The 57,671-nt window shown below is 50.8% G+C and carries 38 protein-coding genes (2 of these 38 running past the window's edge); 20 read left to right on the plus strand and 18 right to left on the minus strand.

Annotation, left to right across the window (positions count from 1 at the left end; translation table 11 throughout):
- The 3 genes from Pan161_RS01295 to Pan161_RS01305 form a co-directional block, all read right to left on the minus strand.
- Positions 1-2,378 carry the 5' portion of a HEAT repeat domain-containing protein gene (locus Pan161_RS01295; protein ID WP_145223808.1) on the minus strand. The gene continues 1,090 nt to the left of window position 1, outside the view, so only the first 2,378 of its 3,468 coding nucleotides appear in the window; its start codon is at positions 2,376-2,378; its stop codon lies beyond the left edge, outside the window.
- 22 nt (positions 2,379-2,400) lie between these two features.
- Complete coding sequence (locus tag Pan161_RS01300; RefSeq protein ID WP_145223809.1) at positions 2,401-3,366, minus strand: aldose 1-epimerase; 966 nt, start codon at positions 3,364-3,366, stop codon at positions 2,401-2,403.
- Between the two features lie 77 nt (positions 3,367-3,443).
- Entirely contained in the window at positions 3,444-4,010 is a 567-nt protein-coding gene (locus tag Pan161_RS01305) for a YqgE/AlgH family protein (protein ID WP_145223810.1), read from the minus strand.
- 319 nt (positions 4,011-4,329) lie between these two features.
- Between Pan161_RS01305 and Pan161_RS01310 the strand changes: the two genes are divergently transcribed.
- Positions 4,330-6,354, plus strand: coding sequence for a hypothetical protein (locus tag Pan161_RS01310; protein WP_145223811.1), 2,025 nt, complete (start codon positions 4,330-4,332; stop codon positions 6,352-6,354).
- 75 nt (positions 6,355-6,429) lie between these two features.
- On the opposite strand, the gene thiC is transcribed toward Pan161_RS01310, so the two are convergent.
- Positions 6,430-8,253 carry a phosphomethylpyrimidine synthase ThiC gene (gene thiC, locus Pan161_RS01315; protein ID WP_197995635.1) on the minus strand — a complete coding sequence of 608 codons (1,824 nt, stop codon included), beginning with the start codon at positions 8,251-8,253 and terminating at the stop codon, positions 6,430-6,432.
- Between the two features lie 310 nt (positions 8,254-8,563).
- On the opposite strand from thiC, the gene Pan161_RS01320 reads away from it, so the two are divergent.
- The gene (locus Pan161_RS01320; RefSeq protein ID WP_145223812.1) at positions 8,564-9,550 is read left to right on the plus strand and encodes an adenosine kinase; all 987 of its coding nucleotides are present in this window, start codon (positions 8,564-8,566) and stop codon (positions 9,548-9,550) included.
- Between the two features lies 1 nt (position 9,551).
- Complete coding sequence (locus Pan161_RS01325; protein WP_145223813.1) at positions 9,552-11,228, plus strand: NCS2 family permease; 1,677 nt, start codon at positions 9,552-9,554, stop codon at positions 11,226-11,228.
- 9 nt (positions 11,229-11,237) lie between these two features.
- Here Pan161_RS01325 and Pan161_RS01330 read toward each other — a convergent pair whose 3' ends face one another.
- Both Pan161_RS01330 and Pan161_RS01335 read right to left on the minus strand, forming a co-directional pair.
- Positions 11,238-12,668: an anti-sigma factor family protein gene (locus Pan161_RS01330; protein ID WP_145223814.1), complete on the minus strand. Its 1,431-nt coding sequence runs from the start codon at positions 12,666-12,668 to the stop codon at positions 11,238-11,240.
- 3 nt (positions 12,669-12,671) lie between these two features.
- The gene (locus Pan161_RS01335; protein WP_197995636.1) at positions 12,672-13,289 is read right to left on the minus strand and encodes a sigma-70 family RNA polymerase sigma factor; all 618 of its coding nucleotides are present in this window, start codon (positions 13,287-13,289) and stop codon (positions 12,672-12,674) included.
- Positions 13,290-13,509: 220 nt separating this feature from the next.
- Between Pan161_RS01335 and Pan161_RS01340 the strand changes: the two genes are divergently transcribed.
- The 5 genes from Pan161_RS01340 to Pan161_RS01360 all read left to right on the plus strand — a co-directional run bounded on the left by Pan161_RS01340 (position 13,510) and on the right by Pan161_RS01360 (position 26,966).
- Positions 13,510-16,983, plus strand: coding sequence for a DUF1553 domain-containing protein (locus Pan161_RS01340; protein WP_145223816.1), 3,474 nt, complete (start codon positions 13,510-13,512; stop codon positions 16,981-16,983).
- Between the two features lie 311 nt (positions 16,984-17,294).
- Positions 17,295-20,756: a DUF1553 domain-containing protein gene (locus Pan161_RS01345; protein ID WP_145223817.1), complete on the plus strand. Its 3,462-nt coding sequence runs from the start codon at positions 17,295-17,297 to the stop codon at positions 20,754-20,756.
- A gap of 56 nt (positions 20,757-20,812) precedes the next feature.
- Entirely contained in the window at positions 20,813-22,150 is a 1,338-nt protein-coding gene (locus Pan161_RS01350; RefSeq protein ID WP_145223818.1) for a DUF1501 domain-containing protein, read from the plus strand.
- A 190-nt stretch (positions 22,151-22,340) separates the two neighbouring features.
- Positions 22,341-26,051 carry an FG-GAP-like repeat-containing protein gene (locus tag Pan161_RS01355; protein ID WP_145223819.1) on the plus strand — a complete coding sequence of 1,237 codons (3,711 nt, stop codon included), beginning with the start codon at positions 22,341-22,343 and terminating at the stop codon, positions 26,049-26,051.
- 84 nt (positions 26,052-26,135) lie between these two features.
- Positions 26,136-26,966, plus strand: a complete 831-nt coding sequence (locus Pan161_RS01360) for an NHL repeat-containing protein (RefSeq protein ID WP_145223820.1) — start codon at positions 26,136-26,138, stop codon at positions 26,964-26,966.
- A gap of 15 nt (positions 26,967-26,981) precedes the next feature.
- Here Pan161_RS01360 and Pan161_RS01365 read toward each other — a convergent pair whose 3' ends face one another.
- The 3 genes from Pan161_RS01365 to Pan161_RS01375 all read right to left on the minus strand — a co-directional run bounded on the left by Pan161_RS01365 (position 26,982) and on the right by Pan161_RS01375 (position 30,843).
- Positions 26,982-28,508: an FG-GAP-like repeat-containing protein gene (locus Pan161_RS01365; protein ID WP_145223821.1), complete on the minus strand. Its 1,527-nt coding sequence runs from the start codon at positions 28,506-28,508 to the stop codon at positions 26,982-26,984.
- Positions 28,505-29,656 (minus strand): SGNH/GDSL hydrolase family protein, encoded by a 1,152-nt coding sequence (locus Pan161_RS01370; protein ID WP_145223822.1) that lies wholly within the window; start codon positions 29,654-29,656, stop codon positions 28,505-28,507. Before Pan161_RS01370 ends, Pan161_RS01365 begins: the two co-directional genes overlap by 4 nt.
- A 182-nt stretch (positions 29,657-29,838) precedes the next feature.
- Positions 29,839-30,843, minus strand: coding sequence for a DUF1559 domain-containing protein (locus Pan161_RS01375; protein WP_145223823.1), 1,005 nt, complete (start codon positions 30,841-30,843; stop codon positions 29,839-29,841).
- Positions 30,844-31,234: 391 nt separating this feature from the next.
- Here Pan161_RS01375 and Pan161_RS01380 point away from each other — a divergent pair, with 391 nt between their 5' ends.
- From Pan161_RS01380 to Pan161_RS01415, 8 genes are all read left to right on the plus strand, one after another.
- Positions 31,235-32,662, plus strand: a complete 1,428-nt coding sequence (locus tag Pan161_RS01380) for a sensor histidine kinase (RefSeq protein WP_145223824.1) — start codon at positions 31,235-31,237, stop codon at positions 32,660-32,662.
- The gene (locus Pan161_RS01385) at positions 32,640-34,052 is read left to right on the plus strand and encodes a sigma-54-dependent transcriptional regulator (RefSeq protein ID WP_145223825.1); all 1,413 of its coding nucleotides are present in this window, start codon (positions 32,640-32,642) and stop codon (positions 34,050-34,052) included. Before Pan161_RS01380 ends, Pan161_RS01385 begins: the two co-directional genes overlap by 23 nt.
- 25 nt (positions 34,053-34,077) lie before the next feature.
- Positions 34,078-35,574, plus strand: a complete 1,497-nt coding sequence (locus tag Pan161_RS01390) for a sulfatase (RefSeq protein ID WP_197995637.1) — start codon at positions 34,078-34,080, stop codon at positions 35,572-35,574.
- 240 nt (positions 35,575-35,814) lie between these two features.
- A complete protein-coding gene (locus Pan161_RS01395; RefSeq protein WP_145223826.1) occupies positions 35,815-36,732 on the plus strand; it encodes an AAA family ATPase in 918 nt (305 codons plus the stop codon).
- A 73-nt stretch (positions 36,733-36,805) separates the two neighbouring features.
- Entirely contained in the window at positions 36,806-38,143 is a 1,338-nt protein-coding gene (locus Pan161_RS01400) for a DUF58 domain-containing protein (protein ID WP_145223827.1), read from the plus strand.
- A complete protein-coding gene (locus Pan161_RS01405; protein ID WP_145223828.1) occupies positions 38,140-40,158 on the plus strand; it encodes a transglutaminase-like domain-containing protein in 2,019 nt (672 codons plus the stop codon). Before Pan161_RS01400 ends, Pan161_RS01405 begins: the two co-directional genes overlap by 4 nt.
- Before the next feature lie 281 nt (positions 40,159-40,439).
- Positions 40,440-40,649, plus strand: coding sequence for a hypothetical protein (locus tag Pan161_RS01410; RefSeq protein WP_145223829.1), 210 nt, complete (start codon positions 40,440-40,442; stop codon positions 40,647-40,649).
- 48 nt (positions 40,650-40,697) lie between these two features.
- On the plus strand, positions 40,698-40,907 hold the full coding sequence (locus Pan161_RS01415; RefSeq protein WP_145223830.1) for a hypothetical protein: 210 nt from the start codon (positions 40,698-40,700) through the stop codon (positions 40,905-40,907).
- A gap of 63 nt (positions 40,908-40,970) precedes the next feature.
- On the opposite strand, the gene Pan161_RS01420 is transcribed toward Pan161_RS01415, so the two are convergent.
- Positions 40,971-42,113 (minus strand): metallophosphoesterase, encoded by a 1,143-nt coding sequence (locus Pan161_RS01420; RefSeq protein ID WP_145223831.1) that lies wholly within the window; start codon positions 42,111-42,113, stop codon positions 40,971-40,973.
- Between the two features lie 645 nt (positions 42,114-42,758).
- Here Pan161_RS01420 and Pan161_RS01425 point away from each other — a divergent pair.
- The 4 genes from Pan161_RS01425 (at position 42,759) to Pan161_RS01440 (ending at position 47,755) form a co-directional block, all read left to right on the plus strand.
- Complete coding sequence (locus Pan161_RS01425; protein ID WP_145223832.1) at positions 42,759-44,126, plus strand: tetratricopeptide repeat protein; 1,368 nt, start codon at positions 42,759-42,761, stop codon at positions 44,124-44,126.
- Between the two features lie 160 nt (positions 44,127-44,286).
- Entirely contained in the window at positions 44,287-46,008 is a 1,722-nt protein-coding gene (locus tag Pan161_RS01430; RefSeq protein ID WP_197995639.1) for a CRTAC1 family protein, read from the plus strand.
- Positions 46,009-46,321: 313 nt separating this feature from the next.
- On the plus strand, positions 46,322-47,323 hold the full coding sequence (locus tag Pan161_RS01435; RefSeq protein WP_145223834.1) for a DUF1559 domain-containing protein: 1,002 nt from the start codon (positions 46,322-46,324) through the stop codon (positions 47,321-47,323).
- A 126-nt stretch (positions 47,324-47,449) separates the two neighbouring features.
- Positions 47,450-47,755, plus strand: coding sequence for a hypothetical protein (locus Pan161_RS01440; protein ID WP_145223835.1), 306 nt, complete (start codon positions 47,450-47,452; stop codon positions 47,753-47,755).
- A 146-nt stretch (positions 47,756-47,901) separates the two neighbouring features.
- On the opposite strand, the gene Pan161_RS01445 is transcribed toward Pan161_RS01440, so the two are convergent.
- The 8 genes from Pan161_RS01445 to Pan161_RS01480 form a co-directional block, all read right to left on the minus strand.
- Complete coding sequence (locus Pan161_RS01445) at positions 47,902-49,188, minus strand: Gfo/Idh/MocA family protein (RefSeq protein WP_145223836.1); 1,287 nt, start codon at positions 49,186-49,188, stop codon at positions 47,902-47,904.
- A 178-nt stretch (positions 49,189-49,366) separates the two neighbouring features.
- On the minus strand, positions 49,367-51,250 hold the full coding sequence (locus Pan161_RS01450; RefSeq protein WP_145223837.1) for a hypothetical protein: 1,884 nt from the start codon (positions 51,248-51,250) through the stop codon (positions 49,367-49,369).
- Positions 51,251-51,353: 103 nt separating this feature from the next.
- Positions 51,354-52,340: a phosphoglycerate dehydrogenase gene (locus tag Pan161_RS01455; protein WP_145223838.1), complete on the minus strand. Its 987-nt coding sequence runs from the start codon at positions 52,338-52,340 to the stop codon at positions 51,354-51,356.
- A gap of 117 nt (positions 52,341-52,457) precedes the next feature.
- On the minus strand, positions 52,458-53,651 hold the full coding sequence (locus Pan161_RS01460) for a hypothetical protein (protein ID WP_145223839.1): 1,194 nt from the start codon (positions 53,649-53,651) through the stop codon (positions 52,458-52,460).
- 73 nt (positions 53,652-53,724) lie between these two features.
- Positions 53,725-54,915, minus strand: coding sequence for a hypothetical protein (locus Pan161_RS01465; RefSeq protein WP_145223840.1), 1,191 nt, complete (start codon positions 54,913-54,915; stop codon positions 53,725-53,727).
- A 76-nt stretch (positions 54,916-54,991) separates the two neighbouring features.
- Positions 54,992-55,912: a hypothetical protein gene (locus Pan161_RS01470; RefSeq protein WP_145223841.1), complete on the minus strand. Its 921-nt coding sequence runs from the start codon at positions 55,910-55,912 to the stop codon at positions 54,992-54,994.
- A 131-nt stretch (positions 55,913-56,043) separates the two neighbouring features.
- Positions 56,044-56,757, minus strand: a complete 714-nt coding sequence (locus tag Pan161_RS01475) for a hypothetical protein (protein ID WP_145223842.1) — start codon at positions 56,755-56,757, stop codon at positions 56,044-56,046.
- 456 nt (positions 56,758-57,213) lie between these two features.
- A protein-coding gene (locus tag Pan161_RS01480) for a hydroxymethylphosphonate dioxygenase (RefSeq protein ID WP_145223843.1) crosses the window boundary here: on the minus strand, positions 57,214-57,671 show its 3' portion. It continues 148 nt past the right edge of the window; only the last 458 of its 606 coding nucleotides appear in the window; the start codon falls outside the window, past its right edge — the gene reads right to left on this strand; it ends in the stop codon at positions 57,214-57,216.

The raw sequence follows: 57,671 nt of genomic DNA on the forward strand, positions 1-57,671 counted from the left end.
TTCGCGACATATAATCGCGCATGCATGCTGTCGATTTTCAGCCCCTGATCTGCGGTCTTGAGAGCCTCTTCATATTTCTGCATTGCATTTTGAACATTGACGATACCCTGATAGGCCGGCACGAGCAGCGAATCGATGCTGAGCGCAGTCTGATATTCTTCCAAAGCTTCCTCGTATTGTTTTCTACCCTGTTCCGTATTACCATTTTTTACGTACTGGGAGCCTGGTGAACGCGTATAAATATTATTCAGCGCCGTGGCAGCAGCCCTTTTTTTATCATCGAGATCTCCTTCAAAACGGGCGTCCATAATAATCCGTCGTGCCTCAGGGGTACCGATTGAAACCAGCGATGAATAGATGGCTCTCCAGGTAGAAGACTGATCGGTTTTGCGTAATGTCTTCTGTAATAAATTGACGGCTTCGATGGAACCGGATTTGCGCAAACTGTCGATGGCTCCATTAACAATCTTCAGATCGCTGTCATTTAAAGCCTGCTCTACCAGTTCGTAATAGTGAGGGGAATCGACTTCCTGCAGTGAGGAGAGGATCACTAATTTTTCGTTGACCTTTGCCTGGGGATAAACTTTGAGGAAACCGGATTCTACTGTCTGGTCACCAATCGAGGCCAATGTTTTTATGACGGCGACCCGCAGTCCGGAATCGAGTTTTGGATTTTCCAGATGCCGAAACAGAAGCGGGATGGCACGCTGATCTTTCAGTCGATCGAGAAAAGTAAGCATGGCCTGGGTTGGTGCAGTCTGTTTCAGTTGCGACAGAACATAATTCAAGGCCAATGTTTCACTCTCATTGTCTTTCTGTTGAATCAGTTCCTGGAAGGCTACTTCGCGTATTTCCGGATTGGGAGACTGTAGCGCCTCTGACAATATTTCAAAGAGTCGTGGATGACCATTAAGTATCAGCGCCTGGATCGCCGCTTTACGGAGTTCCAGGTTATCACTGGAGATGAATTGATAGATGGCATCTCCCCACTGAGGACGTGGGCTCTGAGCGATAATCTGAATCATTGTTTTCTGAGAGGCCGGAGGGCTTTCTTTTAACAGTTTTAACAGCACCTTCTGGCCTTGGGCAAACCGGGATTCTGCCAGGCTGGCAACGGCGACTTCGGCCTGAGGGCCGCCCGTTTTAGCGACCTGGGTTAACCGTTCATAGACGCGGGAGTCTCCCAGATAACGTAAGGCAAATAATGCGGCCTGTTGTACGAGCGGGTCCGGATCTGATGTGAGTTCCAGGATCAGCGGCAGTTCTGCATTGGTCAGCTGTCGACCGCCACTGATGAGTGCTGCGATTTTCACTGCCGGTGAACCTGTCCGGATCTGCTCTGCTACTTTTTCCCGCGTGAGAACACTCATTGCACTGTCGAGTGCGGCGTGGATCGCCGCTGATTCTGTTTCATGCGTGACCTGTCCCTTCTTGATTCCGAGGAAAGGTACTTTGGAGTTCTTAAACACTTCTCCGGACAGATGCAGTTCAGAGATCATGTTGGGAAAGACAGGGAAGGGAGAATTCACCATCGCATTGATCCCCACTTGACTTGCTGCGCGAGGTAGCCATTTTTCGACCGAATCGTCGATCTGAGTTTTCGGGTCCGGGAAATGCATGACGAAGCGTTTGATGTTCTGGGTTGTCAGGAGATCAATTTCCTGAATGAGGCTTCCGATATTAATGGAATTCAACTCGCCGCTCACAGTCAATTCTGCCAGACACTGGCTGGGGCCCAGCAATTTGATGGTATATTTCAATTTACCGAGTTCGAAGCGGTTCACATTCAGTTTCAGTGTCTGATCATTGACCGTGACTTGAAATTCGATTTTCGGAATATGAGGTGCCCCAGGTAAGTCTGTGAGTAATATCCACAAACTGCCCTGTTCGCCGGGTGGTACGGTGGCATCATTTTGAAAATTTAAACTATTGAGTCGCAGGCTACGTTTTCCCAACTGGACAGGTTGGTTGATCAGATTGGGAGGTAAAGTTCGCAGGGGAGTTTCCTGACCATCTACGAAAGCTTTAATCTGGCTGCGGACCAGTTTGAGGGGCCGTGGGCTCTGGTTGATCAGAATCAGACGCGTCAGCAAAAAATGCACGTTGGGCGTCCTGTTATAGTTTACGCCCCTGACTGTATCGTCAACAATGATAAAAGCATCGCTCTCCGCTGTCACCGGGGGCTGATGCGCGGTTGGTTGGTTGACCGTTTTGAGTCGCGCTTCTATATCATTGAGTAACCGCAGACTCTGGGCCTTCGTTTGCGGACTTTCCGATGAGACCTGCTGCTTTCGCAGCCTTTCCGCCTGGGAGAAGACCTGTGCGGGAAGCAGGGTAAAGAGTGTCAGACACAGCAGCAGACAGATTCGATTTGTCATCCTGTTTCTCCCGACGTTACCATCAGACAATTACTTTTCCTGCCCGAATTTCAATCCAGGTTTTGATCTCTGATTCCGGTGGCAGCACCCGGAGTCCGGTTTCCACATCCGCGCTGAGCAGATTGATGGCATTCGTGACACACGTGTAAGGCTCCAGGCAGACGCAATCCCGATCAGGGGGCGTAAAAACAACCAGCTCGGAGAAGATGGCATCATAGTCCTGAGTTACGACCAGACCTGCCTGCTCATCCATAATCAGGCATTCATACTGTTCAATATCTTCAGGCATGCCAGTGAGGATATCATCTGCCTGCAGCTGGTCCAGCCAGGCACCTTCTCGCAGGTCGTGAGATTTTCCAATCGACTTTTTGACGCCGACGGGCAGGCAGTCTTCGAGCACCCATTCCTCACTCGCCGGCGACTCCACCAGGCAGTTTTTGAGACTGCCTGATTTTGACAGGGGAACTTTGAAGTAAGGGTGTGTGCCCAGCCCCCAGGGCACCGAATTCGAGCCTGGATTACCAACACGAATATCTGCGCGGAGAGCCGCCCCTTTGACTTCATATCGGACTTCAATAAAAATGTCGCCGGGCCAGTATTTCAGCCGGTGTTTTCCGTCAATACTCAATTGAAACTGGCCTGTCACAGCAGACTCTTCCTGCGAAATGACCCGCCAGGGAAGATCCAGACAGAAGCCATGAATGGCGTTGCCGGTTTTGTCATGATAGGTTTTATCAGCAGGGAGTTCATAAGGAACCCCATCCCACTGAAAACTCGCGTTGGCGATGCGGTTCGGGAAGGGGAACAGAATGGGAATTCCACCACTGCTCGGGCGTTGGTTTCCTGATGCAAAATCAGGATGTGCGTCGATTACATCAATCGGCTGACCATTCACCATTGCCTGGAATTCAAAGCAGTTGAATCCCAGCTCTGGTAAAATGTTGGCGAAGGAACCAGTATCCGGGTCTTTGATCTGAATAGGCGTCATGCGAGAGATTACTTTTCTTATGGTGGATTCAGTGGATTAAGTGGGTCGTTCTCAGGTCAGTCTGTCAGCAGCTTACATCAGTTCCACTCGGGATGTGCCGTTTCTTGAGGTAGAAATCGTCGTTCTGACATGGCACGTTGCAGCAGGGTATCCCAGATATCATAGGGGTCGATGTCAAAGATGTCTTGCGTCATCGCAGGAGTATAGAGCCAGTCCATCCGATTTATTTCGGATTCCAGTTGTAAAGGTGCCCAGCCGGCACAACCGAAAAAGATCCGAAAATCCAGATGCGGGTCACCTTCCGAAATGCGCCAGATTACCTGTTCGAAAATCTCCGGGCTGCTGCCCATGAATAAATCCGGGACGATCGCCTCAGTTGATTTTTCAAGATCACTGGCATTATGCAGGGCAAACATGCCATTCGGTTCTACCGGACCTCCCATAAATACCATGTCCTCGAGTTTGGGCATGTCAAAATAACGCGATAATGCATTGGTAATCGAAAAGGAGGAAGGGCGATTGACAATCAGACCGGTGGCTCCCTGTTCGTTATGTTCTACGATCAGCACAACAGATCGATAAAAATTGAGATCGTTCAGCTTACGGGACGCGACTAAGAATTGCCCCTTCAAAGAATTCAGCATAAAGTGAACCACTCTCCTTTAATTGGATATTCAACGGATAAAAACAATCTGACTGCACAAAAGATATTATATCTGTACAAAAGCGGAAAAAACAGAGTTAGATTTTCAGAACAGAATTGCCCTTTCTGAGAGGCCTGATAGAGGGATTTTACGGATCAACTGAATTTTGGGACAAGCCTCTCCCTGGATTCTCAAATTTTCAATTTTCAGTATTTCAAGTTGAACGGATGTGGGCTATTCTGATAGTTGTAGTTTAGTGGTTAAATTTAAGAATTTCCTAAACGCCTCGAACCTCATTTTATAACATGGTCTGGTCATAATGAAGACGACAAAAACGCAATTTGCTGTTTTGTGCGCGATGCTTTGTTCATTGATGCTCTCTCAACGGTTACCTGCTGAAGAAAGTTACGAACGCTTCACCGTGCGCAACTGGACCTATCGGGATGGAACTGAAGCGACCGGGAAACTGATTACCGTTAAAGGCCCGACTGCCACTCTCAGTCTGAAGGGAGAGGGGACAGTGTATGTCCCTCTTGAAAAATTAAGTGTAAAAGATCTGAACTGGATCTACGAATATCACAAGCGAAAAAAACTGTTAAGTTTTCTTCCCCCTGAATATCGTAAACCTCAAAAAGAATTTGTGAAAGGTTCAGAGCCGGACACTTCCCCGCCTGCGAAACCGGCTTCCACGCAGCCTGCATCAGAACCGACTCCCGAGAAACCTGCTCCGGAATCAATGCCTGCAGAGACAGCGAAACCCTCTGTTGAAGAAGAGTCATTCAAACCGTTTACGGTCCGTGAATTTACATTGAAAGATGGTACCCGTCATCAGGCCAAACTCCTTTCAGTGAGCTCGCAAGGCAAAGTCACGCTGCTGAAAGATGCGGGCGGTTCGGTCCGGGTACCCCTGGACGATCTGAGCGAAAAAGACGTCGCGTGGATCATTGAATATCATCGCCACAATAATCTGGTTGCTCTTCTTCCTGAAAGCCTGAAGGCCAAAGCTGGTGAACCGGGAGCGAAAGTCGGCTCTTCAGATGCGCCCTTGAAAATGGAAGCAGGCGCTGTTGTGGATGATGCCTCTAAAACGACGAAAGCGGACACGAATCCGGATGTGGAAAAAGTGGATACGGAGATTGATCCCCAACTGGTAGCAGCCTTGAACGAATATCGTGTCTGGACTGACAAGCAGGGAAAGAAATCTGAAGTAAGATTTATGCGTATCAATGGCCGCGAAGTGGTATTTCTGGGCAAACCGGTTGGTTTTATCAACGTACATATTGGAACCCTGATCCCCGACGATCTGAAACTCTTACGGGATGCTCTGAAAATGCATGGCCGCTTTGATGAAATTCCCCTGGCCTATCGTGAGGATCCCGATCCGAGTCTGTCACCTACCAGACTGAAACAGTTCATGCAGCTCAATTTTCAACGTAAGTGGACCGATTTATCTGGCAATTCGGTCGCCGCCTCTTATGTTAAAATGGAGGATGGCAATGTCACTCTGTTGATAACAAAAACCGGAATGGTTCAGGATTTTCCCTATCAGAACTTCTGTGCCGAGGATCAGATCTATGTGCAGGAACGGCTGCAAAAAGAAATTCCCGGTAATTTCTTTCCTGCACTAGCTGAAGAAACTGTTCTTAGTTTAACCCCAGAAGAGCGAGAAAAAGAATTCCGCATCTGGACCGATCTCAGCAAACGTCAGATCAAAGGCAAATTTGTCCGGTTGGCTTACGGCGATTCAGTGGCTGTCCTGAATACCGGTGAGAAAGAGGAACTGTTCATCACAGACTTCTTCAGTGCCCCTGATATGAGCCTGATCAAGCCTCGGAAGCAGACCGATCAACTGGCCATGAACCAGGAAAGAAATCCAGGATTTCCCGGTCAAACGGGAATGGGGGGCAGAAACCCGTTTCCCAACATGCCCGCAGAATCACCACAGATGAACGCGCCACGCATGCCTACCATGCAATACGAGATTGAATGTAACTTCTGTAATAAGAAACATGTTTCAGATACTCCGGTGATGCTACAGTGTCCCCATTGTGGAGGCAAAGCTGGAGAATCAATTTACATATGCGGTAAGTGTGGTAAGAAATTCCGATCAACGGGATTTAGTTCTACAGCGCCTTGCCCTCATTGTAATCAGGGAAGGCAGGACCAACAGGTTGCTGCCAATAACAGGAGTCCCTTTCCGGCATCATCCAATAATGATGGAGCCGGCTCTTCAGTTGGTTCCGGTAGCTCCGCATATCGTTCTGGTCGTGCGATGGGTAAAGTGTTCGCCTGGATCTTGATGTTTGTCGGCTTAATCGCCGGTGCCATGAGACTGCGAGGTTAAAACAACAATGCGGGCATCTCTCAAGCAAGATGCCCGCGTTGTTTTTATCTGATTTTCAATGCCGGCTGGCGGAAATCAGGGACGTTCATTCAGAACCGGCAGTTGTTTCGAAGTCTGCATCTGTTGTGCTTCTTCAGGAGCGACGTAGTCACTGTGGCAGGATGCTTTGTCCTGTTCGCCTTCGCCGACCATTTCCTTTTTGACTTTTGATGCCAGTTTGTGAATTTCGTCGGGGCTGAGAACGCCGCGCTTTTCCAGAATTTCCTGCTGCTCGGCTGTCAACGGCAGCGATTTTTTCGCTTTGTCCCAGGCATAGTCTTCCGATTTTCCTGACATGAATTCCTGAATCTCCTTGGAGATACGAACGCTGCACCAGTCGTGGCCGCACATCGCACAGAAGTCGGTATCCACGTCCAGGTCTTCATCATGTAAAGCGCGTGCGGTATCCGGATCGAAGCTCAGTTCGAAGTGTTTTTCCCAGTTGAGGGCAGCCCGCGCTTCGGTAAGATCATCGTCCCGATCACGGGTTCCGGGAATTCCTAATGCGACGTCAGCCGCATGGGCAGCAATCTTGTAAGCGATACAGCCCTGTTTGACGTCGTCTTTTTTAGGCAAACCCAGATGCTCTTTGGGAGTCACATAGCAGAGCATGCTGGCACCGTGATAGCCGGCTGCGGTCGCACCGATGCAGCTGGTGATATGGTCATAGCCCGGGAAGATGTCTGTGACCAATGGCCCTAATACATAGAACGGAGCGCCATGACACAATGTTCGCTGAAGTTTCATATTGAACTCGATCTGGTCGAAGGAGATATGCCCGGGTCCTTCAATCATGACCTGCACCCCTTTTTTCCAGGCACGTTCGGTCAGTTCACCCAGTACGCACAGTTCTGCCAGCTGGGCACGGTCTGAGCCATCCGCCAGTCCGCCAGGACGCAAGCCGTCACCGATGGAGAAGCTGACGTCGTATTCCCGCATGATTTCGCAGATGTCGTCCCAGAGTTCGTACATCGGGTTCTGCTGTTTGTTGTGGAGCATCCATTTTGCCAGCAGTGAACCGCCACGGCTGACGATTCCGATCAGACGCTGTGCGACGAGTGAGAGGTGTTCCTGCAGCACGCCGGCGTGAATCGTAAAATAGTCGACTCCCTGTTTGGCCTGATGTTCGAGCATCTGCAGAATACTGGCGTGATCCAGATCTTCCAGACGACGGGCGATGATCATGGAATAAATGGGAACTGTTCCAATGGGAACGGAGCTGTTCTGGATGATCGCCTGCCGACAACCGTCAATATCGCCGCCGGTCGAGAGATCCATTACGGTGTCGGCACCCCATTGTTGTGCCCATTTGAGTTTTTCGATTTCTTCATCTGTTCCGGAGGAAACGGGCGAGGCTCCCATGTTGGCGTTCACTTTAGTTTTGGAAGCACGACCGATGGCCATCGGATCCAGTTGGTATCCCAGGTGCACTTTGTTGGCAGGGATAATCATACGACCGGAAGCGACTTCATCACGGATCTGTTCTGCGAGCAGATGCGGTTCCCGTTCGGCAACCCGTTCCATTTCCGGTGTGATAGTTCCACAGCGGGCAAACTCCAGCTGGGTGACCGGCAGAAAGTCAGCCGGGGGAGTCCAGGCATCGGCTGTTTCATAGTTTTCTTCGAAGCCTGGTTTCAGCTCCCAGCCTGCAGGCATAAAGTCCCAGGCGGTTTTTTCTGAGGGAGCAGGCATACCCGGCGTATCGGGAGACGAGAACGTCAGTGCTCCTTTCGCTCCCGGAGCGATCTGTGGCGGATTTGCGAAACTCCCCGGATTGGTCTGGTTCGTACGGGTCGAGGGATTGCCACCAATGGGTGGTAGTGAGTACAGCAAGTCGTTCGCAGAGGAGGAGTTTGTCATGTGTAAAAGCATCCTTGTAAAGTGTGATGCGGTGAATCAAGTCGATTTGTCGCCGGTTTGAGTTTTTAAAGAATCCGGCCCCAGAATCATCTCAGCGTTTGAGATAGGGTTCTGGATGTGAATTCTTGCCTATATAGTAGTGACCTGACTGCTTTTTTCAAACTCAGTAGATGCATACTCTCTGTGGTTTCCCATTGAATGTCTCTTTAGTTATGATCTGCACATCATCAAAAAAGCAGATATGGACTACCTCTTTGTTACAAAAAGAGGGAATTGAAATTATTCAGAATGGATCAGGTTAAGGGAAACCATGCAGTACGATGTTTATGGCGTTGGCAACGCATTAGTTGATATTCAGGCACGCGTCTCGGACGCCACGCTCCAGAAACTCGGTTTTGCTAAGGGAATCATGACCCTGGTGGATGAAGAAATCCAGCAAAAAGTTCTTGGCGAACTGGATGGTGCCCCCATTTCCCAATGTGCGGGCGGTTCCGCTGCGAATACGATACTCGGAGTCGCTGATTTCGGTGGCAAAGCAGCCTACGCCGGTAAAGTGGGCAGTGACATGCTGGGGGAATTCGACCTCGCCGACATGCGTAAGCTGGGAGTGACGATAGAGGTTCCTCCCGCTGCGGAGGGGCAGACAGGAACGTGTGTGGTCCTCATTACTGAGGATGCGCAACGGACGATGCTCACGAATCTGGGGGTGTCAGCCACATTGAGCGTGGAAGATATCAACGAAGAACACATTAAACAGTCAAAATATGTGTATGTCGAAGGGTACTTGTTTACCGGAGAAACACAGAAGCGTGCTGCTTACCGCGCGATCGAACTGGCAAAAAAACATGGTGTCAAAGTGGCATTTACGGTATCCGATCCCTTCCTGATCAATCTGTTCCGGGATGAATTCCAGGAATTAATCGAAGGACCAGTGGATCTGCTGTTCTGTAATCTGGAAGAGGCCCGCAGTCTGACTGGCAAACAGGATGCCGTCGATTGTGCGCATGTGATTCACAAGCATGTCCCCAATCTGGCGTTGACACTGGGTGGTGATGGTTCGATTCTGATGCATGAAGGACGCGTGATTCCCATTGAAGGCGTGGAAGTGAAAGCCATTGATACGACCGGTGCCGGTGACATGTACGCCGCCGGGATTCTGTACGGAATCACCAATGGTTTGAACTGGCATCAGGCGGGCCATCTGGCTTCGCATGCTGCTGCCCGGATTGTCTCGCAACTGGGGGCCCGCTTACAAAATCCATTCACTCAGGATGACATTCAGGAACTGTTGAACTGAAATGAAGCACAGCAATTACCCCCTCTTCGTACGACGCGACCTGGACGGTTTTTTCGCTTTAATGATTGATAACCTGGTCCAGCTTCTGCTCATCGTCGCGCTGTGCGGCTTGTGTGGTATCTCTGCTGATTCAGAACTGTTGCTGCAATATATCCTGCCTGGCGCTGCGTTGAGTATTCTGTTCGGGAATATTTTTTATGCGTGGCAGGCGCATCAGCTGGCGAAACGGGAAAATCGCAGCGATGTTTGCGCACTGCCTTATGGCATCAATACGCCTTCACTGCTGGTGTATATCTTTTTTGTAATGGTGCCCGTCTATCAACGGACCAACAGTGCAGAAGCCGCCTGGCAGATGGGACTGCTGGCCTGCTTCGGCAGTGGCGTGATTGAGTTCGCTGGTGCCTTCATTGCTGATCGTGTGCGGCGGGTAACGCCTCGTGCGGCGTTACTGTCGACACTGGCAGGGATTGCCATCGGTTTTATCTCGATGACGTTTGTTCTGAAAATTTATCAGCGACCGATGATCGCGATGCTGCCCGCTGCGGTTGTGCTGCTGACGCTGTTTTCGCATAAGAAATTACCCGTGCCGATTCCCGGTGGACTACTGGCGATTATCGTCGGGACGATTTGCGCCTGGGTGTTACCGGAAGTGATTCCGCAAATGCTGCAGGGATCACCGATGAGTGCAGAAGCGATCAAAACAGCCTGGGAACAATCGGGCTGGTATCGGCCCCACTTTGCTGGGGGGGCCCTGTGGGAACTGTTGAAAGAGCCGGGCGAATGGGCCGGCTATATGTCGGTAATCTTTCCGATGGGGCTGTTCAATGTGATTGGCAGCATGCAGAACATAGAATCAGCCGAAGCTGCCGGTGACAGTTACCCTGCCAAACCCGCGATGATGGCCAATGGCGTGGGAACGATCATGGCTTCATTGCTGGGCAGTTGCTTTCCCACAACGATTTATATCGGACATCCCGGCTGGAAAGAAATGGGATCACGGGCCGGGTATTCCACACTGAACGGGGTTTTCTTTCTGCTGATCTGCCTGACGGGAACGACGGGGGTCATCAGCAGGATCATTCCCCTGGAAGCGGGTGTGGCGATCGTGCTCTGGATTGGTATGGTGATCACGGCCCAGGCATTTCAGGCGTCTCCGAGTCGGCATGCACCGGCTGTGGCGCTGGGATTATTCCCCGCGATTGCTGCCTGGGGTGCGACGATTATGCAAGGCACGTTTCTCGTCGGCGGAGGCAAAACACTGCAGGATATTTTATCGACGAATCTGTTTACCGAAGTGAATGGCTTTCTGGTGCACGGTTTGGTTGTGATGGAGCGGGGTTTTATTTTTACCTGCATGATTCTGGCGGCGATCTGTGCCTGTCTGATCGATGGTAAATATCGCTCAGCGGCAATCTGGTCCGGGGTCGCGGCTCTGTTCGCTTTTCTGGGACTGACGAATGCCTATGAAGTCATTAATAATGACATTCATTTCCGTCTGGCGTTTACGGCAGACAATGTTGACGGTTTCACTTTTCATGCGACAGGTATTGGAATCGGTTATCTCTTGTTCGCCGCCACTTTTCTGATTCTGGGTGGTTGCAAAGACGAACCCGCAAAAGACGAACCCGCACCTGGGGAAGCGGAAGAGCCGAACCCCAAGCCGAATCTCAGTCACTGAGCTCCGCAATTACTGTTTGGTAGGCGCTTCATAAATCCGCACATTGCGAAACTGGCTTTCGGCGCGGGCAATCACATCTTCATCGGCAATAAAGTGCAAATAACGATATTTCCCAGTCAGATAACGGCCCACACGAATCCGAAATCGTTTCCAGCCTGTTCCCGTATAGGTATTAAACTGCTGTCCAATGTGAGACCAGGCTTCATAGCCGTAAATCTGGAAGACATGATTCCCTTTGCCGTACTTCTTATCGTGATCAAAGCCAAAACCATGAATTTGACCTTGATGTAGGGAGCGGAAATCAAATTCGATCACCGTATTGGGGGTGATTTCTGTGTTGACGTCCAGCGTCTTCCAGGCGTTCCCCCACAGACGAATTCCTTTGCCTTGTTCAATGAGCTGGTAATCAGTGGGCAGTTCATATTGCCCATCCTGAAAACTGTACGGCTCAATTTTATGTGCCGCAAAATCGATGGCGGGGATCTCTCCGGGGGGATCTGCAACGGAAAACTGATCGCGTGTAGGGAAGGCACCCTGGTCAGCCAGTTGTCGCGTCACTTCCTGGCCGGTGCTGTCAAAGACAATTGCCTGTCCTGCGGCGACAACCAGTTCATCCGTGGTTTCTGGAGTCTGTTCCTGTTTGATCTCGGCGTCTGGTTTTTTCTGTGATTGAGTAATAGAGACGCTGCCTGAAAATACATGAAGCTCTGTCTGTTCGTCGTCGTTAACTGACAGACCAAAGTTAGCCGATTGCGACAGCAGTGTCAGATTTGCGGTCGTCAGAGTGAATTCATGATCGCGCGTACTACCGACGACAGCCAGGCGACCCGATTTCAGATACGCGCGGTTATCAGAATTGATTCCGAGTTCTGCAGGCCCCTCAAGGGCGATGGTCGTACCACTTAAAAAGTCGATGAGTGCCCGTCCTGACTTGAGTTTCAGCCAGCCGGGAACAAGTGGCTGGCTCACATCCTGAGTCCACTCGGTGCGTTCCCAGACCGGTTGATGTTCTTCGATGATCATGGCGGCAGGTACGCCATCACTGGAGTCAAGCCGCGTGACGGCGCGGGCAGGTGTGCCGTCCATCAGCAGGAGAACCGTCAGAAACAGGCAGGCAACGACTGTTGTTGCCAGCGCATAGCGCATCACGGTTAACTGCTTGCGTGCTGATACAATACCGGGATCAATACGGGGAGGAATCGTTTCACCTTTGGGAGGCAGACAGAATAATTCGGAGAGAGGATCTGTCTGGCCTTGTTCCCACTGCAGGAAGGAATCGGTATTCATCATTTCCAGATAGAGTTTGCGGGCTTTTTCATCAGTCTCCAGACGTTTCAGGAAATTCTGGTTTTCCTCATCTGTCAATACGCCATCCAGAAAGGCGGAGATGATTTCCTGAGTCTTGTTCTGTGTTTCTTCAGGATTTGGTTTCTGGTTCATGACTCACAATTCTCCCTGCTCACTGGCAAGTGTTTTCTGAACGCACTCTTGTAATAATTGTCGTATGCGATATAGCGTCTGAGACACTGCGCCGACAGACCGCCCCTGCGCCTCTGCAATCGATTGCACCGAGCCCCCCGAGGCATACCGCAATTGAATCAGGTTTCGACTCTGTTCTGGCAGTTTGGAAACGCAACGTGTCAGTACCCGCTGCAGGTCCTGGGCACCCGCCAGTTTCTCTTCATTCTGTTTTGCCAGCATTTCAACCAGCTCTACGTTAAAAACCATCGAATCACGTTTGTGATCGCGATAATAGGCCAGTACCTGAAAGTAAGCGACTTTGCAGGCCCAGGCCACAAAATTACTGCCCGCTTCAAATTCTTCTGAACGGCGCCAGAGTACGAGATTCGTTTCCTGCAGCACATCCTGAACGGCTTGGGAATCAGGCAGCAGAGAGCGAATATAAGCATAAAGCTTGCTCTGGTGAGCAGTTAGAAGTTGGACAAATTGTTCAATCTCATCGGGTTTCAAGACGGCGCTGATCCTTACGGTCCCCACTGCCGACGAATCAGCAGCGTTATGATTCTTTGCTTTAATATACCAGAAATTCTGAAATCTCACAGAATGAGACCATTCCTGACAAAAAAAACATAAATCGATGAATCCCGATATGAATTAGCGTGAGATCAGGCTGCAGTTCGGTATATTTTAATAGATCACGATTTACGCTGATGTGAACTTCTCGCGTACAGTATTGTTTGTCGGGTCAGGAATTCCTGAATTTCGCAAAACTCGCCTGCTGTGAACTTTCTTCCAGAATCTGATATCGGAATTGCCTGCTGTGAATCAAAACCCTGTGACATATATCAAAAGTGCCTTTGTTCTTCTGCTGGTTTCACTTACCTTGCCTCTGAACCCGGGGCTCTCATTTGCCAATCAAGTCAAAACAGCAGCAGTGGCAGAACAAAAGAAAGCTTCTCCCAGCTATCGGGAATTGATTCTGTCTCATAAACCAGTAGCTTACTGGAGTTTCGAACAACGCGAACAAAACGGTTTCAACAGTCTGTCGGTGAGCGGGCAGGATAAAACAGAGGCAGGAAAGCCCGTCCCGGCTCTGGTGAGCGGCAAACGAGTGGATCTCACTGCGGGACCTCGGCCTGCCGAATTTCCGTTGTTTGACGGTAAGAATCAGGCGGCTGCGTTTCAGCCGGGCCAGGGATTCCTGCGGGTTGTTGATCCCGGCGAGCAGAGCATTTTTGATTTTACAGCCGGGGATGCGATCACTCTGGAAGCGTGGATCAATCCCAATTCCACGAAGTCCGGTCAATTTTACTACATCATCGGAAAAGGTCGCACGCATCGCAAAGGAGTTGCCCGGGACAATCAAAATTATAGTTTGAGGCTCACTGGTTCAGAAATCAGCTTTCTGTTTTGTACCCAGCCGGAAAAGAAAGGTGAAAAACCGACCTACCACCGTTGGACTTCTTCCGGGGGCGGAATCAGTACCCATAACTGGCATCACGTGGTTCTCACCTGCACCTTCGGAAAAGTAAAAAGCCTGAAAGCCTACGTTGACGGACAGCCTGTTTCCGGGAAATGGGATGTCGGCGGGGATACCTCGCGGACACCTGTGGTTGATAATGATGAAGTCTGGATTGGTTCTTCGATGGGGGGGGCAGCGAACAGTTCGTTTGATGGGAAACTGGATGAAGTGGCTGTCTACCGCAGTGCACTGACGGCAGCACAGGTGGCGTCACACTTTAAATATGCTGCTTTCGATCCACAGATCGACTGGGCCGCGATTCCTGAAGATCGCGTCAGAGTCGATATTCTGGAAGGGATTCCCAATAAGAAATCCTGGAAGTTTCGGCCGCCACGACTGGCAGAAACTTTTACACAGCCGCACTTCGCGTTGATTGAAATTCCCAACCGTTATTCCGAGCGTGGCGTGAAAGTGGATCGCCCCGATCCATTCCTGGTGCGGGCAATGTCTCGAACGACACTGCCGGCAGGCAAAAAACGGATTCTGTTACGTGCCCGCAATGCATCGCGGCTTTATATTGACGACAAGCTGGTGGCAGAAACCGATTTCCACAGAATTACCAATAGCGGTCACGACGTCGTCTACGATGTTGATCTGAGCCTGGCGCCAAATATTCGTCCCTTACACCGGGGTGATACGGAAAAGGTTGTCGAGTATACCGGCGATGGTAAGTCGCACCGCATTCGCTTCGAGATGATCGTGGGCGGTTCTCGGCATCGTCCCGATTTCGGAGAGACTGCCGTTTTTATTGGTAATCCCGGTGAAGATTTTCAACTTCTGACTCCGTCTGATCAGGTGGTCATGCTGACCGACGAAGACTGGTTACCATTCGCACGCCAGTACCGCTACAGTCAAATCGCTGTCAACGCAGCACATCGCCGGGAAGCTTCCGCGAAGGAAGATCAGTACTGGGAATCGCGGTATCAACTTGCAAAAGCAGAAATCCTCAAGCAGCCTCAAGTCAAAGTGCCGGCTGCAGTGAACGGGCTGCGCGCGAACAACGCCATCGATCACTTTATTAATGTGCGTCTGTCGAAAGAGAAAGCTGCTCAGGCTCCATTGCTCAATGATCTGGCTTTTCTAAGGCGGCTGTCTCTGGACACGACCGGGACCGTACCTGCTCCAAACCAGATCAGAGATTACCTGGCCGACGATCCAAAAACACGACGTGCGAATGCGATTCAACGCTTGATCAACGATCCCGCCTGGGCCGATAGCTGGGTCGGTTACTGGCAGGATGTGCTGGCGGAGAACCCGAATATCCTCAATCCGACATTGAACAACACCGGCCCCTTCCGCTGGTGGATTCACGAATCATTTTACGATAACAAGCCATTTGACCGTTTCCTGACCGAACTGGTCATGATGGAAGGCAGCAAGTATTTCGGTGGCCCGGCCGGTTTTGAAATGGCGTCACAGAACGACGCCCCGATGGCGGCCAAGGCACATATCATTGGTCAGGCCTTCCTTGGTCTGAATATGAAGTGTGCCCGCTGTCACGACGCGCCGTTCCATGACTTCAAACAGCGTGATCTGTTCAGCCTCGCCGCCATGCTGAAACGCAGCCCACAGGGTGTTCCCAACACCAGCTCTGTACCCGGCTTTGATTTCAAATCGAATTCGATGCTGATCTCAGTCACGCTGTTACCGGGAGAGAAGGTGACTCCCCAATGGACTTTTGAAGACCTGGTCAAGCCCGGCACGTTCCCGGAAAATTATCTGCGGTCACCTCAGGATACGCGTCAGCAACTGGCCGCTACGATTACTTCGCCACAAAATAAACGTTTTGTAAATGTGATTGTCAATCGCGTCTGGAAGCGGTATCTCGGCCAGGGACTGGTGGAACCCGTGGATGACTGGGAAGGTCAGGAACCCTCCCATCCAGAACTGATGAAGTACCTGTCACAGCAGTTTGTGATTCATGGCTATGATCTGAAGTATCTGGCACAGTTGATTTTCGAGTCAGATCTATATCAGCGAGAGGCAGCGACCGATAGCGCAAAAATCGAAGGGCTGCTGGATACGACTTATGATTTTTCTTCCCCGGTCCTGCGTCGGATGGAAGCCGAGCAGATTGTCGATTCGCTGTTTATGATCTGTGGAAAACCACTGGATGCCGGCCGGATGTGTATCGATATTGACGGTGCCCGCGACTATCACGTTTCACTGGACCTGGGATCGCCACGTCGCGCCTGGCAGTTTACCTCACCGTCCAATGAACGGGATCGTCCCAGCCTGGCGCTTCCGTTTGGCCAGCCTTTTATTACCCTGATGAAAACGTTCGGATGGCGCGATACACGCCAAAGCCCTGTTACGGTTCGCGAATCTACCTCGACCCCCCTCCAGCCGGCAATCCTTGCCAATGGCATATTAGGTCGGCGATTCACCCGTCTTTCTGATGACAGTGATTTCACGGAACTTGCTTTACAAGATTTATCACTTGAGGCTTTGATTAAAGCGACCGTCATAAAAACACTGACGCGTGAGCCGACTGCTAAAGAGTTCAACATGTTTACAGAACTGCTGCAGCCCGGTTATGCGGAGCGGTTGAATCCGCAGGCCGCGCTTGTCAGCCGCGAGCGGTTACCTCGAAATCTGGTCAGCTGGTCTAACCACGTGAACTCCCGGTCCAACGAAATCAAAGTGGAACTTGAGGTGGCAGTCAAACAGGGGGACCCACCGACCAGACGCCTCAATGAAGACTGGCGAAAACGCTATGAGGACATGCTCTGGACTTTATTGAATTCTCCCGAGTTTCTCTTTGTGCCTTAATTGATCTCTTTTCCGAACAATTAAGATACTTTTACAGTGCGTTTCAAGCATTTTCTGTATGAAAGTCCAGAAGACGCGAATACTCTCAAAAGAGGGATGATTTACTTAAAAAATTCATAAATGGGACAATCCGAGTATATTTTGCCGTGAGATCAGCCTGCATCCCGGTATATTAGAGTAGATCATGATTTATGACATTAATACATTCTTGTGTACAGTAATGTTTGTCGGGACTGGAATAGCTGGATTCCGACAAATCTCGCCTGCTGTAACGTCTCTACTGAGAACCTGATTATCTGGAATTGCCCGCTATGAACCACCTGGCATTCGTTAAGCGTTCCCTGTGCCTGCTGAGTCTCTTACTCGTCCTGCCTCTGTCAGTGAGCCCCTCCTATGCTCAAAAAGAGAAAAGTACCAAAGTAAAAAAGAGCCCCAAAGTTACTGCTCCTGCCAGCTATCGGGAGCTGATTCTGGCAGACCAGCCGACGCTCTACTGGAATTTTGAGACACCCGCTCCAGAGGGTTACGACAGCGTCGTGACTGTGAAGGAAAAGACCGAACCAGTCAAAGCCCTCATCAGCGGCAAGTTAGCAAAGCCCGCGGCTGGTCCCCGTCCTTCCGATTTTCCTTTATTTACCACGGAGAATCAGGCAGCAGCGTTCCAGCCTGGTGAAGGTTTTCTGCGGGTGGTTGATCCGGGTGAGAAGAGTATTCTCGATTTTACTGCCGGAGATGCGATCACCCTGGAAGCATGGGTGAATCTGAATTCCACAAATGCGGGTCGTCATTATTACATCATTGGAAAAGGACGGACGAACCGCAAAGGGGTTGCCCGTGACAATCAGAACTATGGCTTCCGAGTCACTGGTTCAGAGCTCAGCTTTCTGTTTCGAGGCCAACCCGAGAAGAAGGATCAGAAAGCTGATTACCATCGCTGGACATCGAGTGGAGCCGGGATCAGTGCTCACAACTGGCATCATGTGGCTGTGACTTACACCTTTGGCAAAAAGAAAAGCCTGAAAGCTTATGTCGACGGTCAGCCTGTTTCCGGGAAATGGGATATGGGCGGCGATACGACGCTGGCGCCTGTTGTGGATAATGATGAAGTCTGGATTGGTTCCTCCATGGGTGGATCCGCTGGCAGCTCGTTTGATGGTCAACTGGATGAGCTGGCCGTTTATCGGAAGGTCCTGTCAGCAAAACAGGTGGCATCACACTTCAAATATCATGCTCCCGATCCAAAGATTGACTGGACGACAATTCCTGAAAATCGTGTCAAAGTGGATATTCTGGAAGGGGTGCCGAATAAGAAATCCTGGACGTTCCGTCCTCCGCGTCTGGCAGAATCATTTACACAACCGCATTTTGCGTTAATTGAAATTCCGAATCGCTATTCCGAACGGGGTGTGAAAGTGGATCGGCCCGACCCGTATCTGATTCGCGCCATGTCGCGCGTGGTGATTCCGAACGGGAAGAAGCGGATTCTGATTCGTGCCCGCAATGCTTCGCGATTATATATCGATGAAAAACTGGTCGCCGAGACCGGCTTCCACAATATTTCCGGTTCGGCGCACGGTCACGTGTTTAAGGTGGATCGCAGCCTGTCGCCAAATATTCGACCATTGCATCGAGGTGATCAGGAAAAAGTCATTGAGTTTACCGGTGATGGAAAACCGCATCGCATTCGCTTCGAAATGATCGTGGGCGGATTTCGGCATCGTCCCGATTTTGGTGAGACTGCTGTATTTATCGGAGAGCCCAAACAGGACTTTCAACTACTGACACCCGGTGATGAGACCGTCATGCTGACGGATGCAGACTGGCTGCCTTTCGAACGTGATTTTCGTTATAGCCTGATCGCCGTCAACGCAACACGTCGCCGGGAAGCTTCCGCGAAGGAAGACAAGTACTGGGAATCGCGACATCAACTTGCGAAAGCAGAAATTCTCAAGCAGCCTCAAGTTAAAGTGCCAGCTGCAGTAAAGGGGCTGCGGGCAAATAACGCCATCGATCATTTTATCAACCAGCGACTGGCAAAAGAGAAAATTGTTCAGGCACCGCTACTCGGTGATCTGGCTTTTCTTAGACGACTTTCCCTGGACACGACGGGAACCGTACCCACCACAGAGCAGATCAGCGAATATCTGGCCGACGATCCAAAATCACGGCGTGCGAATGCAATTCAACGATTCATTAATGATCCCGCCTGGGCAGACAGCTGGGTTGGTTACTGGCAGGACGTGCTGGCAGAAAACCCGAACATTGTGAATCCGACATTGAACAACACCGGGCCTTTCCGCTGGTGGATTCATGAATCGTTTTACGATAACAAGCCGTTTGACCGTTTCCTGACCGAACTGGTCATGATGGAAGGCAGTAAATATTTCGGCGGACCGGCTGGTTTTGAAATGGCATCACAGAACGATGCCCCGATGGCGGCCAAAGCACATATTATCGGACAGACTTTTCTGGGATTGAATATGAAGTGTGCCCGCTGCCATGATGCTCCGTTCCATGACTTCAAACAGCGTGACCTGTTCAGCCTGGCCGCTATGCTGAAACGCAGCCCCCAGGGTGTTCCTAAAACCAGCTCTGTACCCGGCTTTGATTTCAAATCGAATTCGATGTTGATCTCAGTCACGCTGCTGCCAGGTGAAAAAGTGACTCCCCAATGGACTTTTGAGGAACTGGTCAAACAGGGGGCCTATCCGGAAAATTTCCTGCGGTCTCCCAAAGACACGCGGCAGCAACTGGCGGCGACGATTACTTCACCTCAAAACGAACGCTTTGCGAATGTGATTGTGAATCGTGTCTGGAAGCGGTATCTCGGACAGGGACTGGTAGAACCGGTAGACGACTGGGATGGCCAGGAACCTTCCCATCCGGAACTGATGAAGTACCTGTCACAGCAGTTTGTGATTCATGGTTACGATCTGAAGTTTCTGGCACAGTTGATTTTTGAATCGGATCTGTATCAGCGAGTAGCAGCAACCGATAGCTCAAAAATCGAAGGGTTGATTGATACGACTTATCATTTTTCTTCCCCGGTCCTGCGTCGTATGGAAGCCGAGCAGATTGTCGATTCACTATTCGCGATCTGCGGGAAACCATTGGATGCTGGTCGGATGTGTATTGATATCGATGGTTCCCGTGATTACCACAGCTCACTTGACCTGGGAGCGCCACGGCGTGCCTGGCAATTTACTTCTCCATCCAACGAACGTGACCGGCCAAGTCTGGCACTGCCTTTCGGGCAACCTTTTATAACTCTGTTGAAAACGTTTGGCTGGCGTGATACGCGACAGAGTCCGATGACAGTTCGCGAGTATGCTTCCACAGCGATTCAGCCGGCAATTCTTGCGAATGGTGTGGTCGGTAAGCGGTTCACCCGTCTGTCTGATGACAATGATTTCACGATGCTTGCGTTACAGGAGCAATCACTCGAAGCGTTGATTAAAGCGACTGTCATGAAAACGCTGACACGTGAACCGACCGAAAGTGAGTTGAAACTGTTTGTGGAACTGCTGCAGCCTGGTTATACAGAACGTGTTAACAAGGATGCAGAGATCGTTTCGCGCGAGCCACTGCCACGCAATCTGGTGGGCTGGTCAAATCATTTGAGTCCCGAGGCCAATGAAATCAAGGTGTCTCTTGAGTCATCCGTCAAAGAGGGCGATCTTCCCACGCAGCGATTGAAAGAAGACTGGCGGTATCGCTATGAAGATATGCTCTGGACGTTGTTGAATTCTCCGGAATTCCTTTTCGTACCATAATCAAACTTGATCCTGACAGATAAACCAACCTGCAACATTAAACATAAGAGTTAACCATGAACGCATTTGAATCTACTCGTCGCGACTTTATAAGACAGGCTTCGCTCACTGGTCTGGCAGCGTCTGCATTGGGAACTCCCTGGCAGCAGTTGCTGGCGTCTGAAAAACACGCTGATAAAAAACATGGTGCAAAAAAACTGCCGATGCCGGTTGGTAAAGCCGAGCATTGTATTATGATCTGGCTGGGCGGAGGTTCCTGTCACATTGATACCTGGGACCCGAAACGCAAAGGTGATCCCAAAGCCAAAAAGGCCGGTTCCTACTACGATTCGATTCCGACTGCGATCAAGGGAACCGAAGTTTGCGAACATCTTTCCAAATGTGCGCCGATTCTCGATCGGTTCAATATCGTGAGATCTGTGCACCATGAAGTGATCGACGAACACGCGGCTGCCACAAACCGTATGCATACCGGACGACCGACAACCGGAACGATAACCTATCCTTCGGTCGGTTCTGTGGTGGCACATAAACGAGGATCTGCCAGTGAACATGCTCCCGCGTATGTCTTGATTGGATATCCTAACGTGACGCGTGGTCCAGGGTTCCTGGGAAGTGAGGCGGGTTACATCTATCTGACCGATACCAGTGCTGGTCCGAGTGGCTTCACACGGTCTTCGCACGTGAATCAGAGCCGTCAGGATCGTCGCGAACGTCTGCTGACCAAGATGCGGGCTGAGTTCCGCCAGAAAAGTGTGGGTGGTCAGGCGATCCAGGATTATGATCAGTCGGTGGCTGAGGCGCTACGTTTGTCCGGGCCTGAGTTTATGAAAGTCTTCCAGCTGGACAATGAGAAAAGCGATCTCCGCAACTCTTATGGCGGTGAGTTCGGCCAGCGCTGTCTGCTGTCACGTCGTTTGATTCAGTCCGGCGTGCGGTTCATAGAAGTCTCGCATAATCTGAACTTTGTGAATGGTACCGGCTGGGATACACACAACGACGGCCAGCTCAATCAGCATCTGCTGATTAAGGAACTGGACTCGGCGCTGTCGGCGCTGGTGCTCGATCTGGAGAAAAATAAGCTATTGGATAAAACGTTGATCGTCGTCGCTTCCGAATTTGGTCGTCCGGCAAAATTTGATTCTGGCGGAGGACGCGGGCACCAATCCAAGGCTTTCAGTGTTGTTCTGGCGGGCGGCGGACTACAAAATGGAAAAACGATTGGTGTGACGAACGAACTGGGCGAAGAAATCGTATCCCGTCCGGTCTCTGTTCCCGATCTGCATGCTACGATTTACGCTTCACTGGGCATCGATCCCAGCGAAGAACTCTTTGCCGGTGACCGTCCTGTACCAATCACCGATATGGGTGATCCCGTTAGGGAACTGTTTTGATAAGCCTATAAGTCAAACAAAACCAGTACAAAGCATTCGGGATGGCTGATAAAATCAGCCATCCCGGTTTTGTTTCCAGGTCGATCTGACCGGAAAGCAATCCAGTCTTGGCTGACATCTGCGTACCAGAAGTGTATTCTTCATTTATAAGAATTCCAGTTCGTTGATTTTCAGCTTAAAGGTTTGTTTCATGCCGTCCCGGTTTTCGCATTTCGCCATCATAGCTGCTGTGGTCCTGTTTCTGGGGATGCTGGCGTTGTTTCTGACTCTCAAAGCACCGCCGGAGTTAATGAACGCGCCACGGAAACTGGAGCCCATCAGCTATGATCGAGCAAATGAACTGTTGAAGCTGAAAAATGAAGGCGTCGCTTACCTGGAGAATGAAAAGTACGCCGACGCAGATCGTCTGCTGGAACAACTGACAGAAGCGTTACCCACAGAAGTAATCGGTTTTCGCGATTTAACCATTTGCCGCCTGCTACAACTGACGCCCGAAAAATTAGCTCAACAGCCGGAAGGGGAGAAACTGGCGGAGCAGGCCCTCAATGCTTTGAGCCAGCTGATTCAAATTTCCTCCAAGTCTGCAGTCAGTTCAATTCTGTCTGCCCGTATTAATACCGCTTTGGGGAAACCACTTCAGGCGCAGGCAGACCTGCTGCATGCAACAGAACTGAAACCCGAGGATGCCGGCATCTGGTTCGAATTGTCACAGGTACAAAAGCAGATTCCAGAACAGAACGAACCATCGCTGGCGAATGAGTCACTGGCCAAAGCGTGGGAACTGCAGCCTGAAAATCTGTTTCTGACGCTGGAGTACCTGCAGGTCACAGCAGAACAACAGTCTGGTCAGGCGACTGCTGTGTTTGAGAAAGTCAAAACGCTGTCAGCGCCCCTGGCGACCAGCGTCAAGGCTCATACGCGCCTGGATTTAAATCAGTTGATTGAAGATTCGCTGGCTGCGATCAAGGGCAACAAATGGAATGTGGTACTCCGTAACGCGCGGATTTTGCGAAATGTGTTGATCGCGGAAGACCTCGTCAAAAGTGATCGTCGACGCGTGGAACAGAACTCGCTGGAGTTTGTGATTCATGACTTTCCGCCCGCCTTCTATCAGGCAGTCGAATGGCCGGCTCAACAGAAGCCGCGTACCGTTGAGTTTGCGGATGCACGTCCCCTTACTTTTTCACCGGATCTGCCGACAGGCATTAAAGATCTTCAAGTTGCCGACTTCGATCTGGACGGAAAACCCGACCTGATTGTGCTGACTGCGACGCAGGTTGCTGTTTATTCTCAAAACGGAGAGACATGGAATTTGATCACACAGCAGGAAATAGCAGGCGATTTTGCAGAAGTCACGCTCGTCGATCTTGACGCGGATGTGCAAACGATGACACAACCAGAGGCGACTGAGAAAACAGAGCCGACAGTGTTTCCCATTTCGCCAACCCGCGATGCCGATCTGGATCTGGTCGTCAATGGCAAATCAGGGATCAGGGTTTTCAAGAATCAGGCTGATGCGAAAACCGGTAATCGCACACTGGTGATCCAGGCACAGCCAAAGACCCTGGATACTTTAGCCGAAGTATTCGCTGTCAATTTTTCTGATCTGGACCATGATGGCGACCTGGATCTGGTGGCTTCCACGGGGAAGGGGCTTTCGCTCTGGTCAAATCGGGGTGATTTTTCGTTCCGAAACATCAGTGATCACAGCCAACTGCCTCCTGCGGATCTGGTTGTGACTTCAATGGTGCGCGTCGACTGGGACCGGGATGTGGACCTCGATCTGATCTTATGCAGCCGCTTGTCGAAACAGGCAGGCTATCTGGAAAATTTACGACATGGTCGGTTCCGCTGGCGTCCCTTTTCCCAAGTCAAAGCGGATGGCGGGCTGACAGCAAATCATTTTGAAGAATGTGTATTGGCGGACTTTGATCGCAATGGTTCCTGGGATTTGATTGGTGTGCGTCAAAAAGAGCTGATGCTGGCTGAAACCAGGCGGCCTGAACCTGGCAGTGTGCAGATTGCTTCCGTAAAGCAAATGACAGGAGCCGATCCTGTCGACCTGCAGAGCAACGTGTTACAGACCGGTGATCTGAATAATGATGGCGTACTGGATGTGGTGGCATTGAATTCAACCGGTTTACAACTGTTATTGGGAACCGCGGAGCAGAGAACTGAGCAGACTGCGTATGTGAAAGATCAGGAGCTGACTTCTTTGGAGCCAGTTGAGAAGTACCGACTTGCCGATCTGAATCAGGATGGCAGTCTGGATGTGATCACTGTCTTTCAAGATAAAATCGTTCTGCGGCAGAATCAGGGGAATAACTATCACTGGATTGATGTTTCACTGCGGGCCGAGCAGATCAAAGGGGAAGTCAAATCTGCCAGCGGGCGCGTGAATCATTATGGCATCGGCAGTCTGCTGGAATTACGCAGCGGGACGATTTACCAGCCGCAGATTGTCGCTGGGCAGTCGACCCATTTTGGACTGGGGAACCAGAGTGTCGCCGAAGCGATTCGCGTACTGTGGACTAATGGAATTCCCGTCAACATTATTAACGCCAAAACCGATCAGCGGATCTATGAGAAGCAGACGTTGATGGGGTCCTGTCCTTATCTTTATACCTGGGATGGGGAACAGTTTTCCTTTTATACCGATCTACTCTGGGCAGCTCCCATTGGTCTGCAGTTTGCGCAAGGAGTTGTGGCGCCTTGTCGTGACTGGGAATTTCTCAAGATTGAGGGAGACAGACTCAAGCCGAAAGATGGTTTTTATGAACTGCGGATCACCGAAGAACTGTGGGAAGCAGGTTACTTCGATACCGTGCAACTGACGGCCATCGATCATCCTGTAGATGTGGAGATATTTTCGAATGAAAAGGTTGGTTCTCCCGATCTGGCGGCGTTCAAAATTCATACGGTTCAAAGTCCGCAGGCACCCCGCGCTGCAGTGAATCACAAGGGCCGCGACGTACTGTCTGAAATCAAGGATGCGGACGATGTGTATGCCAAAACATTCGACGAAAAATATCGACAGGGGCTGACGGAAGATCATGCGCTGGAACTGGACTTGAATACCGAGGCCGTTAAAAATTCAAAAACAGTTCCACGGATCAAACTGTTTCTAACGGGTTGGATTTATCCGACGGATACGGGGATCAATCTGGCATTATCGGAGAATCCCTCGATGCCTTCGCCGCGACCGCCTGCGCTGGCGGTGCCAGACAAAAATGGCGCATGGAAAACCGTTCAACCCTTCATGGGCTTTCCTGGCGGGAAGACGAAAACAATCGTAGTGGATCTGACCGACCAGTTTCTGTCAGACGATTATCGTGTACGGATCGAAACGAATATGGAGTTCTATTGGGATCAGGTCTTCTTTACTGTAGACGAAACGCCGGCTGAATATGTGACTCAACCTTTGTCGTTGGAATCTGCGCTGCTGCAATATCGTGGCTTTTCCACGCCTCTCATCCATCCGGGCAACGGACCGGAACGCTATGACTATCTGAGTCTCACGACCAGCATTCAGTGGCCGCCGATGCAGGGGGGGTTTACGCGATTTGGCGACGTGAAAGCGCTGGTGGAAGCGGCTGACAATCGCCTGGTGATCATGGGCTCAGGAGATGAAATGCGGCTGCGGTTTAACGTACCCGAATTGCCCGTTAAACCAGGCTGGAAACGTGATTTTATTCTGCATAATGTAGGTTGGGACAAGGATGCCAACCTGCATACGATCCTGGGGCAGTCGGTCGAGCCGCTGCCGTTCCGGGAGATGCAGAGTTATCCCTATCCGACTGAAGTTTATCCGGATGAGGAGGTGCTGCAGCAGGATCGGGAAATCTATCAGACCCGTCGTCAAAACAGCGCCCGTTTCTGGAATTCCTTGCAGAGACCCTGAACGTGAAATCATGAGTGCAATTGCCGGAGTGATTCGGTAAAATACGGTCTGATTGACTGACTTTAGTTTTTACTCAGGTTTTCCATGATGCCATTTCTCTCGCGTTGCTGCCTCATTCTCACATTTCTCAGTACCACTCAAATAATACAGGCTGCGGAGATGTTGTATCCGCTCTCTGTTGCAGCAGCTGATAAAGGTCCCGTGTATGTGGCGGATCGCAAACTGCCTGGCATCTGGAGTGTCGAGAATGACAAGACTACCAGTTACTTTACCGGTTCTAAAGTATTTCGTACGCCTCTGAATGCAGTGCGTTGTATTGCCCTTGATAATGATGGAAGAGTGCTGGCTGGCGATTCATCAACACGCGATGTGTATCGTTTTGAAAAAGCGGGTGCGAAGCCTCAACCGCTCACCAACGGGGGAATTGGAATTCCCATGGATGTGGTGGTATTGAAGAACGGCGATCTCCTGGTATCGGATCTGGAACTGCATCAGATCTGGAAAGTCCCGGCTGCGGGCGGCAAACCGACCCTGTTTGTCAAAGTCGAAGCACCCCGGGGACTGGCATTGGACCAGGCAGAAAATCTGTGGGTCGTTTCCGGGACGGCAGACCAGCTCTTAAAAGTCAGTCCGGACGGGAAAGTCTCTGTTGTGGTGAAAGGCCGACCGTTTAATTTCCCGCATGATGTCGTAGTCTTTGACGATGGCTCGGCGATTGTCAGCGACGGCTATGAGAAGGCACTCTGGAAAGTCTCTACCGACGGAACCACGGCAAAATGGGTGTCCGGCGAACCATTCAAAAATCCGGTGGGTATCACCCGCCAGGGACAGAACATCCTGGTTTCTGACCCGCATGCAAAAACAGTGTTTTCCGTCGATCCTGAGAAAAACGTCAGTGATCTGTTGAAGCCCTGAGACACACAGAAGTTACTATTCCGGTTTTTGGAGCCCTTCATTCCACCAGATTGAGAACCATTCTTTTTTGTTTCGCTGATCTGTTTCGCGTCCTTCAAAATTGCCGACAGCCAGATCGGGATCGCCGTCGCCATCAAAGTCACCAGCGGTGATGACGGGATGCTGGCCCATTGAATAATCGAGGGGATAGGCACGGAACTGACCTGGCGAGAGTTGTTCATACCAGACGATTGTATTGCGTGGTTGATTGTAATCCCAGGTCATGGTACAGGCGGCAAGATCAATGTCGCCATCGCCGTCAAAGTCGCCGTGCGTGGCGCAGTAGGCACCAGTAAGCGGTGCAATCGGATGATGGGTAAAGGGGAATTCTCCTTTGTTTTCCAGCCATTGCAGTGAATGGCTCGAGCGGAGTTCGAAGCTGTCCATGGTGTCGCCGTTGGTAAAGAGCAGGTCGAGGTCGTCATCCCGATCCAGATCGACCAGCGCGATGCTGGATGAACCATAGGCAGGATCGGGAGCCTGATAAATGGTCTCTTTCCGAAACTGATTATTGCCTTCATTCAGAAACGCAACAATGATTTCGTGTTCCTGTGAAAACAGGGTGACGAAGTCGAGGCGTCCATCCTGGTTCCAGTCAGTGATCAGCATGTGACTGGCTCCATGCCGCTTGTCGAGGACGCGCTGTTCAAATTTCAGTTCTGTCTTTGCAGGAGAGACATTTTCCAGATACAGCAGTCGACCCGTTTTGTGCCAGCCAAATTCAGCGACGATCAGATCCAGATCACCGTCGCCGTCAAAGTCGGCTGCTTTGACATCAGCGACACGTCCCAGATGATCTTGAAGTGTTTGTGTCTGCCACGTGTGCGTTTTGGAATTGAATGTCAGCAGACTGACGGTTCCCCGGTCGTGATCTTCCGGCCCAAAGCTGCCCAGGTCGGCGATGAGATAATCGTCCTGCTGATCCTGGTTCAGGTCGACGCGTTCAATGTGAGCGGGGTGTTTGAGTTCTGCCAGAAGTTCGTACTCAGGTTGTCCTGGATCAAACCGAATTCGTCCCACCTCTCCGGAACCCATGTCCGTTAAGAGAAGTTCTTCAGGTGAGTGGTCACTGACCCAGTTCAGATGGGCTGTTGCCGGGAGTGATTTCGAATCAGTTCGTCGAATCATCTGTTTACGAAAGCGGACAGGTCCCGAAGCAGGGTGGGCATACTGTTTTGGCAGGCTGTGTGTTTCCGGTGCCTGGGAAACAAAGTATTGGATCACTTCTGATTGGGGCGGGACTCGCAGGCTGGGACTTGGATTCTGTTCAAAGTGTGCATATTCGCGCGGGATCTGCATCCGCCAGGCTTCTTTTGTCAGCACACCCGGAGCCGGACAGAGATGGCAGTGGCTGCAGAAGTTCTGGATCTCGGCGTGAAATTCCTGAAAGTGTGAATCCGCGGGCAGTGCGACAGCAGTGGGATTTTCCGCCTGCGGTTCCTGTTTCCCGCACGCAGTCAGCGTTACGAGAAACAGGAAGAGGCAGAAGTGGTCGGATCTCACTTGGATTGCTGTTCCAAAATGGGGCGCAGGACTTTCTCGAACGCATCCGCCTGTCTGAAGAAACCGAGGTCTGTCGGGTGAGAGCTGTCGACGGTGTCTTCGCTGTCGTCTCCCAGCAGGGATTCACCATCCAGATAATACAGGTTTTTGACGCCTTCCTGTTGCAGTTTTTCATAGGCTTTTTTGAGTGCCTCCCGGCTGGTGCGATGTCGATCCTGACTGCTCTTTTTGAGATAGGCATTAGAATAGGTCCGGTCTTCGACCAGCAGGATAGGAGTCTCTGGATGCGCTGCTCGGAGCGTTTTGACCAGTGGTTCGGTTTCCCGCGCGACGGTTTCGGCTGTGACGTTGGGGAGGCAGTCCATGATGAATACGCTGGCATCCAGCTCGGCGACCAGTTTGGCGACTTCGGGTTCCATGCGTCCGTTGCCGGAAAACCCGAGATTGATAACCGGTCGATCCAGGCGACGTCCCAGGATGGCGGTGTGGACCATACCGGTCCGTGAGGCACAGCCTCCCTGGGTGATTGAGGTTCCCCAGAAGACGAGGGGTTTGTCTTTGCCTGCTTCGCGCGGCGGTGCTTTCCAGAGGTGGCTGGTTTCGGGAACGCCGATTTCGACAGACTCGACGCCGTTGTAAAGTGGCAGGTAGAGCATGTATTCGCGTTTGCCGGGAATCAGGCCTGAGATCAGAGTTTCGTTGTTTTCCTGTTTTGATGGCTTGCCGACCGCCAGCCAGCGCCATTTACCTGATTCCGTTTTGACGTACAGATCCAGTCCGCTGACGCCGGTCGCCGCCATGTGATTCATGGCGATATTGGCAGACGTCAGTTTCCATTTGGCTTTGATGGTTGTGGCATCAGTAACGAAGCGGACAGCCAGACCCGCGGAATGTTTGCTGAGTGACCAGACGGGAGGCCTTACCACCCCTTTGGCTTTGGCGGGGAGGCGATTATAGAAGGACTCCGTTTCGGTCCAGCCTTTGCCTTCGACGCCCAGGTTTTTGATGTCAAACCAGTGTGTCTTATCTTTTTGATCCACGGAGAAATCGGTGAGAGGTTTGGACTCGGCAGATTTCAATTCATTCAGAGAGCATACGCAAAGCAGGGCTGAAAGAATCAGCCCGATTGCTGTTTGTTTCAATGTCATGATGTTTCCTGTTCTCAACTCAAAAGTAGTTTATTACCTGTCACAGAGGTTTGTTTTCTTTCTTCATCTTAACAGCAGTGATTCAGAAAAAGAAAGTTGAGAGCAGAAATGCAGGCAAAAAAAAGAGTGGAACCGAAATCGGATCCACTCTGTCGCAGATTGAATTGTCGTTGCGAGAAAGGTTAAAACTCCCCGAGGACTTCACCGTTACTGCGGGTGCCCAGGGCGCGCCAGATATCGAGTGAGATATTTTCGCTGATCGTTCTGACGGAGCCATCGACGAGAACTGCATTGACCACGCCGGTGTGATAGCTGCGCGAGGTGATGATCGCGTAGGTGGGAGATCCTGCGCTGCCGTTTTTTCCTTCCTGCCAGGAATTATAGTCGGCATCGTACTCAGTTCCGCCATTGGTATAAGGCACATAAGTATTGGGATTCAGTGTGACAGTAAAACCAGTGTGATGGACACGGCCATCGGGCCATTCTGTGTGACCGGTATTGGTTTTAAAGTCGGCACCCGAGGCAACGATAGGGGCGGCTGCAGAAGCGCTTCCGGGAATGCTGGTTGTAGAAGGGCCGCCATTTCGAGTATAGGGCTGCCAGCCTTTGACTTCGGAAGCCAGCAGAGTATTACTGGTGCCATCTAAAAATGAGGCCATGCTCAAACTGGCGTTGGGATAAAAGGCACCATTACCGCTGCTGCCATTGGTGGGATCATACACGAACCAGGTTCCATAATTGAATCCGTAGTTGGTGGGGTAGAGTTTGACTTTTCCGCCACCCGGGTCGCGAACACGGTCGCTGTTGGGATCGCTGGGGCAGGCATAGACGGGGATTTTGAGACCATCGATGGCGGTTTGAAAATCCCAGGCGATGGAAAGATCAACGTTGTTATAAAGATTCCCCTGTTCGAGCAGAGGGAGGATGCGGCCATGGACGCCCCAGGAACCGTTGTTCCCTGTAGAAGAAACAGAAAGGTCTACGCTGGCACCGGGAGGGAGGTAACGATAGCTGCTGGCATAGTTGTGTACGGCAAGTCCCAGCTGTTTGAGATGGTTTTTACATTGGGTGCGGCGGGCGGCTTCCCGGGCCTGCTGTACTGCGGGTAATAGTAGTGCGATCAGAATGGCGATGATGGCAATCACCACCAGTAATTCGATCAGAGTAAAACCACGTCTGGTGCGCATTTTAAAGATTCCTGCTTACTTTGGGGGCGGGGGTTAGAGTCCTGTATTATAGCTGCAAACGACGTTCCAAAGTAGTAGTTTTCAACGATTTATGCAGACTGATCAGTATGCAATGTAGAACATCAATTGAGTCGATGTTCCTCAGTAATCAAAGTTTAAAGATTTGTCGTTCAATTCGACACGCGTGGCGAATAATGCGACAGCCTGTTGGGTTGAGAAAGGTTTGAAAGCCGCGACGGGCAGGTCTGGATTGGAAAATACTATCCGAACTGACTGATTGAATGTGTTTTATGGTCTGTATTTAACATAAAATGGACAAATTCATGCGGGCTTTCTTGTCCGTTGTCTGTTTATCTGAATTTACGTTGTCCCATAGAAAGTCAATCGATCGATGCGCTGGCCGTTACGGTACCAGATTCTGATTCCGATGATGGGTATTATGGTCTGTGCCATTGTGGTCGTGACGTTATTGCATGCCTGGCTGGCCACCAATCAGATCAAATTACAGATCCGAGATCAGTTTCGCCAGATTGCACATACACTGGATGAGGCGACGTTTCCGTTAACCGGAGCAGTACTGAATCAGACCAAAGGTTTATCGGGGGCTGACTTTGTGCTGGTGGATCAGGACAACGAGGTGTACTCTTCGACGCGACCTGATTACGTACCAGTGGCCGTCAAACTGGAACCACCTGACTGGAATCAGTTGCGGATCTCTGATGTGATTGAAACCGGGGATACCCATTTTTTTCATACGGTGGTCAAGATTCAACAACCGGCGCGGACGAAGGAATTAAGGTACTTACACATTTATTATCCGGTCAAAGCGTATCGGGAAGCGTTGTCGAATGCGATTTACCCTTCTTTACTGGCAGGCAGTATCGCGCTGATTGTGGTTGCCATACTGGCGACAGTAATTGCAGGTCGGGTCACGCGTCCTTTGCAGCGGCTTGATCGCAAAGTTGCTCAGATTGCCCATGGTGATTTTCATCCCATGATCCTGCCAGCGCGAAACGATGAAATTCGCGATCTGAGTATTTCCATTAACCAGATGGCGGAACTGCTGGGAGATTATGAGGATGAAGTCAAACGGAGTGAGCGGTTGAAAACACTGGGACAGCTGCGCGGCGCGATTGCGCATCAACTGCGGAATGCAGTCACTGGCTGTCGGATTGCTCTGGACCTGTATTTGCGTAAATGTGCCGACAGTGAGCAGGATGAAACATTGCAGGTCGCCAATCGACAACTCTGCATGATCGAACAATACCTGCAGAGTTTTCTGGAAAACAAAGCCGGGCATTTTTCCAGTTTTGAACCGGTGTGCTTGAATGAGATCGTCGAGAGGCTGATGAGTTTGCTTGAGCCCACCGCGCGACATGGGGGCATCAAGCTCATTAATGAATCGGTAGAGGAACCAATGACAGTCCAGGGGGATACAGAATCTCTGGAGCAGTTAATGTCCAATCTGATTCTGAACGCCATTGAAGCAACATTGTCAGTGAAAACGGATCCTGATTCCCAGAGTGATTCAGAAGCAGAAGTCAGGTTGAAGCTGTTCCCAGGTGGTCCAGAGTCTGTTATTTTGGAGGTGACAGATACCGGGCCGGGGCCTGAATCAGCCATTGTCAATAAAATGTTTGAGCCCCTGGTAACAGCGAAAAAGGACGGAACCGGGCTGGGCCTGTTTGTCGCCAGGGAAATCGTGCAGAATCATAACGGACGGTTGTTCTGGGAACGTCGAGGTCAGCAGACCTGTTTTATCGTAGAGTTACCTGTATTTCAGGTGGAGAAAGTGTGTGTCGAAATTACTAATCGTTGATGATGAAGAATCAATCTGCTGGGGTTTAAGCCAACTGGGTGAGAGCCTCGGTCATCAGGTGCGGATGGCTTCGTCGGCAGAACAGGCCTTAAACTTTGCAGAAGAGGAACGTCCGGATGTGGTGGTAATGGATGTGCGTCTGCCCGGCATGGACGGGTTGACAGCCATGCAGGGACTCTATGATCGTATCGGACCTGTCCCGGTGATTGTGATTACCGCCTATGGTGATTTGCAGACGGCAGTGGAAGCGGTTCGTAAAGGAGCCTTTGATTATATCGTGAAGCCGTTCGATCTGAATCAGATGGAGCGCGTGCTTGAGAAAGCCATCGATGAGTCCCAGCGTGATGAACTGACACCGGGTGAACCGAAGCAGGTGGAGGGCCTGGTTGGTTCGACGCCTGAGATGCAAAACGTCTTCAAGTCGATTGCGCTGGTGGCGGGCTCGGAAGCGAGTGTCCTGTTGTCAGGAGAAAGTGGAACGGGAAAAGAGTTGGCGGCACAGGCCATTCATCGCTTCAGTGACCGCGCAGCGGGTCCGTTCGTCGCGGTAAATATTGCATCACTGAGTGAGGGACTTGCGGAGAGCGAACTGTTTGGTCATGTGCAGGGGGCATTCACGAGTGCGGAATCAGCGCGGGTCGGTTTTCTGGAGCAGGCCGATCAGGGGACTTTATTTCTGGATGAAGTCGCCGACATTCCCCTGGCGATTCAGGTTAAACTGCTGCGTGCACTGGAAGAGGGTGAAGTATTGCCCGTCGGTTCGAATCAGCGGGTGAAGACGAGTTTTCGAGTGATCGCTGCCACGCATCGAAATCTGGAGTCGTTAATCAAACAAGGGAAATTCCGACACGACCTCTATTTTCGTTTGTGTACCTTTCAGATTGATATTCCACCCCTGAGAAAGCGTGTGGCTGACATTCGCGTGCTCGCGGAATTTTTTCTGGAGCGGTTTGTGGATCGACAAACGGGAATGCAGCATCGCCTGACTGCAGAAACGGTTGCGGAGCTCGAGCGGCGACCCTGGTATGGAAATGTGCGGGAGCTGCGGAATGCAATTGAGCATGCGGCATTGCGGGCACGCGGGGGAACGATTTTGCCGGAAGATCTGCCAACTGCGGTGTCGCAGTCATTTCTCGGAATGGATGAGGCCCCGGCGGGATCGGAAGCGGAGATCAGTGTGCTGCTGAAAGAGTGGGCGGAAGCACAGCTGACGGACCCGGAACAGGCTGCGAATATTTATGAGCAGCTGCTGGCGCTGATTGAGCCGCCCGTGATGGAAGTCGCGCTGGAAAAATTTCATGGACAATGTGCACCCGCGGCGCGGTGTCTGGGCTTGCATCGGACCACGCTGAGTAAGAAACTGAAACAATACGGTATTGAAAACAGCTGAAACACTTGTTCTGAGGAATTTCAACATGCAACTGATGTCGCGCTGCACGTTACTGTTGATGATCACGGTCGCTTGTCTGGCAGACATGCCGTTGTCTGCTGATGAGAAAACCAAGCAGAAAAAACCGCTGAACTTTGTGTTTATCCTGGTGGATGACCTCGGGTTTATGGATGTGGGTTGCAATAATCCGCAGACTTTTTATGAGACGCCAAATATCAATCAACTGGCGCAGACCGGTATGCGGTTTACCAACGGATACGCGGCCAATCCGGTCTGCAGTCCGACGCGTTACAGCATTATGACGGGAAAATATCCGACCCGCGTGGATGCGACGAACTTTTTTTCGGGGAAGCGAGCCGGGAAATTCCTGCCTGCGCCACTCAACGACAAAATGCCCTTAAGCGAAACGACGATTGCAGAGGCACTCAAAGAACACGGATATTCCACATTTTTCGCAGGCAAGTGGCATCTGGGACCGACGCAAGAGTTCTGGCCTGAAAAACAGGGTTTTGACATTAACCGTGGCGGCTGGCATCGTGGCGGTCCATATGGTGGGGGAAAATATTTCTCACCTTATGGAAACCCCCGTTTGACGGATGGGCCGAAGGGAGAGCATCTACCCGATCGCCTGGCGAGCGAGACGGCTCAGTTTATAGATGAACACCGGGATGAACCGTTCTTCGCCTATCTCGCCTTTTATTCAGTACACACTCCGTTGATGGGGCCTGGTCCGCTGGTGACCAAATACAAAGAAAAAGCAAAACGACTGGGGCTGAGCGATCAGGAAGAGTTCGCAGACGAAGAGCAGGTGTTTCCCGTCGATGAGCAGCGACGTGTACGGATCCTGCAGAATCATGCCGTGTATGCGGCGATGGTGGAGTCGATGGATAAAGCGGTCGGTAAAGTGCTGCGTCAGCTGGAAGAGTCGGGGGTGGCTGAGAATACGGTGGTGATGTTGACCGCTGATAATGGGGGGCTGAGTACATCGGAGGGTTCACCCACATCCAACCTGCCTTTACGCGGAGGGAAAGGCTGGCTGTATGAAGGGGGGATCCGGGAAGTGTTTCTGATTCGCTGGCCAGGGGAAACGGAGTCGGGCAGCGTCTGCGAGGAACCTGTGATTACGACCGATTTTTATCCCACGATTCTGGATCTGGCAGGACTGCCTCTGAAGCCGAAACAGCATCTGGACGGTGTGAGTCTGAAACGATTACTGCAGGGAAAGGAACCGCTGAAACGGGATGCCCTGTATTGGCATTACCCGCATTATTCCAATCAGGGAGGCATTCCCGGCGGTGCGATTCGTGTGGGTGACTGGAAACTGATTGAACGATTCGAAGACGGACAGGTGCACCTGTACCATCTGAAAGAAGATCAAAGTGAGAAGCAGGATCTGGCGGCGAAGTATCCGGAGCGTGTCTCTGCGATGCGCAAGCAGCTTCACAAGTGGTACCAGGAGACCGATGCAAAGTTTCTTCAAGCGAAACCAGGTGGACCGGCACCCTGGCGACCTGGCTCATAAGCGGCAGTGGATCTTCATGGAATATTCAAATTTGATTTTGATTCAAGTGAAATATTTTTGTGAGAGTGCTTTCATTTTGCTGTGATCTGCTATAATCCAATAGATCCCTTGCCTTTGTGATGGAACACACGAATCGAAGGTGCAATCAGCATCTGCATTTCCCTGATCTAACAGAATAAATGGTTGAGAATTCGTATGGCGCAGTCCACGTTGCCGGAGCAAAGCGAAAAATTCATTCAGATGCTAAGTTTGTTAAGAAAAAATCTGAGCAGCGTGATACGTGGGAAATCAGAGAGCATCGACATGATGATGGTGGCGTTGCTCTCGAACGGTTCGGTCCTGATGGAAGATGTGCCCGGCACTGGTAAGACGACACTGGCTAAAGCACTGGCCCGCTCTCTGGACGTCCCTTTCAACCGGGTGCAGTTTACTCCTGATCTACTGCCGACAGATATTCTTGGTTCTTCGATTTATAATCCCGTGGATGGCACGTTTCATTTCCGGGAAGGACCGATCTTCTGTAATATTCTGCTGGCAGATGAAATCAATCGTGCTTCTCCGCGGACACAGTCTGCGTTGCTGGAAGCGATGAGTGAAGCCCAGGCGACGATTGAAGGCGTGCGTTATCTGTTGCCTTCTCCTTTCTTCGTGCTGGCGACGCAGAATCCGGTTGACTTTCACGGCACGTACCCGCTGCCGGAAGCGCAGCTGGACCGCTTTCTGATTCACCTGCAGCTGGGTTATCCTGATGCAGAAAATGAAATCGATATTTTATTTTCGCAGTCGACGGAGCATCCAGTCGACCATCTGGAACGGGTTTTGAATCACGAGGAAGTGGTTCAAATGCAGGACCAGGTGAAAACGGTACACGTTGATCAAAGTGTGGCTCGCTATATGATTGACCTGGTGAATACCACGCGCAATGATCCCCGATTAAAATTAGGCGTCAGCCCCCGTGGTTCGCTGATGCTGTTTCGGGCATCCCAGGCAATTGCGTTTCTGAAAGGTCGAAATTATGTATTGCCAGATGATGTGCAGCATATGGCTGAGTATGTGTTGGCGCACCGGCTGATTTTAACCTCGAAAGCAAAATACAGCAGTATTACCAAACTGGATGTCGTGAAGGATATCGTGAATAAAGTAAAAGTGCCTACGTAGCCCGATTATGAATGATCAAGGTGATTCGAACGGAGGCAGCCCGGATCTATCAAAGTGAAACGTTGATTCAGTTATGCATGTCTCGGAATACGATCCTTATTCATCGAAGATCAGAAAAAAAGATTCCTTTACCAATCGCCTGCTGCTCGTGCGGATGCACAAGCATTACTGGTATTATCGCATGACCTATCCGGGGAAGATCCTGCTGTTTGGATTCTTTCTGTCAGGCATCGGCACAATTTCTGTTTCCGTCCCCATTTATAACCTGTTCAGCGTGCTGATGGCGTTGATTCTGGTAGACGGAATCGCTTCGTGGATCTTTCGTCCCCGCTGTGATCTGAAGGGGGATTTTCCTGCTCAGACGACCGCCGGCCAGCCAGCCGTCGGACATTTCACCGTGACGAACCGGGGCTGGTTTCCCATTTATGATATGGCCGTTGCATTTCGCTGGCTGGAACGACCACTGTCGCAGACGGATCGAGACGACACACTGGGATGTCTGTCGCGAGGGGAATCGGTCGATGTTACTGTCACTATCAATGCCCCGCAGCGCGGATTTTACGCGTTGCCTAAGCTAGGCGTTCATACGCTGTTCCCGTTTCATCTTAATCGTTCCGGAAATGCGGCATTACCTGGAAAATCACTGCTGGTACTGCCTGCTTTTCATCAGTTGACCAGTGTCGATCTGCCAGTGGGGAGCAAGTTCCAACCGGGAGGAATCGCGTTGACATCCAACGTGGGTGAATCACCGGAGTATGTTGGAAACCGGGAATATGTCCCGGGTGAGCCCGCCCGGCGTCTGGATTTTCGTTCGTGGGCGCGGCTGGGTAAGCCTGTGGTCCGAGAGTATCAAGAAGAATATTATTGTCGGGTTGCTTTGATTCTGGATACTTATATGCCCCCCGATCCGTGGCTGATTGAGAAGCTGAAAGCAATTGGTCAGCGATATCAGCCCATTTCTACTGAGAAGCAGCCAATGAATGTTCTCGAAGCGGGAATCAGTCTGACAGCATCGATTGCAGATGCTCTGTCGCGCGGAGAATATCTGATCGATCTGTTCGCTGCGGGCCCGGAGTTGTATGTGTTTCGTGCCGGCCGGCATACCGCGCACTTTGACAATGTACTGGAGATCCTGTCATGTGTAGACCGCTGTCTGGATGATCCGTTCGAGACGATTGGTCCGGCTGTCTTTGAAGAGTTGTCCAATGTCTCGACAGCCGTTTGCATTTTTCTGGACTGGGACGAACAGCGGGAGCAGATGGCACGCGCCGTTCTGGATTCCGGTTCGAGTCTGAAGGCCATCATCATTCATGAAGGTGAAACGACCCTGCCTTATAATGCGGATGAGTTTGGACCCGCTTACCAGTTTACCCCGGACGACATCGCGAGGGGGAAGGTGGAATCGGTATGAATGGGCAACGTACTATCGCGTTTACGATGATCAGCCTGGAATGTGCTACTTTCGGAATTCTATCTGAGACACTGTTTTTCCCTTTCAGTATCATCTTACTGGCTGCGCTCTCGTATGCTGCTCTGCTACGGTATCCGTTTTCACGACGTCAGGTATTCTGGACGACCAGCATTCTGGCCATTCTGTTTATGGCCAAATACATGATGTATCAGCATGAATTTGGCCTGGACCGTCTGGCGATCCGCACACCTCTGGCTTATGCAGCGGCGCAATTTGTCATCACCGTGCAACTGCGTCAGATGTTCGACAGTCACTTTGACCGTTTTCTGCCAAATTCGTTTCCTCTGTTTGGAATCGTAACGTTTATTCTGATCGGAGACATTTTAGTTTATGGATCGAAGGGCCAGTATTACCAGGTACTGGTCTTTGGTTACATCCTGTTGACGGGGGTGTTCTATCAGTTTGGACATGCAGTGCGGAAGCCCGTCAAGACGGTGAAGAAACGCTGGTCAGTGTATATGATTCGAGCTGGTATTTTCGGGGTGATCTGTCTGATGGGCTGGTTGACGGCGACGGGTTTAGATCGGTACGAACGCGAACTGGATCAGTTGTATTACCGGCTGATCGAACCGCGAACAGGAGGAGTGGCATCGCGTGCCGGATTTTCGACGATTTCACGACTCGGGAGTCTGAGTAAACAGTTTGATGCGGGGGCTGAGCAGGTCAAACTGCGCGTGCAGTCAACTGATGAGCCAGGCTACTTTCGCGGGCGGGCCTTCGTGCAGTTTTTCAACTCCGAGTGGCATTCCGAAATTGGAAATCATAATGCTGCCATCATTGCGGTTCCTCCTGCTGGTGTGCAGGCTACCGTGCCTCAGGATGGAACCTGGTTTCAGATCGGGCAGGCCAAGTCATCAAACTGGATCGAATATCAGGTCTGGTCTGAAGTGCCAGGGCATATTTTTGCTCCCCTGAACACGCCACTGGTTTATGCCGTTGCCGACAGCGTGCAGTTTGACAGCCAGGATATCCTGACATCGCGTTCAATGGAAAGTGGATTTCCCTACTCGCTTTATTATCCGCGTCACCAGTTGCCACATCGTCCCGAATCGGAACAGGCTTTGAAGCGGCTGTTGCAGGTACCTTACAATATTTCGTCAGAGATTCAGATACTGACACAAGAGGTTTTTGCAGGCTGTAAGACACCGGCTGCGAAGATCGAACGGGTTCAAGCGTACTTTCAGAATAACTATGAGTATGGACTGGGGATTTCAATACCGCCGCGAGTCGATCCCATTACCTACTTCCTACTGGAAAAGCCCAAAGCCCACTGCGAGTATTTTGCATCCGGGACCGCGTTACTGTTAAGGCTGGCTGGTGTTCCGTGCCGGTATGTTACTGGTTATATTGTGCGGGAGCGAAATCATTACGATCAGTATTGGGTGGCCCGAAATCGACATGCTCATGCCTGGGTTGAAGCCTGGGATACAGAACGTGGCTGGGTGACCGTAGAGTCGACACCTGCTGCGGGGCAACCTGAATATTATGCACCCAGTGGAACACGCCAGTACTGGGAAGCCTTTATCGGCCAGTTCGCCCGCCTGAAAACAGCATTACAGCAGGGCCAGTGGCTCCTGGCATTGTCGGAAGCGCAGCTGCCTTTGTTGCTGCTGGTTCTGGGGGTGGTGCTCTGGTTTGTTTTTCAGTGGATGTTTCGTCTCATTTTGAAAATATTACAGGAGCGGGCTGCCTTTAAGCAAAATCCGGTCCATATTCAGGAACTGCATCTGCTGCTGGCGCAGATGGATCGCCTGCTGGTAAAACAGAAACTGGTCCGGAAGCCTGGTGAAACATTGACGCAGTTTTCCCGACGGATTCAGAATCAGACTGTGTCGCAGTGGTATCAGAAGTATGCCAGCAGCCGTTTTATGCCCGAAAATGAATCTGCAATGGCATTGGTGATACAGTTAAAACAGCAGTTGCAGGAATATCGCAATCAAAAAACACCGGGATAACATTTTGACCGGCAGATTTTGCATGTAAAACGGTATTGGCAGTCTGGTGGTGTCTGACTAGAATCCGTGTCTCATCTCTCACTTCTCAATCCAAATAGTCACCCTTGAAATTCACTTTTTTGAAAGACGAGCAACAGGTTCGCCTTTTTTGCCTGCGCGCGAGTGAAGGGAATCATCGCCTGTTCAGGTGCGTTTCCGTTCTGCGTAAAGCGTCTGGATTGAGTCGGAAAGGCGTGAAAGTGAATTGAACAAACTCTAGAAAATTAAACGGGATTCTCTCAATGAAAGTTCTCTCAAAAGCACTCATCATAGTGATCATTCCCAGCCTGTCCTTCTTTGCCTCCGGTTGTGAAATGTTGCCGCATGCGCTGCAGCCCGGTCAGTGGCATAAACTGAATCGTGGTCCGGCACCCCGCCAGGACACTTATTTCTCCGTTCCCGATCATATTCCGGAACGCGATTTGAATCCGCATCAGAGTGCGCAGGACTGACGTCTTACAGACGGACAAGCTGTTAATTCTCCCTATGGAAATATCAAAATGAACGTTCCGATTCGAGTGTGTCTGATACTGGTTCTTCCCGGTCTGTCACTGTTTTTGACCGGCTGTTCACTGATGCCGCATGCGCTGCAGCCCGATCAGCTGCACAAATTAAGTCGTCAGGAAAAAACCCGGGATGACATGTACTTTTCTGTTCCCGATGAGATACCAGAACTGAATCATCAGTTTTCTTTCGGGGCAGATGAGTAACCTATTGCAGGCCATTCGTATCAGGACGGGACTGGTGCGAGAAAACTACATCTGCAGATCAGATTACTTTTTTGATCGCGGGGGAAAACGCTGGCGATCCAGCACTTCATTTTTCAGACTTTTCAGTTCCACGGTCAGCACACCCGAATTTCGATCACTGTGCAACAGCAGATAGCTGTCTTTGCCGGCCAGAAATTTTGCATGCGGGTCGGCGTACTGCGCCCCTGTGCCGCTGAGGGAAGTATTGTAATATGTGACTCCACCAGCTTCGGCCCGTTCGGCAAAATAACCGAATCCGGTCACACAGAGCGTTCCACGCTGGAACAGTCGCTCCCAGTCTCCCTGAAGTTGATTACGCATGGTGGCATTGCGCTCGTTATAGAGTGTCACCAGATGCCCGGGAGGATTTTGCGTAATAGATTCGTACCAGCAATATTGCTTTGAATCCCGATTCAGGGGGTGGCAGGTCTGCCAGGTGGAGCCGAGATCGGAAATGTGATTGAAATCAAGGCCGACGAACAGGATATTAAAATCAGGGATGTCATATTTCCATTTCCATTCTTCATCAGGTAGTTCAAAGAAGCGGCGAAAGGCGGTAGCATCCACATCATAGACGGCATGTTTCGGCGGCTTTTTACCTCGGGGATACACTTCCCGGTCATGATTTCCCAGGATTGGCATAAAGGGCGTCGATCGAAACAGTTCTGGATAAGCGCCGATCAGGTCGAGGTAGGGTTGAATGCAGTCTGGCTTTCCAGGGCCGCAGGTCTGCCAGAGATTGCTGATGTTGTCCCCGGCGGTCAGCAGTAGATGGACATTGTCTTTCAACAGACTCGAAAGATCGGGGCGCGACTGCCAGTCTGCAACGATGGCAACGCGGAGCGAATCAGTGGGATATGCTTTGAAGGTCGCCAGGTCGGAAAACTGATTTCCCGTCTGGACCCGATAGTGGTAAAGAGCATCTCGCGCGGTGAGTGGGATTTCCACATGATGTAGTGTCGTAGAGCCTTCTGCCTTGACCGTTGTCATGGAATCAGGGGTCAGGCCAAAGTACACAATGGAGTTACCGGGCAGGGATGTGGACCAGTTGACTACGATTTTATCCGGTTGATGTGAGCGATGCGTCAGCCAGATCTGTTGGATTTCTGCTGCTGAAATGGTAGCTGGAATGAAAAGCATGCAGAGTAAGAGCAAATAAGATTTCATGGAGAATGGCTCGCGGAATGAAAACACAGACTGTCGATCTGCCTGGTATCAGTACATAAAAAGTGTGTTGATTCAACTAGTGGAGTGTCATTTTTATAATTTGGGTTGATAGATATCACGAGAGTGCGACAACGGAGCACGTAAACAACACCCCCAACCCTCAATTTGTAGCTTGACAAAGCACTAGACTGTGTCCAGTTTTACTGTAGCGTCTCCAAGGCCATTTGGAGCGAGTCTAATCGATTGAGAGACGCGATGATTAAATGTGATGCGCTCCAGGTAGTCTATCCGATACTACCGGGAACAACGGGCGAATTGAATCGGATTATATTCACTTTAAATTTAATTAACTATTTAACCATGTGGGCACAGAACCAACGACGAGGGTTTAATAAACGTAATACATGCGGGGCAGTGCGCTCAAGAAAGGTCTCGCAGTGTTCACTACAATGGGATGGCGTTGATTCCTGCAGGGATGGTAACCGACCTGAACCAGGCCTAAATCAGTATTTTTGCTGGTCATTGTCTGTTTTGGGCAGGAAATGCATTCGCGGGGCCTCTAAAATTATTCAAGCGAAGCAACGATGCTTCTTTCTCATTATTCCTGCCTGATAGCACAGGTTCTCTGTTCGATTGACAAGTAACGTGAGTGACAAAGCTCAAGACAAATCCATTTCCACGACACAAAAAAAACGGATGCTACTGTCAGCTGGATTGTTGATAGTCGTGTTGAGTTCACCCCTGTGGGCGCGGGGGTTCTGGATCGATTTTCTGCAGAACCGTGCGGAATCAAATCTGCTGGCCCGTGATCCGGAACGGTCGTTGAAATGGCTTGGTTACGCGCAGGCACTGGATGATCAGAATGCCAGAACCAGGATTCTGCTGGCTCGTGCTTATCGGAAGTCACGAGATATGGAACAGGCTTATGCTGCGCTGAAAGACTATTATGAACTGGCAGGTTCGACGAATGCGTTTCAACAGGAGCAATGGCTACTCAAAGCACAGATTGGAAATAATTCAGATCTCCAGATGCATCTGAGTGAAATGCTGATCGAACCAGAAGGCAATGTGCAGGATATCTGTGAGACCTATGTCAACAGTTGTATTTTGAATTACCAGTTCAACGATGCGTTGCAGATCCTCGAGCTGTGGGAAGCAGATTTTCCGAATGATCCGTTGCCGAATTTCATGCGAGGCAAAATGTATGAGCACAAGCTTGGCTGGCAGGAGGCGATTACGGAATATCAGACGACATTAAAAAAAGATCCCGGGTATGCAGCGGCTGCTTACAGCCTGGGACGAATTCAGCTGACATTGAAAAAAACAGAAGAGGCGCTGGAATATTACCAGCGGGCCATCGACTCCACCGAGAATCAATCTCCGGCCAAAGTCGGCATCGCACGCTGTTTGCGATTGATGAACAGGAATGATGAGGCAAAGCAACTGTTGCGGGAAGTTCTGGCGTTGAGTGTCGAGCAGCTGCAGGCTGAATACCAGGCGATGGGAGATCACAAGTTTGAGGGGCGTACGGCGGCTCAATTGGCGATGGGGAATCTGGAGCTGGCAGATAAAAATTATGAAGCGGCCCTGAAATGGCTGGAGCCTGCCGCTAAGGCCAATCCGCTGGATCTGGGAATCAAGAATTCACTGGCTCTGGTTTACAGTCGCCTGGGCAGGAAGACAGAAGCAAAAGAACTCAGCCGGGTGATCAAGGAGACCAATGATGCGCTGGCAAATATTCAGCAGTTGCTCGATCAGGTTCAACTGAAACCCGCTGATCCTGAGTTGCGGTTTCAGATCGGGAAAATGTATCTGAACTATGTCGCCGAAGAGCAGGGGGTCGTCTGGCTCAACAGCGTGTTACTGTACCAGCCGGATCACCTCGGAGCGCATATAGAACTGGCTCGGTATTATGAAAGCAATCAGTCACGTGGCAAGAATTTTCAAAGGCTGGCAGAATTACATCGTAAACAGGCAGATGCTTCAGACACAAAGCCGGAACAGACTCCATAGTCTGAAGGCCAAGGTAAAAATTAATTGACCGGCGGTTACTCAGTTATTTCCAATTACTTCAACAGAAAGAAAAATCCCGTCCCTGATGAACATGATTTTGTTGCTCAATCTTTTTCCGAATTCTCGCGACGGACATTGGCTGTCTTGTCGAAGTCTCTTAATGCTGCTGTGCGCCGGGTTAAGTCTGTGGGTCAGTGGTTGCCAGACTGAGTCTGCAGAAACAGTACAGCAGACCAGACAAGAGGCAACAGGTCAAATTTCCTCCCCGCCCGCTGCAACAGACGTACGTCCCGAATTTGTGGATGTCTGGCCTGAGCAGAAATCGGATTTTGTGTATCGTAACGGCAGAGATGCGGAAGAACTGGCGATTCTGGAAACCCTGGGCGGCGGTACGGCGGTCTTTGACTACGACCGTGATGGCAAACTCGATCTGTTCTATACGGGCGGTGGTACTTTTGAGGAAAAAACAACGAGAGGATATCCCTCGATTCTCCTGCGACATGAAGGGGAGCTCAAGTTCAAGGACCGAACTACTCAGGCAGGGATGGATCTGTCTGCTTTTTACAGCAATGGATGTTCGGCGGGGGACTATGACAATGACGGCTTTCAGGATCTGATTGTCACCGGATATGGCGGTTCGATTCTCTGGCGCAATATGGGTGATGGCACGTTTGAAGAAACCTCTATTGAAGCCGGTCTGCGGGACTGTTTCTGGGGATCGAGTGCCGGCTGGGGGGACTTGAATGGCGATGGTTTGCTGGATCTCTATCTGGCGCAATATGCTGACTGGTCTTTTCAGAATCATCCGGAGTGTCATCTCACGCCAGGGGTGCCAGATGTCTGTTCTCCTCACTCATTTAAAGGAGTGAGGGATCTGGTCTTTTATAACCGGGGTGATGGGACATTTTATGATGCTTCCGATGAAGCGGGGCTGGTACCTGAAGGCAAAGGGCTGGGGGTGATCATGGCCGACCTGGACAATGATAATGACCTGGACGTTTATGTCTGTAACGATGCGGTGGAGAATTTTCTTTACCTGAATGACGGGCAGGGGAGACTCGAAGAAGCAGGCATCATCAATGGTGCAGCCGTCGATGACCGGGCGACGCCAAACGGGAGCATGGGCGTGGATATCATGGACTATAACCGGGATGGGTTATTAGATCTGTGGGTTGCGAACTACGAGAAAGAAGCGTTTGCCTTGTATCGGAATGATGGGGATGCCCAGTTTCTGCACGTCAGTAATGATACGGGAGTCACTTCGATCGGGACACTGTTTGTAGGGTTTGGAACGGTCTGTGCCGACTTCGACCTGGATGGGGATGAAGATGTGTTTGTGATCAACGGGCATGTTGCGTACTACTCACTCAACTCTCCTTTTCGACAGAAACCCCTCTATTTGGAAAATCGGGGAGGGCGATTTGCGCAGATCCAATATGATGAGAGTTCCTATCTGGGACAGTCGCATACCGGCAGAGGGTTGGCGCTGGCAGACTTCAACGATGATGGAAATCTCGATCTGGCAGTCTCGAATTTCAGCGATCCTCCCGCGATTCTCAAAAATACAACCCAGGCCGAGGGAAACTGGATATTCGTGCGCTTGATCGGTACTCGAAGTAATCGAGATGCCGTCGGGGCACGGCTGGTGTTGCATACTTCCTTGGGAGATCAGGTAAGACAGGTGAAAGGAGGAGGGAGTTATCTTTCTTCTGGTGATCTGCGGGTTCACTGGGGTATCCCTGAAGGTGTAACAGTAGATGGCTTATCAGTTTACTGGCCGTCAGGAATTCGGCAGGAAGTGAAATCGCTGCAGTTAAATGCTACTCATCTACTAGAGGAGCCAGTCTCTATTGGGGCAGATTTGAGTTCAGGTAACCCCTGAAAAGTATCAAAATCGCGACACTCTGTTCAGTTGCGAGTACAAGGTGAATGGGTGGTCGGTTGTTACTAAGTCTATATAATTAAATACTTTAAAAAAACAATCCTGCGTAAATGTGAATTAATTTGACTACATATTTGTGTGGAAAATATTGAATTATAAAGAAAAATTCATAAGATAGACGATGCTGGAATATGCATTGAGCAGAGTCCAGCACTCTTTTCATGCGAGCCGCCAATATAGATTTTACACGGGCGTTGTTTTTTATATTGATTGGCGCATATTGCTTTTTTCTTTTATCCTGCAGGAGAGTCACATGAAACACCTACTAAGGAGACGAGCTTTCACGCTGATTGAATTGCTCGTTGTTATTGCAATCATTGCAATTTTGATTGCGCTGCTGCTACCAGCGGTGCAACAGGCGCGGGAAGCGGCCCGTCGTTCACAGTGTAAGAATAATCTGAAGCAGTTCGGGTTAGCTTTACACAATTATCATGAAAGTCATGGTTGTTTCGGCCAGATGACCTTGGCTGCTTATTATCATGGAAGTTCTCCCGGAATCAGACCCTGGACCGGTTTCAGCCAGCAGGCGATGCTGCTGCCTTTCCTGGATCAGGCATCGATCTACAACCAGTTCGATTTCCAGTTTTCCTGTGAAGAGGCTCCTAACACCAACAATCGCAATGCTGGTATTGGTGTATTCCGTTGTCCTTCCGACCCACGATATACCAACTATGGTGAAGGGCACTTGAACTACTACATGTCGGCAGGTCCCTGTCTGGGGTGGAACGTTTCGTTGAATTCTCAAAACGGATTCTCCCGTTACTCCATCATCACTCGCGTGTCTGACATCCTTGATGGGACCTCAAATGTGGTTGCCATGGGCGAACGCATTGTGGGATCTAACAATTCCTCTGCTTTCAGTGAAAATGGTGATGTTCAGCGGAATGTTTCCTTCGCAGGTGGTAACAACACGACCTTCCCCTCACAGTCAGCCTTGGCGACTCATGGTGCATCCTGTGCTTCCGCAGGCGCATTTTATGTGCATCGTGGATCACGGTGGATGCGAGCAGATGAGTGCTGGTTCAATACCTGGAACACACCGAATTCACCTAATAATGACTGCAGCACTGGTAACGGTGGTCACGCTGGTGGTGATGCTCCTGCCGCTCAGGCAGCACGCAGTCGTCATACCGGCGGTGCCCATGTGCTGATGGCTGATGGTTCTGTGCACTTCGTGTCAGATAATATTGACTTATTGAATTGGCAGCGACTGGGAGCAATTGCCGACGGTGCTTCTGTCAGCATCAATGAGTAAGCCTGTGCTTGCTTAATGACTTTGAGCAATCAGCTCGGCAACCTCCGTTGCCGGGCTGATTTTCTTTCGTATAATCAGAATGAGTAAAACACCGTTGTTACAAGTCTTTAGAAAGGGTCATTCAAGATGTATAAACTGGGTTATGCCTGTGTGATACTGAGTTTCATGTTGGTCGGTTGTGGAGGAGGAGGGACGGGTGAAACATCGCCTGCCAATCAGGAAGCCCCAGCCGCTAAGGATTTATCTGCTGTCAAAACAAGCCTGAACGCGATTGCCGAATCCGGAGTCGTCGACAGTAGTTTCTTTGGTATTCCTGAAAGTCTGGAAGAGGCTGGAAAGCCTGAACTGGCAGAAGAGGCGAAAAAACTGGGTTCCATGACGAATCCGAAGCAGATTAAGGATGCCGCCAAAAAACTGGCTGACAAGCTTTGAAAATCGTTCTACTCTAACTGTAGTACAGTTTAAAACACCTTCAGTCACAATCGATTGAGGGTGTTTTTTCATATCTGTCGCGAGCGCATTAAAAAAGGGAGTCGATCTATGACCGACTCCCTTGAGTTTCGTCTATTGCTGGAAGCTTAAACTTTGGGTTCCCAGCCTGGTTCGTATTCGCGGGTCCAGAGGGTCATGGCTTCTTTATCATTCTGGATGTGACCGTTGGTGGGATCGCAGGTCATCGTGCGACCCGTGCGGTGTGCGATATTTCCCAAGTGGCAGAGCAGTGTGCTCTTGTGGCCAATCTCGATTTCGGCATTCAGGTTAAGTGGTTCATTATTGCGGATCGCATCAATGAAGTTCTGAGCGTGTTCCCGCAATCCCTGGTTGCCGTCTACTTTTTCTATTTCTTTGTCCTTGGCGTCCAGAATGCGGTAACCACCGGAGATACCGAGAATCAGAGTCCCTTTACTGCCAAAGAAGGTGACAAAGTCATTCTTATGACGATTGCAGCTGGTACCCTGCCAGGTGATCTGTTTGTTGTCACCGAATTCGTAACCGACGACATGTGTGTCGGGGGTCTGCTGATCATCGTCGAAGGCGTAGCGACCACCGCTGGAGACGACGCGGGTTGGATAGTCGACATCCAGACCCCAGCGACAGAGGTCCAGAGAGTGCACACCATTATTGCCCAGTTCGCCGTTGCCATACTTCCAGAACCAGTGCCAGTTGTAATGGATCAGGTTATCCACGTATTTCTGACGGGGAGCAGGTCCCTGCCAGAGATCGTAATTCAGATCGCCGGGGACCGCGGCTGGCTTGCCTGTGCCGATGGGGCCGCGGGCACTTTCGTAAAAAGCACGCGCGAGATAGACATCGCCGATTGCGCCTTCTTTGACTTTCTGAATCCCTTCCTGGATGGATTCACTGCTGCGGCGCTGACTACCCATCTGAACCGCTTTTTTGTTTTTGCGGGCAGCGGCGACCATCATTTCGCCTTCTTTGGGGTTATGACTGCAGGGCTTTTCGACATAGACGTTTTTGCCTGCGGAGCAACCCAGGATGGTGGCGGGGGAATGCCAGTGGTTGGGGGGGGCGACGATCAGGGCGTCGACTTCTTTGTCGTCCAGAATTTTGCGGAAGTCCCCGATCGCCTGTGGTGCCTTTGTAGTCGCTTTTTCGACTGTTTTGGCAGCTTTGGTCAGACGGGTATCATCTGTATCACAGACATATTTGATTTCGACACCATCCAGGGAGCCAAAGATTTTAGCGAGAGCAAGCCCACGTTGCATCCCCATGATGCCAATGGTGACTTTTTCACTGGGGGCATTATTAGCAGCGGAAAGGATGGCCGGTGCCGCGAAGCTCGCAGCAGTGGCTGCCGCCGCCGATTGACCGAGAAAAGTACGACGATTAACCGAATCGGACATAGTCTGGTTCTCCGTTGAGATGGGAGTGAAGGTATCGCAGGATAATAATTTAAAACAAACTGTATTCTAATAGGTTTGGAAGGCAATGAACACGGTAAAACCAAGCCCGAGGGCATTTAATTAAAAAAACTAATTATATGCCGTTTGTAGCCACTCGTACTGATTTGTAGAGAACGAATCAGGCTTTTCTGATGTAATGGGCTGCAAAACTGCGGATATTTTGACCGTTAAGGACGTGGAACATCCTCAACTGCTGGATGGTTTCCTGGCTGAAGCGTCCGAGGGGAACATGGATCAGTTTTTTCTGGTAACGTTTGGCGAGTCTGCGCCAGCCGATTCCCGGGGGGGCTTCACTCAGCACGGCAATGTGTGGTTCCTGACTGTAGTGACAGGCGGCGACCAGCAGGCGTTCTTCGAGTGTATCGACGAAGTCGAACTGGAAGTCGTTCCAGATATCCTGCACGGGTCGCGGGGGGAACAGAAACAGGGCACCGCCGTAGGTCGCCATCCCGATGCCTGGTCCGACCATCTCTTTGCGATAGTCGGTGCCGAAGAAAGCAAGGGTTGATTCGTCCTGATGCTCAGCATGCCAGGTGAGCCGATAGGGATAATCGCGAGGATCAGCGGGGGAGTCGAACAGCATGATCACACAATCGAGTTTGCCGCGACTGGGGGGAAGAACTTTGACGTGAATTTCTCCCGTGTGCCAGTTCCGGAGCGTTTCGCGGAGGTCGAGTCCGTCTTTCATGCTGGTGGTGAATTTTTCGGTTCGCGCCAGATCGACGCCCAGCAGGTTCAAAGCATGGTCTTTGACGCTCGTGCGAAATTTTTCGATGGCGACATCTTCGGGAGGCCAGCTGCATTGTTTAAAGGGATCCCATTTCATTTCCCATTCATCCTGTTGGGGTTTGGGAGGTTTGGGAGTGAGTTCACAATTCCGCCACGAGATAAGACTGCCGGGCAGACGATTGCTTATTTCCAGCATGGTACCGTTGGGAAGCTGGGCCTGTTCAATGCCGAAGGTCAGCTTTTCAAAAGGGAGCAGATGCACGAACGGGTATTCCCGCGCGGTTTCCGCGATCTGAATAGCGAACTGATCGCCGGCCACCTGTTGTGCGGCTTTGACCAGAGTGTAGAGATCAGGGGTCATCCGGCGTTCGATGAGCGAGAGGTTGCGCACATAACGAAAGTAGACTGACAGCAGCTTGGGTGTGATCTTGCGGCCTTTGGATTTCAGTTCGAGTCGATAACGGTCGCGTGCTGTCAGCGCCAGCTCTTTGATTCCGTCCACGGAGAGATTTTCGTCATCTTCCAGTTCAGAACGGGCAGATTCATACAGTCCTGTGATATAGGGGAGTTCGCCGAGCATGAACAGCAATGTTTCTGAATCCGCTGTGTAGATAGCGGTTTCGTTGACTTCTTCATCTTCGACTTCCAGGGGCAGCTGGTCGATGTAGGCATCGTGAATCCAAGGCCAGTCGGAAAGCGAGCAGACCAGCAGGATTGACTTGTATTTCTTTTCCAGTTCCCGCAAGCGATGGGCCATCATCACACAGCGATTGAGTGGCTGACCTTCCGGAAGTTTTTTAAGAGCCGGTAAGACCGCAGCGGCAAAATTTTCCAGGGGAACTTTTTTTAACGCATAGGGATCGGGGAGAGAGGTAGAGATGCTTTCGAACCGCTGTGTCTCCAGGTCAATGAAGTGCCGGTCGATGTGTTCCATCATGGCGATGCGGAGCGCTGCGATGACACCCTGGCAGGGATCGATGGGCACATAACTGCAAAGTCGTTGTACATCATCGTCGTCATCATTCTCTTCCCAGGGAGCGGAACCCGAGATCGAAGGCTCTTCCTGTACTACGGCGGTAATACTGGGGAGAAAAGTGATGGCTCGTTCCACATTCTCCTGAAACGAAGCGGGGAGAGGCACGGCCAGACAGTCAAACTCATTATTAAGCATTACGCGGCGGACTTCGATCGCGAAGTCACCACTGCCATGAATTAATGGCAAGACAGAAATATGAGGACTGATTTTCAAAAAACTGGAGTGAGGAGATGTCATAATGGATTCGTCCAGTTTCTCACATGAAAGCGGTGTACGCGATTGACCGTGATACAAAAAAATGTTGTTCAGAATGGTTGTTTCCGGTCAGGCAGTCGACTGATCAGGACCATTTCCAGCCGGTTGTCTCTTTCAGATTCATGACACATTCAACGGGCCATTCACCCTGGTGCAGTTTGACGATATTCTGGGCCGCCATCGCATAGGCGTCCCGATGCGATTCCTGATCGAGTCCGCCGGTGTGACAGCTTAACAGTACATTTTCCAGTTTGATCAGCGGACTTTCAACAGGCAATGGTTCTTTTTTGAAGACATCGAGTCCTGCGCCCCGTAAATGCCCTGATTCAAGCGCCTCTACTAATGCATTTTCGTCTATCAGTCCCCCGCGGGCGGTATTGATCAGCACGGACCCCTGTTTCATGATGGCGAGTGTATCCCGGTTGATGATGTCGATGGTCTCGGGGGTGACAGGCAGATGCAGGGTGACATAGTCTGATTGTTTCAACAGTTCTTCGAGGCTGAGCAATTTAATCTGATACGTTTTGGCGAATTCTTCATTAGGGTAAGGATCGTAAGCCAGTACATGCATTCCCATACCGATGGCACGGGTGGCAACAGCCTGACCGATACGACCCAGGCCGACGATGCCGATCGTGCTGCCCCAGACGCGTGGTGTTAACTCCCGTTCCCATTCGCCGCTGCGAACGGCACGGTCCTGTGTGCGTGTCATGCGGGCGATGCCCATGAGCAGAGCGAATGCCTGTTCCGCGACAGAGTGATGATTCACACCCGGTGTAATGGTGACGACAATATTCTGTGCATCGGCGGCTGCCAGGTCGACGGCATCAAAGCCGACGCCATAGCGTGAGATGACTTTCAGATCGGGCAGCTGTTCCAGTACTTCGCGAGAATAGATTTCTGCACCGGCAAGGACGGCATCGTACCCCTGAACCTGTTCGACCACGCGATGTGGTTCTTTGCGGAGATCGACTTCTGTGGGAACCGTGTCGACGTCGAAGCCGGCGGCCTGCAGGATTTCGAAATGCGGTCCGAATTCACACATTTTAGCAGTACAGATGACACGAGGCATGATCAGGATTCTTCTCTTAAACAGTGCACGGATACGGTAAAACGGGTATTGTTACTCTAGCGGAAGACGATATCAGCTGACAACGTTCCGACAGCGAAAAAACGAAATGCCGACTAATCAGCGGGGGGGATGAAAGAAACGCTCTGCACTCTGTATGGTCTGGGGGTCTGTCAGTCGCAGTAGTTCGAGGAACTGCTTTGCTTTTCGTGATGTTTCAACATCATTGCCACCAGCTTTGGTTGGCGGGACAAGCGAAGCCAGCAGTAAATAGCGAATGATCGCTTTTTTAACCGAACGTACATCGTAGTCTTCAGCAGCATACAGTTCGACCAGACGCTCCATGACGGTCCAGTCTTCCCACCGCGCCAGGTTCGCGATCACCAGATCGGCCAGTTCGGGTCGCTCCAGCAGTATACGCATTGATCGATTCAAGCGGCGTTTTTCAATTTTATCCTCTCCAAAAGTCCACATGAATGACAGTGCCTGCATCCCGGCAAAGGTTTCACTGAAGGCGGCTGTTTTATCTTTGAACTTGGTTTCATCGATTTTGTCCAGACCGACGGAGCCTGTCAGCAGCAGGTAACCGGACATCAGGCCTCCGATGCCCATGCGGATCTCCTGGGCCGGTATCCGGATCTTTGCTTCCATAAATTGACTGTCCGACTCCTGGCCACACAGCCCGAGCAGTAAGCCATACAGGCCCAGTCGAGGGACGGGGGTGTTTTCGTTTTCCAGCCAGCTGCGCAGCTTTTCGCGCGGTAGTTCTTCCGCAAGGGGTGTAACGGTTTCAAAAGGGGCATTCGCAAATTCCGCAAAGGCGTCATTGGCGATGATCTGATCCGGGTGCTCCAGGTATTTCAGGAAATAGCGGAGTCGGGCAGTCGTCTCTGCTTTCTGCGCGGGGGCCTGTTTTAAATAGTGAATACTGGCGCTGGTAACCGCAATCGGCTCGTTCCAGTGCAGGCTGATCCCGCGCGTTCCCGTCAGCAGAAATAACTCACCTGGTTTGCCTGCGTAATGTCGAGAGAGGGTAATCAGATTGCCGGCTTTCAGATTGCTTTTCAGGGGTTGCTGCAGCACCTCTGTGATTACAAAGCTGGTCCGTCCCGTTTTTTGGAATGTTCCCGCCGCCGAGTTCGACCATTGTCCCAGGAGGGCGACATCCGCCTGTGCCAGCTGTTCGGAAAGTGTTGTGGAAGGACCCGGGCAGAACGGACAGGCCGCCAACTGCGATAAGTTTGAGATCAGCAGCAAACCGCAGAGGACAAAAATGGCTTCGCAGTTGACATCAGTTCGTTTTCGCACGTTCATAACCGGTCCTTCGGTTAAAAGAGGATGTTAACAACTTCCAGCTGTCTTCGCGCGAGATAAAGATGCTCTCTTCTTATTTGAGGAAGAAGAACCGCTCTGCGCTCTTGACGGTTTTAGGGTCTTCCTTGCGTAGTTTGTCGAGCAGTTTTTTGGCTTTTTCGGTGGTGGCTGCATCGGGGCCCGTTCCCTTTTTGTTCTTGCCTTTGGATGCGACGAGCAGGTACCGCACGATGGCCCGTTTAATCGAAGGGATGTCGTAATCCCCTGTGCCATACATGTCCATCAGGCGGTCGATAACAGACCAGTCATCCCAGCGGGCGAGATCGGCGACAACCAGATCGGTGAGTTCCGGTCGATCAAGCAGCAGTTGCATGGATTTTCGCAGGCGTTCTTTGTCAATGCGACCATCGCCGTAAGTCCACATGAACCGCAGGGCCTGCATGGCAGCGTAGGTTTCGCTGAACGCGACATCTTTGGGTACGAATTTCGTTTCATCAATCTTATCCAGACCGTCCGCACCAGTCAGCAGCAGGTATCCTGAAATGACACCATCGATGCCCAGGCGAAATTCTTTGGTGGGCTCATTGATTTTCTTTTCCATGAAGGAGACGTCTTCCCCGGTGCCGCAAAGCCCGAGCAACAAACCGTAGAGTCCGATACGAGTGACCGGTGTATCCGGATCGATGAGCCACTTACGGATTTTTTCGCGGGGCATTTCTTTGGAGAGCGGGGTGATATCTTCATAAGGTGCATTTGCGAATTCCGCATAGGCGTCGTTGGAGATCATCTGGTCGGGATATTCCAGAAACTTCATGAAGTATTTGAGGCGTTTGGACGTTTTTATTTCAGGTGCCGGTGCCTGTGAAATGTAGTGGAAGCTGGTTTCGGTGACTTCGATGGGATCGCCCCAGTCGACTTCGGCTCCTTTGGTTCCCAGCAGCAGAAACAGGTTACCTTTCTTCCCGGGACGATGTCGATTGATGGTGATCTGATCGCCGGCTTTGAGTTTGTCTTTGTCTGACTGTCGTACAATTTCTTTGACTTCGAATACGGTTTTGCCCGCTTTTTCCAGCGTTCCCTTTTCCGCTTCGGACCATTGTGCGAGGACGGCGACATCGGACTGCGAAAGCTGCTCGGTCAATGTGAGTGACGGAGCAGAACAGAAGGGGCAAGCGGTGAGGGCCGGTGTTTGTGTAAATACGATCAGCCCACAAATGAGTGCCAGGAAAATACGATTATTAAAATACTTTGTCAGACCAGTCATGTGCCGAACCTCGTGGCGGTAGAAAACAGTTATTGGTGAAACGAATTTGATTCGCTATTTGTCGTGTGATTCTTCATTATTTATCAATGACGATGGCATCGTCAATCGTGTAGATGCGTTCGAGTTCTCCGTCAAAGCTTTCCGCATTGATATGGAAAACCCCGACCACATCAAAGGGGCGATTGAGGATATAGTCGGCTGTAACGCCTTCGCGCATAATTACCGGAAACAGATCGTAGATTTTCGGGTTCTTACCGAAACAGCAGATCTGGTTATCCCGCGCGAGCAGAAAATATTCATTACCTGACTGCTGAAAGGGGGGATACATGAACCCGCGAATGCGAATGCGTTTTCCGTCCAGATTTTTCAGCCATTCAGGCATCAACTCGGGGGCCTCGGGAGTCACGGGCTCCATGTTCATGATTTTGAGTAAATCGAGGTCGTCGTAATTGACGAGCAGTGCGTTTTCGGGAGAAGTTCTGCGGAAGGAGCGTTCTTTGACCAGTATTTTGACTTCGCGTGGCTCGCTGGCGCGCTTTTCCTGCTTGACTTCCTCGTCTGTCAGGGCCCGTTTTTTGGGATCGGGGCGTTGCGCCACAACGGGCAAAGAAGTGTCGATAGAGAGTGTCTCACCGGACTTCAGACTCGCCGAATCCGATTTGGCAGCTGCTGCGGTTGTCTGTTCTGAGGGGGGGGCAGGTACAGCTGGTTTCACAGCAACGGTAGTGGAAGTTTCCACCTGGGCCACTGGTTCGGCTGGTTGTTGCTCAGGCGTTACCTCAGCAGTCGCCTTTGCAGGTGTGGAATCAGACTGGGGGCGATCGTGATCAATCTGTTCGCTGAACTGCCGGTAATCGGTTGAGTCAGAAGAGGAACATCCACTGACAAAGACAGACAGGCTGCTCAGAACAATAATCGTGAGAGTGAATATAAAAGGTCGGGTAGGATTCAGGTGGGCCTGCACGTGATCAATCTCCTGATGATCGGGTGGTTGCACCAACTTCCTGACAAAGTTGATAATGGCTCAGACTGAAGATCAACCTGAGCCATTCAGATAAACAGTCAACGCTAATTTAGTTAATTCTTTTCCAGGTTACAGAATCGAAGTCGAAAAGGCTGCACTCTCCATCAATAGGAAGTTCGAGCCCGTTCGAAGTGGGTTCCCTTTATCTGGTATACGGGTCTTAATTCTCCTGCTGTGGTGGGGGCTTCAGCGAGGAACTCTCCAGCGACAGAGACCAGGCCTGCATAGAAATCAGCCCGTTTGTCTCCCTGCATTTCCACAAGGATCATGTCTTTGACGTCAGGCTGTCCGCCGAAGCAGCATTGGCCGTTATCTTTGACCAGGATAAAGCTCTTCAGATTTTGGGTATTACCGGTGGGGTACATGTAGCCTTTGAGGAAGATATTCTGCTGGTCCAGTTTAAGCACATCCGGGTTCACACCCTGGACGCCATCTTTAGTGACGAAGCCTTTGGCAGAGATATCACTGCTGAAGTTAAGACGGTGAAAGCCTTCCGGAACTTCATTGGCATAGACGAAAGACTGGTAGGCAATGCCGCTGACCAGAAAAAAGGTCGAGAGCGCCACACCCGAGGTTGCCACCATCTTGCCTCCCAGTTCACCAGCCGAGCGTTTAATACTCCAGAGGCTGATCAGGGAAACAAAAATACCAATGACAGCAATAGCCAGACCGATAATGCCAAACAGGGCAATGAAGGAAAACAGGCCAAGGGCCAGTCCTACGACAGCGGTCGGAGGAACGGGTTTGTACGAAAACTCGTCCTGGAAGTCAGCAGGATTTTGCAGCGAATGATTGGAACCATCAAGAACTTGCGACATCTTGCAAGGCCTTTCAAAATATCAGCAGAAATCAGAGAGAAAAAAAAACAACAAAATTAACAGCGATCAGACTGAAACCCGTATCAACCAAGGTAAAGGCTGCGCCTTTATTTATCATATCATGCAACCGGATCGAGAGCACCCCTGAAAATGCACAGAAAATCAGAGAAATCCTGCAGCAGGACGAAGGGCGGCTCACCTTCATCCTGCTTTTGGGAGTAATCTCTGACTTCAGTCTGGTACTAAAAATGAAGTGCGTACCGATGCCCCCAGTATATACGTAATCAGGCTGTGTTTTGTTGAATTTTTATCAAACTTAAGAATCTCAGCAAAGTGACCGGAACCATCTATGTCATAAGGCTTATAATCATAATAGCTTATGTAAAATTATGCCGGTCCCTGCTTTTGACGTCGATTCGGAACTCGAAATCAGATTCTGCCTGGGGAGAACATCTGTCAGGAATGTTCCAGACAGCTTTCCACTTCTTTGCGATATTCCTGCAAGTCTGGTACTTTCAGCCCTTTGACCTTGGCTCCATCGTCCCAGCGTCTGAGTAAAACGGCGGTGTGGTGAAACGGGTTCTGTTCGAATTCTGCGATTTCGGCGTCTGTCATCAGGCCCCCCTGAAGTTCATAACTCCGCTGAGAGGCTCTGGAGAGACCGTTGAAATAGTCTGCATTGACTGAGCAGAGATAGCGTTTGGCGGGAACATGCAGAAAGATGGGTTCGGTGACCGCTTTGCCGAAGAAGGGAGCGAGCTGCTGTGCGCCGACGGTTTCGTGCTGCCAGTCTTCTGCGAGGAAGTGATTTTGCTCGTCGTGTTCGTCCATCAGAAAATGGCCAATGTCATGCAGCAGAGCCGCGGTGATCTGTTCCATGGTCGCATGACTTGTTTTCGCGAGATGAGCCGCCT

This window comes from Gimesia algae (assembly GCF_007746795.1).
Lineage (GTDB): Bacteria > Planctomycetota > Planctomycetia > Planctomycetales > Planctomycetaceae > Gimesia > Gimesia algae.

Excerpts from the sequence above, each read along its gene's own strand:
- Pan161_RS01300 (WP_145223809.1), bottom strand. The coding sequence starts at position 3,366 with ATGACGCCTATTCAGATCAAAGACCCGGATACTGGTTCCTTCGCCAAC.
- Pan161_RS01305 (WP_145223810.1), bottom strand. The coding sequence starts at position 4,010 with ATGCTGAATTCTTTGAAGGGGCAATTCTTAGTCGCGTCCCGTAAGCTG.
- Pan161_RS01310 (WP_145223811.1), top strand. The coding sequence starts at position 4,330 with ATGAAGACGACAAAAACGCAATTTGCTGTTTTGTGCGCGATGCTTTGT.
- thiC (WP_197995635.1), bottom strand. The coding sequence starts at position 8,253 with ATGACAAACTCCTCCTCTGCGAACGACTTGCTGTACTCACTACCACCC.
- Pan161_RS01320 (WP_145223812.1), top strand. The coding sequence starts at position 8,564 with ATGCAGTACGATGTTTATGGCGTTGGCAACGCATTAGTTGATATTCAG.
- Pan161_RS01325 (WP_145223813.1), top strand. The coding sequence starts at position 9,552 with ATGAAGCACAGCAATTACCCCCTCTTCGTACGACGCGACCTGGACGGT.
- Pan161_RS01330 (WP_145223814.1), bottom strand. The coding sequence starts at position 12,668 with ATGAACCAGAAACCAAATCCTGAAGAAACACAGAACAAGACTCAGGAA.
- Pan161_RS01345 (WP_145223817.1), top strand. The coding sequence starts at position 17,295 with ATGAACCACCTGGCATTCGTTAAGCGTTCCCTGTGCCTGCTGAGTCTC.
- Pan161_RS01350 (WP_145223818.1), top strand. The coding sequence starts at position 20,813 with ATGAACGCATTTGAATCTACTCGTCGCGACTTTATAAGACAGGCTTCG.
- Pan161_RS01355 (WP_145223819.1), top strand. The coding sequence starts at position 22,341 with ATGCCGTCCCGGTTTTCGCATTTCGCCATCATAGCTGCTGTGGTCCTG.
- Pan161_RS01360 (WP_145223820.1), top strand. The coding sequence starts at position 26,136 with ATGATGCCATTTCTCTCGCGTTGCTGCCTCATTCTCACATTTCTCAGT.
- Pan161_RS01370 (WP_145223822.1), bottom strand. The coding sequence starts at position 29,656 with ATGACATTGAAACAAACAGCAATCGGGCTGATTCTTTCAGCCCTGCTT.
- Pan161_RS01375 (WP_145223823.1), bottom strand. The coding sequence starts at position 30,843 with ATGCGCACCAGACGTGGTTTTACTCTGATCGAATTACTGGTGGTGATT.
- Pan161_RS01380 (WP_145223824.1), top strand. The coding sequence starts at position 31,235 with ATGCGCTGGCCGTTACGGTACCAGATTCTGATTCCGATGATGGGTATT.
- Pan161_RS01390 (WP_197995637.1), top strand. The coding sequence starts at position 34,078 with ATGCAACTGATGTCGCGCTGCACGTTACTGTTGATGATCACGGTCGCT.
- Pan161_RS01395 (WP_145223826.1), top strand. The coding sequence starts at position 35,815 with ATGCTAAGTTTGTTAAGAAAAAATCTGAGCAGCGTGATACGTGGGAAA.
- Pan161_RS01400 (WP_145223827.1), top strand. The coding sequence starts at position 36,806 with ATGCATGTCTCGGAATACGATCCTTATTCATCGAAGATCAGAAAAAAA.
- Pan161_RS01405 (WP_145223828.1), top strand. The coding sequence starts at position 38,140 with ATGAATGGGCAACGTACTATCGCGTTTACGATGATCAGCCTGGAATGT.
- Pan161_RS01410 (WP_145223829.1), top strand. The coding sequence starts at position 40,440 with ATGAAAGTTCTCTCAAAAGCACTCATCATAGTGATCATTCCCAGCCTG.
- Pan161_RS01415 (WP_145223830.1), top strand. The coding sequence starts at position 40,698 with ATGAACGTTCCGATTCGAGTGTGTCTGATACTGGTTCTTCCCGGTCTG.
- Pan161_RS01420 (WP_145223831.1), bottom strand. The coding sequence starts at position 42,113 with ATGAAATCTTATTTGCTCTTACTCTGCATGCTTTTCATTCCAGCTACC.
- Pan161_RS01430 (WP_197995639.1), top strand. The coding sequence starts at position 44,287 with ATGCTGCTGTGCGCCGGGTTAAGTCTGTGGGTCAGTGGTTGCCAGACT.
- Pan161_RS01435 (WP_145223834.1), top strand. The coding sequence starts at position 46,322 with ATGAAACACCTACTAAGGAGACGAGCTTTCACGCTGATTGAATTGCTC.
- Pan161_RS01440 (WP_145223835.1), top strand. The coding sequence starts at position 47,450 with ATGTATAAACTGGGTTATGCCTGTGTGATACTGAGTTTCATGTTGGTC.
- Pan161_RS01445 (WP_145223836.1), bottom strand. The coding sequence starts at position 49,188 with ATGTCCGATTCGGTTAATCGTCGTACTTTTCTCGGTCAATCGGCGGCG.
- Pan161_RS01450 (WP_145223837.1), bottom strand. The coding sequence starts at position 51,250 with ATGACATCTCCTCACTCCAGTTTTTTGAAAATCAGTCCTCATATTTCT.
- Pan161_RS01455 (WP_145223838.1), bottom strand. The coding sequence starts at position 52,340 with ATGCCTCGTGTCATCTGTACTGCTAAAATGTGTGAATTCGGACCGCAT.
- Pan161_RS01460 (WP_145223839.1), bottom strand. The coding sequence starts at position 53,651 with ATGAACGTGCGAAAACGAACTGATGTCAACTGCGAAGCCATTTTTGTC.
- Pan161_RS01465 (WP_145223840.1), bottom strand. The coding sequence starts at position 54,915 with ATGACTGGTCTGACAAAGTATTTTAATAATCGTATTTTCCTGGCACTC.
- Pan161_RS01475 (WP_145223842.1), bottom strand. The coding sequence starts at position 56,757 with ATGTCGCAAGTTCTTGATGGTTCCAATCATTCGCTGCAAAATCCTGCT.